This window comes from Allomuricauda sp. TY007, assembly GCF_010468565.1.
In the GTDB taxonomy this organism is placed as follows: Bacteria; Bacteroidota; Bacteroidia; order Flavobacteriales; family Flavobacteriaceae; genus Flagellimonas.
Map to the genome: position 1 here is coordinate 1 of NZ_WUEG01000017.1, position 57,671 is coordinate 57,671.

Here is a 57,671-nt window from a genome sequence, read left to right on the forward strand (position 1 = left end):
TGGCGACGGGGCCCACCCCTTTCCATTCCGAACAGGGAAGTTAAGCCCGTTTGCGCCGATGGTACTGCCACACCAGGTGGGAGAGTAGGTCGCCGCCTTCCTCAAAGCCCTTCACAAACGTGAAGGGCTTTTTTGTTTTTAGATGGTAATATGGTTTGTTAACCACATCACACAACAATAAAAAAACTCCCCTAAGCAAAAGCCTAGAGGAGTGACGTAAGTTTAGTTGAGATTTACGTGCTTTTTTATACTCTGGGTAGATCTCCCTCACCTTTTAAGGGCAAATCCGATTTTCCCATTAAATATGTATCCACGTAGTGTGCAGCTTCTCTTCCTTCAGAAATGGCCCAAACAATAAGTGATTGTCCTCTTCTTTGGTCGCCGGCCACAAAAACTCCGGGAACATTGGTTTTATAATCGGCTGCAGAAGCCTTAATGTTGGTTCTTGGGTCCATTTCAAGATTTAGTTGATCAGCAACCGTAGTTTCCGACCCTGTAAAGCCCAGAGCCAAAAGGACTAGATCACAGTCCCATTCTTTCTCTGTGCCCTCTACTTCTTTAAGCATGGGTCGTTGGCCAGGTTGCTTGATCCATTCAACTTCTACAGTTACCAAACTTGTTACGTTGCCTTCTTTATTTGTATTGAACCTTTTCGTGGAAATGCTGAACACACGTTCGGCACCTTCTTTATGAGAAGAGCTGGTGCGCAAACGCATAGGCCAAAAAGGCCATGGTTGTCCTTCTGGGCGGTCTGGTGTTCCTTTGGGCATGATTTCAAAATTTGTGACCGATATGGCCCCTTGCCTTATGGATGTACCAATACAATCTGACCCTGTATCCCCGCCACCTATTACAATTACTTTTTTGCCCTTTGCAGAAATATCTTCTCCCTTAAATGGGATACCATCCACTTTTCTGTTGTTCTGCGGTAAAAAATCCATGGCTTGAACTACTCCTTTGGCATCTGCGCCAGGAACGGGAAGACTACGCCTAACCGTTGCTCCTCCACAAAGTACAATGGAATCAAATTCTTTTTGAAGTTCTGTTGCGGTGATATCCACTCCAACATGAACCCCATTTTTAAATTCAATGCCCTCTTGTTCCATTACCTCAAGTCTTCTGTCGATAACGTTTTTCTCCATCTTAAAATCTGGGATGCCATATCGTAATAGCCCACCGGGCTTTTCGTCCCTTTCGAAAACAGTAACGGTATGGCCTGCACGATTCAATTGTTGAGCGGCAGCTAAACCTGCTGGTCCAGAGCCTATCACGGCCACTTTTTTTCCAGTTCGGGTCAATGGAGCTTCAGGTTTTACCCATCCGTTCTTAAAGGCTGTTTCTACGATGTTTTTTTCAATGTTTTCTATGGAAACGGCTGGCTCGTTGATTCCCAATACGCATGCTTCTTCGCATGGTGCGGGACATAATCTTCCTGTAAATTCTGGAAAATTATTGGTTGAATGAAGTATCTCGGCAGCTTTTTCCCACTTTCCTTTGTAAACTGCATCGTTAAAATCGGGAATTAAATTGCCCAAAGGACATCCGCTATGGCAAAATGGAATTCCACAATCCATACAACGGGCTCCTTGATTTTTTAATTCACTTTCTTTTAAAGGTTTTGTAAACTCCTTATAGTTTTTGATACGTTCTTTGACAGGGGCGTATGCTTCGTCCTTTCTGTCATATTCCAAAAATCCTGTAATCTTTCCCATGTCTCAAATTATAAGGTTTGCATTTTTTCTTCTTCTAATCTAATAAGTGCTTGACGGTATTCCTCTGGGAATACTTTAATGAACTTAGGAAGATATTTTTCCCAATTTTCAAGAATATTTTGTGCCAAAGGACTTAAGGTGGCATTGTAATGGTTTTCTATCAAATCTTTCAATTCTTTGATGTCTTTATCCTCATCAACAGGAAGAAGATTTAAGTGGTCCCCGTTACAGTTTTGTCTGAATGTATTGTCCTTGTCGTAAACAAAGGCGATACCACCGCTCATACCTGCACCGAAATTTCTTCCAACTGAGCCAAGGATAACGGCAACGCCACCTGTCATATATTCACATCCGTGGTCGCCAATTCCTTCAACAACTGCTTTGGCCCCAGAGTTTCTTACGCAGAACCGCTCTCCTGCTTTACCGTTGATGTAGGCTTCACCCGAAGTGGCACCATATAAGGTGACATTTCCTGTGATAATGTTATCCTCTGGTTTTATGGTTGACTTAAAGGGCACTTTGATGACCAATTTAGCTCCTGACAAACCTTTTCCAAGATAATCGTTGGTGTTTCCGTTGACCACCATGGTAAGTCCTTTAGTAGCGAAAGCACCAAAACTTTGCCCAGCGGAACCTGTAAAGTTCAATCTCAAGGTGTTTTCAGGTAAGCCGTCCGCTCCATAAATTTTTGAAATCTCATTACTAATAATGGCCCCAACAGCTCTATCCGTATTGTAGATAGGGAAATCCAAAGTGGTTTTTTCCTTTCTAAATAGGGCAGGGTGGGCTTTGCCTATGATCTCAAATTCTATGGACTTGTCTATTTCGTGATATTGTTTTTCCGTATTGTGGAACTTGGTTCCTTCAGGTACATCAACCTGATAAAGAATCGGTGTCAAGTCGATGCCTGCTGCTTTGTAATGTTCAATGGCCTTTTTTCTGTCCAATTTCTGAACCTGGCCCACCATTTCGTTCAATGTTCTAAAACCAAGTTTGGCCATAATTTCACGAAGCTCTTGGGCCACAAAATACATGTAATTGACTACGTGCTCAGGTTTTCCTTCAAACTTTTTGCGAAGTTCAGGGTTCTGTGTGGCAATGCCCACGGGGCATGTGTTCAAATGGCATACACGCATCATTACACAGCCAGAAGCTACAAGCGGAGCCGTGGCAAATCCGAATTCCTCTGCTCCCAAAAGGCATGCGATTGCAACATCGCGACCAGTTTTTAACTGTCCGTCACATTCCAAGGTTACCCTGTTGCGTAGGTCGTTCAACACCAAAGTTTGTTGGGCTTCGGCAATTCCAAGTTCCCAAGGAAGTCCTGCATGTTTCAAAGAGGTTAAAGGTGATGCCCCAGTTCCTCCATCGAATCCTGAGATTAAAATAACATCTGCCTTGGCTTTTGCGACACCTGCCGCCACGGTTCCCACACCAACTTCGGAAACTAATTTTACATTGATCCTTGCCTCTCTGTTAGCAGATTTTAAGTCGTAGATCAACTGTGATAAATCCTCAATGGAGTAAATATCGTGATGGGGAGGTGGAGAAATCAACCCAACATAAGGGGTCGAGTTCCTTGTTTTGGCAATGGCGGGGTTTACTTTTGGACCTGGCAACTGACCACCTTCACCTGGTTTTGCCCCTTGTGCCATTTTAATCTGGATTTCTTGGGCACTGGTTAGGTAGTTGGACGTTACCCCAAATCTACCTGAGGCCACCTGCTTGATGGCACTGTTTTTCCAGTCTCCGGTTTGACTTTTATAGAAACGAGCCGAATCCTCTCCTCCTTCACCCGAATTACTCTTGCCTCCAATTCGGTTCATGGCAATCGCAAGATTTTCGTGGGCTTCCTTGCTGATACTTCCGTAGGACATGGCCCCAGTTTTAAACCTTTTTACTATTTCTGTCCAAGGCTCAACTTCCTCAATGGGAATAGGGTCGTAGTTCGAGAATTCGAACAGTCCGCGGATAGTCATTAGGTGTTTGGATTGCTCATTGACCAGTTTGGAATACTCTTTATAAGTATCCGGCTCGTTATTGCGTACCGATTTTTGAAGCATGGCGACACTTAATGGATTGAACATGTGCTTCTCGCCATTTCTTCTCCATCGATACTCTCCGCCAACCTCAATATCGAGATTGGCTGCTATTTGCTGTGATAGGAATGCCTTTTTGTGGCGTTTGGTTACTTCTTTTTCTATTTCGTACAACCCAATTCCCTGAATACGGGTAGGGGTGTTTGGAAAATATTTGTCAACAACCGTGGTATTTATTCCGATACACTCGAAAAGTTGTGAACCTCGGTAGGAGTTAAGGGTAGATATCCCTATTTTGTTCATTACCTTGAGTATCCCCTTACCGATGGCCTTGTTGTAATTTTTGACCGCTTCTTCGAAAGTATAATCGGTAATGTCGTTCTCTTCGATTTGTTCCCCAATGATTTCGTTTACCAAATAAGGGTTGATGGCACTTGCTCCAAAACCGAACAACAAGGCAAAATGATGCACTTCACGTGGTTCGGCAGATTCGATGATGATGCTTAATTTGGAGCGTTTGCCCAATTTTCTTAAGCCGCTGTTTACATAGGAACATGCCAAGAGCGCGGGTATTGGAGCCATTTCGGCACTCACCATTCTATCCGATAAGATGATGATGTTTGCATCATCATCAATGGCATCGGATGCTTGTTGTAAGATGGAGTCCAAAGCTTCTTCCAGTCCGTTGTGACCTTTGTTGATTTCATATAACATTGAAATGGATACAACTTTATAATCCGGACTGGCATCGTAATTTTTGATTTTATCCAAATCCTCTTTGGAAATAACAGGGTTTTGGATTTTTAGCTTACGGCAGTGTAATTCCGAAAAATCAAAAATGTTATGGTCGCTTCCAAGTGTGAGACTGATATCTGTAATCAATTCTTCCCGAATACCATCCAATGGTGGGTTGGTTACCTGGGCAAATAGTTGCTTAAAGTAATTGTAGATCAATTGCGGACGCTCGGAAAGTACGGCAATTGGGGTGTCGGAACCCATGGAACCAATGGGTTCTTTACCATTTTCTGCCATGGGCATTATAATGGTGTTGATGTCTTCTTGGGTATATCCAAAGGCCGTTCTTCGGGTTTGCAAAGGGAATTCGCCAAAGAAAACAGGGCAATCGTTATAAGGTATTTCCTTTAGGTGTACCAAGTTGTCCTTTAACCATTTTTTGTATGGATGCTTTTTGGCAATATGTTCTTTTATTTCCTCATCGTTCACAATTCTGCCTTCTTCCATGTTCACCAAGAACATTTTTCCGGGCTCCAATCTGCCATGGAATTCAATATCTTCAGGCTGTAGATCAACGACCCCCGTCTCAGAGGACATAATTACATATCCTTGTTTGGTAACTGAATATCTTGATGGACGAAGTCCGTTCCTGTCGAGTACGGCACCTATATAATTTCCATCGGTAAATGGAATGGATGCTGGTCCGTCCCATGGTTCCATGAGGCAGGAGTTGTATTCGTAAAATGCTCTTTTGGCCTCGGACATATCGGGGTTTTTTTCCCAGGCTTCGGGAACCAACATCATCATTACTTCGGGCAAGGAGCGACCTGTCATCAGGAGTAGTTCGACCACCATATCCATGCTTGCGGAGTCGGACTTAGCTGGCAATACAATGGGAAGTATCTTTTTAATGTCCTCACCAAACCAGTCACTTTCCATTAATTCTTCGCGCGAGCGCATACGGGAAACATTGCCTCGTAAAGTATTGATTTCTCCATTGTGGCACATGTATCTAAAGGGTTGAGCCAAATCCCACATTGGGAAAGTGTTGGTTGAGAATCTTTGGTGTACCAATGCCAAGCGGGTAACAACACGAGGATCTAAAAGATCTTCGTAATACCTGCTTATATCCTTTGGAACCAAAAGCCCTTTGAATATGATAATTTTTGTGGATAGGCTGGGCAGGTAGAAAAAATCCCTTTCCGATAGTTTGCTTTTTATTACGGTGTGCTCTGTAATTTTACGGGCGATAAAAAGTTTAAGATTGAACTGGAAATCATCCAAGTCTTTCCCTTTTGCTACAAAAACCTGCATTACATAAGGTTCGGTTTCGGCAGCTATCCGCCCTGGAACGGAACGGTTAACGGGTACATCTCTCCAACCTAATAATTGAAGCCCTTGCTTAGCCATGTTTTCTTCAAGAACCTTTATGCAAAAACTACGCTGGTTTTGCTTTTGAGGTAGAAATACATTTCCTACGGCATATTCTCCTGCTTCTGGTAGATCAAAAGTGCAGGTGTCCACGAAAAAATCATGGGGTATATCAATCAAAATTCCTGCTCCGTCCCCAGTTTTCCCATCGGCACTCACGGCACCTCTGTGTTCCAATTTATCCAGAATTTCGAGGGCTTTGTGTATTATGTCGTTGGACTTAATTCCTTTTAGGCTGCAGATGAAACCTGCACCACAGTTATCATGCTCAAATTCTGGTAAGTATAAACCTTGTTTCTCCAATCTCATCATTAACGTATTTCCTCAAAAATATCAAAATTGATATATAAATTATAAGGTTTTTATTGATTATCAGATAAATAATCAACGTAATGTTTCAAAGGTTGAAAAAAACTCAATTTAGGAAAATTTGGAATCTTAAATTATCATTATATCAAATTGAGCAGCAAAAATGCTCTCTTCCCTTATTGAAAAAGAGTATTGGTAACACTAAGGCGTGTTTAGAGGCTTTTTGCTCCTTAAAAATATGGAGTGCGGTAAGTAAAAAGCGTTTTAGTGATAAACACCCCCCTATTTTTGGAGGGGTGTTTGTTGTTTAATCTTTAAGTATGCTTCTTGAGATTACAATTTTTTGGATTTCGGAGGTGCCTTCGTAAATCTGGGTGATTTTGGCATCCCGCATCAGGCGTTCTACATGGTATTCTTTTACATATCCGTTTCCACCATGTATTTGTACGGCCTCAACAGCGGTTTCCATTGCAACTTCGGAAGCATATAGTTTGGCCATGGCTCCGGAAAGGGTATAATCGTTTCCTGCATCTTTATCGCATGCGGCTTGATAGACCAAATGGCGTGCTGCTTGAATTTTGGTGTGCATGTCCGCTAATTTAAAGGCAATGGCTTGGTGGTTCGAAATTTCTGTGCCAAAGGCTTTTCGCTGTTTGGAATACTGCAGTGCCAGTTCGTATGCCCCAGCTGCAATGCCCAGGGCCTGTGCTGCAATGCCTATTCTTCCGCCTGCCAAGGTCTTCATGGCAAACTTAAACCCAAAGCCATCTTCGCCTATACGGTTTTCTTTGGGCACTTTTACATCGTTGAACATTAAGGAGTGTGTATCGCTCCCCCGAATACCCAGTTTATTTTCTTTAGGGCCTATATCAAAACCTTCCATGCCTTTCTCTACAATCAAGGCATTTATGCCGCGATGGCCTTTATCTCTGTCTGTTTGTGCAATTACCAAGTAAACCTCGGCCTGATTCCCATTGGTGATCCAGTTTTTTGTTCCATTTAAGAGGTAATGGTCGCCTTTGTCCATGGCTGTTGTTTTTTGGGAAGTGGCGTCACTTCCTGCTTCAGGCTCCGAAAGGCAAAAGGCACCGATAATTTCTCCCGAGGCCAATGGGGTCAGGTATTTTTCTTTTTGTTCCTCTGTTCCGTAGGTTTCCAGTCCCCAACAAACCAAAGAATTGTTTACTGACACCATTACCGAAGCGGATGCATCAATTTTCGATAATTCTTCCATGGCCAATACGTAAGATAGAGTGTCAAGGCCGCTTCCACCATATTTTTCGCTGACCATCATTCCTAAAAAACCCAGTTCTCCCATTTTTTTAACAAGGTCACTAGGAAATTTTTGGCTTTCGTCGCGTTCAATCACTCCGGGTAAAAGCTCATTTTGGGCAAAATCTTTTGCCGCTTGTTGTATCATTAACTGTTCTTCGGAAAGTGTGAAATCCATAAAACTGAATAATATTTAAAAACTACCTGCAAATATAGCTTTACAATATTAATATTGTATAAATAAGTGTAAATAAATGAGAATGATTGAAATTTTAAATGTTTTTTTAAAAATAGGTATTTCTCTTTCACATTTTTTTATACCAATAAGATTATGCGGAAATATTCATTTTGAATATCTTTAGCCGCACAGATAACTACTCATAAATATTATTCCTTAATTAAACCAAACTTAACATGGAGACCCTTTTAGTTGTCATTTTTGTAATTGGATATTTGGCAATTACCCTAGAACATAATTTAAAAATAGATAAACTTATTCCAGCCTTGGCCATGATGGCCATTTTGTGGGCCTTGATGGCTTTTGGGATAGATGGCTTTACCACATGGTTCGATTCTGGCAATCATGCATTGTTGGAAAACTTCGGGTCTTTTGGCCATGAGGAAAAAATGGAGCTGATGGAGGAGACTCTTTTGCATCATTTGGGTAAAACAGCAGAGATTTTGGTCTTCCTACTTGGTGCGATGACCATTGTGGAGATTATCGACTATTTTGATGGGTTTGCCACCATAAAATCTTTTGTAAAAACAAGGAGCAAAAAGAAGATTCTTTGGATTTTCTCTTTCTTGGCATTTATTCTTTCTGCCATTATAGATAACCTTACAGCAACTATTGTATTGATTTCTATCCTTCAGAAAATTGTGAAGGACCGAGAAGTAAGGCTTTGGTATGCTGGTTTAATCATTATCGCTGCAAACGCAGGTGGCGCTTGGTCACCGATTGGAGATGTTACCACCACAATGTTGTGGATCGGCGATAAGGTGTCCACAGCTATGCTTATTGAGCATTTGTTGATACCATCTTTGGTTTGTATGCTTGTGCCTTCTTTTATTGCATCCTATCTCCCGGCTTTCAAAGGAGAAATTGATGTAGATGAAGAAGAAGATGGAACGAACTCAAAATATGGCCCCAGAATGCTTTATTTGGGCTTGGCAGCCATTGTTTTTGTGCCGATTTTTAAAACAGTGACCCATTTGCCGCCTTATGTGGGGATGATGTTGTCCTTGGCAGTAGTGGCTACTTTTGCTGAAATTTATAGTAACAAGAAAATCGCCATATCTTCCATAGACCAAGAAAGTGATGACCATTCGCACCACAGTCCGGTGCATAGTGCCTTAACCAAGATAGAATTGCCCAGTATTTTGTTCTTCTTGGGTATTTTAATGGCTGTGGCCGCTTTGGAATCTCTCGGTCTCTTGTTCAACTTTGCCGAAGGATTGAAGCAAGGAATGCCATTGATCGGAACAGAAATGGCGGGAACCCAAGTTTCCGACCTGGTTGTTGTACTATTGGGTATTGGTTCTGCAATTATAGATAATGTGCCTTTGGTAGCTGCCAGTTTGGGGATGTTCTCCGAGCCAATGGATGATCAATTGTGGCATTTTATCGCCTATTCGGCAGGAACGGGTGGAAGTATGCTCATAATTGGTTCGGCAGCAGGTGTTGTTGCCATGGGTATGGAGAAAATCGACTTCTTCTGGTATCTTAAAAAGATATCGTGGTTGGCCTTTTTAGGGTTCATTGCCGGAGCAATTTGCTTTATGGTGATGCGATATTTGTTCTAAAAAATACTTTAGTTCAAAAATCTCCGTTATAATTGCAACTTAAAATTGGGGATTTTATATGAATATTTTTCAAGAAGTAACGGAAGGTGCTGAGGCAACAGCCTCAATTTCCGAAGAAAAGACCTTATCCGTAATAGATCTTATTGTAAATGGAGGAGCAGGGAGTGTTATAATCATTGTGGTGCTTTTTGTGCTTCTTTTTGTAGCCATGTATATTTATTTTGAACGCATTTTTGCCATCAAGGCGGCGTCCAAGATAGATAAGAATTTCATGAACCAGATTCGTGATCATATCAGCAATGGCAAACTGGAAGCTGCAAAATTGTTATGTGCCCAAACGGATTCTCCGGTAGCGCGACTTATCGAAAAAGGGGTGGCCAGAATAGGCAAGCCTTTGGACGACATTAACACTTCCATTGAAAACGCAGGTACACTTGAGGTGTACAAGCTCGAGAAGAATGTAAGTGTTTTGGCCACTGTTGCCGGCGCTGCACCAATGATTGGTTTCTTAGGGACCGTAATTGGTATGATTTTGGCATTCCACGAAATGGCAAGTAGTGGCGGGCAGGCAGAAATGGGCTCATTGGCATCCGGTATCTATACGGCAATGACCACTACGGTTGCCGGTTTGGTGGTTGGTATTATCGCGTACATTGGTTACAACCACTTGGTGAACAGGACCGATAAGGTAGTGCATCAAATGGAAGCCAATGCGGTAGAGTTCTTGGATCTTTTAAACGAACCTATATAAACCTTTGGCTATGAAACTGAAGGGAAGAAACAAAATAAGCCCGGAATTCAGCATGTCATCAATGACGGACATTGTGTTCTTGTTGTTGGTGTTTTTCATGTTGACGTCCAATGCACCGAATGCGCTGGATTTGCTTTTGCCAAAGGCAAAGGGTAAATCGACGAACACACAGAATGTTTCGGTTACCATTGATAAGGATTTGAAATATTTTGTGAACAACGAGCAGATCAACAAAGAATACATTGAAATTGAATTAAAAAAGGCACTTGAAGGTCAAGAAAAGCCGACAATCATCCTCAGAGCAGAAGAAAACGTGGCCATAAAAGAAGCGGTCAACGTAATGGACATTGCCAACAGGAACAGTTACAAGGTTATCTTGGCAGTGCGGCCAAAATAATGTCCTTTTTAGATACGAGACACAAGAAAAAATCCTTCACGCTTACAACACTTTTGTTAAGCGCGCTGCTCCTATTGCTTTTTTATATTGGATTGACCTACCTAGACCCGCCCATTGAAAATGGAATCGCCGTCAATTTCGGAACCATGGATTATGGAAGTGGTGAAGTTCAGCCTACGGAGCCAGTGCGTTCGGAGCCTAGGGAAGTTCAAAGCCAACCCGAAACTCAAGAAGTGGCAGAATCTGCCGAGCCTGAGGAAGCGGTTGTAGAAGAAGCCCCTGTTGAAGAGGTATTGACAAGTAATGACGAGGAAACCATTAAACTGCGACAACAGGAAGAAGCCAAACGTAAAGCGGAGGAGGAAGCAGAAAAAGCCAAAGCCGAAGTAGAACGTATTGCCCGTGAAAAACGGGAGGCCGAAGAGCGTAAGCGACAAGAGCAAGAGGCCAAGAAAAAAAGTGTGGATGCCCTTATCGGTGGAATCGGAAAATCGGACGGTACCGCAACAGGTAGTGAAGGTGATGATAATCGTGCAGGGGACAAGGGACAACCCGATGGCGACCCATATGCCCCCACTTATTATGGTGCGCCTGGAGTTGGAAATGGAGGTGCTGGTTATGGGTTGAAGGGAAGGTCTTTGGCAGATAGCGGAAAAGTTCGACAGGAATGCGATGAAGCGGGTGTGGTCTGGGTAAGGATTACCGTTGACAGGTCCGGGAAAGTCATCAAGGCCGAGCCCGGTGTAAAAGGTACCACAAACAACGCTCCATGTCTGTTGGAACCTGCCCGTAAAACGGCACTGCTCCATAAATGGAATTCGGATTCGAATGCCCCGGCACAACAGATAGGTTTTGTGGTTGTCAACTTTAAATTGGGGCAGTAGTGACGTACCAAGAAACATTGGACTGGATGTTCGGACAACTTCCGATGTACCAGCAGAAAGGTGCGGCGGCATTGAATGCTAAGTTGGACAACATCATCCATTTGTGCAATGTGCTGGAGAATCCTGAGAAAAAATTTAAAAGTATTCACGTTGCGGGAACCAATGGCAAAGGGTCCAGTAGCCATATGTTGGCCTCCATTCTTCAAGAGGCAGGTTATAAGGTCGGACTTTATACTTCACCACACCTAAAAGATTTTAGGGAGCGTATCAAAATAGACGGTAAAGTTGTCAGCAAGAGATTTGTAAGAGATTTTATTGAGGAAAAAAAAACCTTTTTTGAGTACCATAAGCTTTCTTTTTTTGAGATGACCGTAGGGATGGCTTTTAGCTATTTTGCGGAAGAAAAAGTAGATGTTGCCATAATCGAAGTAGGATTGGGAGGGCGGCTCGATTCGACCAACATCATAACGCCCGAAGTGTCGCTAATCACTAATATTGGAATGGATCATACCCAGTTTTTGGGAGATACTTTGGAAAAAATTGCGCTGGAAAAAGCAGGGATTATCAAAACAAGTGTTCCAGTGGTCATAAGCGAAACCCAACCCGAAACAAAGATGATTTTTAACCTGATTGCCCACCAGCGTAGATCCAGCATTGTTTTTGCGGATCAACAACCCGCCACAGGGTATAAAACCGATTTACTGGGTGAATATCAGCAGAAAAATATTAACGGAGTAGTGGCATGTATTCGTCAGTTGAAGAATTTTGAAGTTCCTGAAAGAGCTATTTCTGACGGACTCACAAAAGTTGTGGAAAATACCGGTCTTTTGGGAAGATGGCAGGTGCTACAACATAGACCTTTGGTGGTTTGCGATACAGCACATAACAAAGAAGGGCTTAAAATGGTTTTGGAACAAGTGAAAAAACAATCGTACGATCAACTCCATATTGTGCTTGGTTTTGTTAAAGATAAAGATGTAAAGTCCGTTTTGCCTTTATTTCCCAAAGATGCCAAGTATTATTTTGTAAGACCAAGTATTCCGAGGGGCATGGATGCTGTTCAGCTAGAGGAACTTGCTCAAGAAGAGGGGCTTAAGGGAAAGGTGTGCAAGTCTGTAAAAAAAGGATTGAACAAAGCGTTGAAAAATGCAACAAGCGACGATATGATCTATGTAGGTGGCAGTACTTTTGTTGTTGCTGAAGTTGTGTAATTTTTTTCATTTTTTTGTTTTATAAATCAAAAACAGTCTTATATTTGCACTCCCATTACGGAAAATAATGGGCGCTTAGCTCAGTTGGTTCAGAGCACCTCGTTTACACCGAGGGGGTCGGGGGTTCGAATCCCTCAGCGCCCACTTTTAGAGTTTAAACAAAAACAAAACCTTGCATATCTTATTGATTTGCAAGGTTTTGACGTTTTAGGCCTTTATTTGAATTGGTTTGATTTGATATGTTTTGGTTTGCAATTCGGTTAGTAAATTTTTTTGTGAAAAGTGTTAACCGAATAAGCCTGTAAATTACTATATTACAGCAACTTAGTATTTGACTTTCGTAGGTGATTTTCGTTCAATTTAACACAAAACCTATGAGAACTCGGTCTACATTTTCAATCAGTTTTTGGATAAGCACTGCCCGGCGGAATGACGGAACCGCTAAGATTTATGCCCGTATCACCGTTGATTCACAACGAGTTAACATGAGCCTCAAATACACCATTCCTGCAGAAAGTTGGGACCGAAAGGGATCGAGGGTTCTGGGGCGCACAACGGAAGCGCAGGAAATCAACGCCTATTTAATGGAGGTTGAAACCGAACTTTTCCAATGCTACCGTGAATTACGATCCAAAACAACCCACATTACACCGCAAATGGTCAAGGCGAAGTATTTCGGGGAGGATGAGAACCAAATGACGTTAACAGCCCTATTTGAGCACCATAACCTCCATGGCGCACATAATCTGGGTAAAGCGACCCTGAGCCATTATAAAACCACCCAGAAGTATTTATTGGGCTATCTGAAGAAGCACTATAAATGTGATGATTACAGATTGTCACAGCTCAACCATCAGTTTGTTGTGGGTTTCGAGACCTACTTGCGAAAACTACACCCTATTCACCATCATGGTAGACTTTCGAACAACGGAGCAATGAAACATATCCAACGTTTGAGAAAGATGGTCAGAATGGCTGTAAACAATGAATGGATAGAAAAATATCCTTTTCAAAAATTTAAGATTAGGATGGAGAAAAAGGAAAGGGATTTTTTGACCTTGGAAGAATTACGTAAAATTCTGGATTTCCAAACCAAGATTGAACGGTTACGAATTGTAAAAGACTTATTTGTTTTTAGTTGCTACACGGGCATTGCCTATTGTGATATAATGAACCTTAATGAGGACAATCTAGTATTGGGTATCGATGGAAAGCATTGGATAAGTACAAAAAGACAAAAGACCAAGAACAGCTTCAAGTTGCCTTTAATGGGACCGGCATTGTCGATTGTTAAGAGATATCACTATCATCCGAAAAGGCGTACAAATAAATTATTTCCCAGAATTTCCAATCAAAAATTAAATAGCTATCTGAAGGAGATTGCGGATTCATGCCATATCAATAAACACATAACTTTCCATATGGCGAGACACACCTTTGCCACCACCATTACATTAAGCAATGGAGTACCTATCGAGACGGTTTCCAAAATATTAGGACATTCAGAATTGGCCACGACCCAAATTTATGCGCGGGTCTTGGATAAAAAAATCAGTGAGGATATGAGTGGTTTGGAATCAATTCTGGAATCTAATTTCTCAGATTCAATTGATGATAACGAGAAGTTTGGTAACTCTGTCTTTTAACCTTGAGAATTCATTGCAATGATTAGGGTGCCGAAACTATCGAAGATTTTTAGTCCCAATCTTACCCAGACTTTTGCGCTTGGTTCCTATCGGGTTTTTGTAGTGTTCGGGAAGATAAGCGTTGAGCAAAAAACTGATAGGGCGCAATCTACAACCTGCTTTGGCAAAAGTTTTCTATTTAGCGTCGCCTTGGCGACACTAAGTTGAAAAGCAAGAGGATAGCGCGCTAAAGCGGCGCTATTGATTCATTTTCCTTCGGAAAAGCCCTGTTTGTAAGGGTTTTTGGAAATGTTTGAATTCAGAGATTACGGTTTTTATTGTTGCAAAAACGTTGAAAGTACATGTAATTACTGAACAAAATTGTAACAATTGAGCCCTTTAAAACATGTATTATGGACGATTTTAGAGCAGTACGAATAAAGAAAAGGACACTATTAAGATTCAAGGTCTTTTCAAGAAAAGTGGGCAAGAGTTATTCCCATACCTTGGATATGGTAATGGACTTTTTTGAGTGGCACGGTTTTATGCCATCTGAAAGATTTGAAAAGAGCATAGGTCAAGAGATCATTAAAAACAGGAAACGGACAGATGCGGTCATTGCCATAATCAGGGACATTGAAAAGAACCAAACCTTGCCCACCATTGGTATGATGCAGGCCCTGTTCAATCAGGAATTGGACAATGATGAAGATGGGGATGATTTTCTTGAGGACATGATCGAAAAGAATCCACCAAAGCCAGACCCAGTGTTCGAGGGTGAAGTAACTGTTCCGAAAATCAAGTATGATCGGTTGGAGGAAAAGGCGGCCTCGCTCCAATCGGATTTAAATAGTATACTTGATAATGTCAAGGTGGTCAAGAGCAGTTTTGGGAAAAGCTATCTGAAGCTTGAAATAACGGAAGGGCGGTTGGAACGATATAGACGTGAAGCAAACAGACCATTGGATTACCTCAAATGATGAGGAGACTATATCGTTAATAGATAAAATTGCCTCGCTCAGTAAGGTTAGTTTGGCAAGATTTGGGGCTTGCAGCACTCCACTTCGTTGCGTTCGCCCTTATATCGATTTCTATTTCATACCAAGGTTTTGAGAGCATTTTGTTTAAAACGAACATAGATTCCACTGAAAAACGTCTTCACGGATTCTATATAGTTTCCTATCTTTGAATCAGATGCGAAAATACCGAAACATAAAGGCACTTTTCTTTCTGGGGATACTCAGTATGCTTTTGATGCACAAAGTAGTACCACACTGGCATCATCAACATGTAGAGGAGCATCATCATGATGTGGCACATAACCATCACGACCATCATTCCGATGAAACGGAAAAAGAAAATCCAACAAAAGGATTCCTGGATTGGTTTTTTGAAATGCATGCCCATACCAATACCACGACCGATATATTGGTATTGAAGCAAAGAACAGTCGAAAAAGTTTCCGTAGAAAAATTAATAGCAAAAACGCGATTTCCTAAGCTGGTCATTTATACTTTTTATAAATCAGATACCATAGTTAAGAAATGGTATCGTCCACCAGACAAGCTTCGAAAAGCGTATTTATTCAATTATTCACTCCGGGGACCCCCTTCATTAGGTTAATCAAGAAGGCAAACTGATTCCACTAGTAATTGGATCAGTTTGTTTGTTTCTCAATTTTTGATAAACCTAAACAAAATCATTATGAAATTTAAATTCGTATGCGCTCTTTGCGTATACCTGTTTTTTGGTAAAGTGTTTTCACAATCCACTGAGATGGAGAAAGTACTAAGCCAAATAGAACAGAACAATAAAGAGTTGAAGGCCTACCAGTCATATATCAATGGGCAGCAACTGTTAAATGAAAGTGGCAACAATTTACCGAATCCAGAAGTTCTTGGGTATTATTTACCGTTTGGTGAACACCAATCGGACGATTATTCAGAATTTGAAGTATCACAATCCTTTGAGTTTCCCACAGTGTATTTGGCACGCAATAAATGGAACAAGCTTCAAGAGGATCAATTGGAAGCGATGTATACCAAAAAGCGTCAAGAAATATTGTTGAATGCGAAGAAGGGTTTGATCAATCTGAACATGCTTCGAAAAAGGCTGGAGATTGAAGAGGTCCGGAAAACCCAAAGTTTGGAGGTCTTCCAACAAATCCAGGAAATGTACAATAAGGAACAGGTTGGAATTTTGGATCTCAACAAGGCTAAAGTAGCTTGGATACAGGAACAGTTTGTTGTGGAACAGATACAAGCAGATATACAAAACCAACTGACCGAATTGCAAACGCTAAATGGTGGCCAATCCATTGAAATGAATGATTTGCAGTTGGACAGTCCTGTCCAATTACAAAGCATTGAGACAATTTGGAGTGAAAAACTGGCCAATGACCCAAGATTGACTGAACTTCAAGCTAATGAAGCTTCTGCTTTCCAGAACGTCAAACTGGAAAAGAACAAAGTCCTTCCTAATATCTCATTGGGATATAACTACCAAGGTGTGAATGGCAATGATTATTCTGGGGTATTTGGCGGTTTGTCCATTCCCTTATGGAACAGTAAAAACAAAGTCAAGGCGGCGAAGGCCGACTTTGAGTATCAGCAAACCAATTCAGAAGTAACAAGGGCATTGATGTATTCACAATTTCAACAAGAATACAACCAGTACCTTTTGTTGTTCAACAAATACACCGAATATCAAGAAACCCTATCCAACCTAGATAGCGAAGCACTTTTATTTAAAGCCTATAGTCTGGGGGAATATTCCTTTTTGGAATATTATATGGAAGTTCAGTTTTATCGGGATGCAACCGATAGGATGTTGGAAATGGAAAAACAATTACAGCAATTACAAGCACAATTATTAATACATCAATTGTAACACCTTAAAAAACAAAAAGATGAAAACAGTATCAAAAATTTTAATGGCATCAATGGTAATCATTGCAATAGGAATTACAGGATGTCGCGACACCAAAAAAGAAGAACCCAAAGACGACCATGGACATACCCATGGGGAAGGTGCAGACCATAAGCACGAACAGGAAGAAGTTAAACAAGAGGAATTTACCATGGATAAGGACTCCGTAAAAACTGAAGAGGGCACCCATACCCACGAGGACGGAGAAACACACCACGATCACTAAAAAACAATTCAATGAAAAAGTATTTAATAATTGTGCTTGCCTTAATGGCAACAGCTTGTAAACAAAATAACGAAGAAGATCATGCCCATAACCCAGATGGCAGCCATGTAGGGGATGAAACGCCTCGTTTGGATTATACCATTTGGACAGATGACACCGAACTGTTTGTAGAGTTCCCAGCATTGATTGTTGGACAACCGAGCAAGTTCGCCGCACATTTTACTGTATTGGACAAACATCAGCCAGTACGGGAAGGTTCGGTTACGGTAAGTCTGGTCAAAGGAGAAAAAGGAATACGGTCAACTGCGGACGCTCCCTCGTCACCAGGTATATTTTCTCCACTGCTTCAGCCCACAGGATCTGGGGAACATCAATTGATTTTTGATCTTACCACCCCGCAATACACTGATAAAATCGTAATCGAGGATATTATGGTCTATGCCAGTTTGGACGAAGCCAAAGAAGCTTTGGGTGAAGCGGGAGAGGATGGATCCATTTCATTTTTGAAAGAACAGGCTTGGAAAACAGCTTTCCAAACTGAACCTGTAACAAAAGGTGAAATATATGATGTTATCAAAACCTCTGGGGTTTGGCAGCCAGCCCAAGGGGCATTAAAAACAATGGTGGCAACGGCCAACGGAACCGTCAACTTCTCAACTTTAAACCTTACAGAGGGTATGGAGGTAACAAGAGGACAATTGCTATTAAACGTGAGCAGCCAAGGACTGGCATCCAATAATTTAAGTGCCGAGGTGGCCAAAGCAAAGGCTAATTATGATCAGGCAGCATCGGAATACAACAGAAAAAAGGAACTCTACGAGAGCAAGATCATTCCAAAGGCTGCATTTGAAAAAGTGGAAAGTAATTATGCCATAGCAAAAGCAGAATATCAATCCATTGCTTCGGGAGTGTCGGGAGACAGTAAACAGATTCGAGCACCTTTTAATGGTTTCATAAGATCTGTAAATGTGGCCAATGGTGATTATGTAGAGCAGGGAGCTGTATTGATCAGTGTGGCAACAGAGGATTCAAAAGTGTTGAAATCGCAGATTGCACCCACCTATGGTTTGACCATGGAAAATATCAAAGGTTTATGGTATCAAACGGAAACTGGTGATTGGAAAAATATTTCAGATTCAGATGGTGAAATCCTATCCATTTCAAAAGATGTGGAAATGGAGAGTCCATTGATTTCAGTATTTGCCAGAGTGAACGACATTATTGCAGTTCCAGACGGTAGTTTAACCCAAGTACAGATTGCAATGGGTGATGGTAAACAAACCACAATTGTTCCCGAATCGGCCTTACTGGAAGATTACGGTAACTATTCGGTTATGGTGCAACTTTCGGGAGAAAGCTTTGAACGGAGATCAATTACCATAGGTAAACGCAATGGTGAAAATGTAGAGGTCTTAAAAGGTTTGGAAGCTGGTGATGTTGTGGTAACCACAGGTGCGTATCAGGTAAAAATGGCTTCCATGTCAGGAACAACCCCTGCACATGGCCATGAACATTAAAAAGCAAAAATTATGTTGACTAAAATATTAAATAGTTCCCTACATAATCGTTTGCTGATTTTGTTGGGAGCCGTAGTGTTGAGTGTATTGGGAGTGTACTATGCAAAAACAATGAATGTTGATGTATTCCCAGACCTCACAGCACCTACGGTAACCATTCTTACCGAAGCCCATGGCATGGAATCGGAAGAAGTGGAAAAACTGGTGACCTATCAATTGGAAACCGCCCTGAACGGTTCGCCCAATGTAAGACGTATTCGCTCCTCATCGGCAGCGGGTATTTCCATTGTCTGGGTGGAATTTGAATGGGGTACGGATATATATCGCGCGCGCCAAATTGTAAGCGAACGCATCCCGATGGTTCGTGAAAATCTGCCTGAAGGTATCGGCGCACCAACTATGGCACCTATTTCATCCATCATGGGAGAAATCATGTTATTGGGTGTCACCTCCGATAGTTTGTCACCTATGGAATTACGTACCCTATCCGACTGGACGATTCGCCCACGCATCAAGGCAATAGGAGGAATCGCCAATGTGGTGGTTATTGGTGGTGAGTACAAGCAATACCAAGTATTTGCCAATCCCGAAAAGCTGAAGCACTACAACGTGAGCTTGTCAGAACTGGTAGAGCACGTTAAGGAAGCCAATGTAAATGCTCCTGGTGGTATAGTGAATCAGTACGGCAATCAATACATCATTAAAGGAAGTGGCAGGGCCTATGCTTTGGAAGATTTACAGGAAGCTGTTTTAAAGCAAATCAACGGTCAGACCATTAAAATCAAAGATGTAGCTACCGTACAGATCGGGGCATCGGACAAGATTGGAGATGGCTCATTGAATGGGAAGGAATCAGTGATTTTGACCATTTCTAAACAACCCGATGTCAATACTTTAAAATTGACCGAACAATTGGATGAGGCTATTGCAGATTTGCAGAAAACCCTGCCAAAAGGGGTAGAAATCAAAAGCCAGATTTTCAGACAGGCTGATTTTATTGAAGCTTCCATAAGCAATCTAAATTCGACATTGTTGGAAGGTGCATTTTTCGTGGTTATTGTATTGTTCATTTTTTTGATGAACTGGCGTACCACGGTAATTTCTTTGTTGGCAATTCCCATTTCATTATTAGTATCAATCATCATCTTAAAACTAATGGGATATACCATAAACACCATGAGTTTAGGCGGTATGGCCATTGCCATTGGTGCTTTGGTGGATGATGCGATTATTGATGTGGAAAACGTTTATAAACGTTTGCGAGAAAACAGTCGTTTACCAAAAGAAGCACAACAATCGGTAATTACCGTAGTACGTGATGCTTCCGTGGAAATTCGAAGTTCCATCATCATAGCGACCTTGATCATAATTGTTTCGTTCGTGCCTCTGTTCTTTTTGAGTGGAATGGAAGGTAGATTATTACAACCGCTCGGGATTGCTTTTGTAACATCTGTATTAACTTCCTTGATTGTTGCAGTTACAGTAACCCCTGTGCTATGTTCGTATTTGCTGAACAACGAAAAGCTGTTGAACAAGCAAGCCGAGGGCACAAAAGTGGAACAATGGCTTCAAAAACGTTATGCAAACACACTCGACAAGGTGATCAAGTTCCCAAAGACGGTGATAGGTGTAACTGTGATTGCTTTTGTTTTGAGTTTGGCATTGGCAACCCAATTGGGAAGGAGTTTTTTGCCTGAGTTCAATGAAGGTTCATTGGTGATCAGTGCGGTTGGTCCTCCTGGTATGTCTCTGGAAGAAAGTAACAAGGCTGGGAAACAAATAGAAAACTTGTTGTTGGAAATGCCCGAAGTTGAAGTGGTGACCCGCAGAACTGGCCGAGCGGAACTGGACGAACACGCACAAGGGGTCAATGCTGCCGAAATTGATGTGCCATTTATATTGGATGGTAAAACCAAAGAAACGTTTTTCGAGGAAGTCCGTACCAAATTGAGTGTGGTGCCCGGGGTTAACATTACCCTTGGGCAGCCTATTGCACACCGTATAGACCATATGCTATCGGGAACGCGTGCCAATATTGCGATCAAAATTTTTGGCTCTGACTTACAACGTTTGTTTGAATTGGGAAAACAGGTGGAGCAAAACATCAAATCCATTGATGGATTGGCAGACGTGGCGGTTGACCAGCAAATAGAAGTTCCCCAAATTCGGATCAAACCCAAACGCCAAATATTGGCAGCATACGGAATGACAGTTGGCAATTTGATGGAACAAGTGGACATTGCGTTTGCTGGTGAGGAAGTAGGCGAAATCTATGAGGGCCAACAATATTTCGATTTGGTGGTACGCTACGAAAAACCCTTTCGTGATAATATTGAGAACTTCAAAAATACCTTGGTAAGCCTTCCTAATGGCGGACAGACCGTGTTGGGTGAATTGGCGACCATAGGATCTGTAAGCAGCCCAAATACTATCAGTCGAGAAGATGTCCAGCGTAAGATTGTTATTGCCGCCAATGTACAGGGCAGAGATCTTCGAAGTGCTGTAAACGAGATTGAAGACGTGGTCAACAGTACCATTAACTTTCCTGAAGGGTATCGTGTACAATACGGCGGACAGTTTGAAAGTGAATCCAAAGCATCTCAATTGTTATTGGTCACTGCATTTTTGGCCATTGGTATCATTTTCCTGTTGCTGTATTATGAGTTCAAAAATGTAAAATTGGCCTTTGTGGTGCTCATCAATTTGCCTCTGGCATTGATTGGTGGTATTTTAATCGTGTATTTCACATCTGGAATCGTAAGTATTGCAGCAACCATTGGATTTATAAGCTTGTTCGGTATTGCAACCCGAAATGGTATTCTTTTGGTATCTCGATACGAAGATTTGCGACAAGAAGGGAAAACAGGAATAGATCTGATTAAAACCGGGGCATTGGATAGGTTAAACCCTATTCTGATGACGGCCTTTACCACAGGGTTGGCATTGATTCCTTTGGCCTTGAAAGGAGGCCAACCAGGCAGTGAAATACAAAGCCCGATGGCCGTGGTCATTTTGGGAGGGTTGCTATCTGCGACCCTTTTGAACCTAATTGTAATTCCTTGTGTTTATGAATTGGTGATTAGCAAAAATAAATAAAAAGGAAATTGGGCTACTTCATATTGGAGCAGCCCACTTAATTTTTAAAAGGAAAATGACACGCTAAAAGCCGGTTTAATATTTTATGGTTAATTTTATAGTCTACGAAGGTAGAGTATTATAAATTATCTGTAATTCGGTTAGTAACCAAAGCATAAGCAAGGATAAACTCAATAAAAACAAGGGGTTGCAGGGATGGTTCGAATCCCTCAGCGCCCACTTTTACAGTTCAAACGAAAACAAAACCTTGCATATCTCATTGATTTGCAAGGTTTTGACGTTTTAAGGCATTCATTTGAATTGGTTTGATTTGATATGTTTTGGTTTGCAAACTACATCCAATCCACCACCATGGAAGGCTTTCGAACAACGGGACCATGAAGCACATCCAGCGTTTGAGAAAGATGGTCAGGATGGCGGTAAACAATGAATGGTTGGAAAAGTATCCTTTAGATTTTCAACGATGGCAGAACCGACTTGTCCTGTTGCTTCTAAAATTATGTTCATGTCCATATCATTTTTGTTTTTCAGTTATGGGGTAACATTCTCGATAAGCGTCGTCTGGGATTTTTTACTTTATCATTATCATTGCTAATAGTTCATAGGTTAAAATTTTGCGTTTTCTCACGCAATACACCCACATATTGTTGGGGGGGTTATTCTTTCCGTTTGTATTTCAGTTGTACCAATCCCGTTTCAAATGTTTTTGCGGTAACGAATTCAAGGAGCTGTTCAGGTCTTCCATCTTGAAATAATCTGGTTCCATTACCTAACAATACAGGAACGACTGAAATAATAAGTTCATCGATCAAATCATTTTTTAATAGTTCGTTTATCACTTCTGCACCACCGTCACAATAAATATGCTTTCCGCTTTTCGCTTTTAAGCGTTCAACTAAATCGACTAAACTTCCTGTATAAAAAGTTGTTCTTCCTATTTTGGGTTTTGGCGTTCGTGTAATGACATAAACATCCCGTTGCCCATTGTCGTAATGGGAAGCTCCAATTTCGCTGAGCACATAGTCGTAGGTTTTTCTGCCAATGATCAAGGTGTCGATTTCTTTGGTGAATTCAGTATATCCATAATCCTCCCCCTCTTTTTCTACCAATTTTAAGAAACTGAGGTCATTATTTGGCTTTGCAATATAACCGTCTAAACTTGTTGCAATGAAAAGTGATATTTTACGCATGGATTCTTAATTTTTTTTGCTTCTTCAAAACTAGTTGTAGCTGATGAAGGATACTTTGTAAAAATGCGACATTTCAAAGTTGTGATGGGACCAGCCCTGTGTTTCGCTTGATTTCGTTGGTTAGATGTGAATGGTCATAGTACCCGCATTCAAAGGCTATATCCAATAAACTCTGGTTTTGAGCTGGATTTTTGATTAACCTCAATGCGTTCTGAAAACGGATAATATTTGCATATTCTTTTGGGGACAGTCCAATGAGTTTTTTGAAATTCCGCTCCAACTGCCTTACTGTTATGCAATTTCGTTTTGCCAACTCGTGGATACTGATCTGTCCGTTTGTTGAGTGAATAGTGTTGATAACGGATTGCAAGGGATTGTTCTTGCTTTTTATTCGATCTGAAAAGAACCGGTCAAAATAATGGAATGGATTATTACGTACATTATCAATATTGAATGAATTGGACTTTTCAAATGCTACCGTGTCGTTCGTTAGTTCATTTTGTGCGCTAAAGCTATAGAAATTTGAAAATGTTGCAGGTTTTAGACACGCACCCATTAAATGGGTGTCGGAATCAATAAAACTGTCTTTGAATGTAGTCATGGCTCCAACTACGTAGGTTTTGCCAAACTCCAATAAAACAGCGCCGTTGTCAGTTAAGCAAGGCGCTCCCAAATTCATTAGTACACCGGCACAACCATCTGGAAACACCCGTTCCCACTGTTTTTTCTGCCCCATTCCTTTCAGTTCCCAATAGAAATGAATAAAGGGGGCCAATGTCTTGTAAGGTTTTAATTTCTTGTATTTCATTGGTTGCTGCGTGTTTTTTGGTCAAATGAACGCAACGGGCTTCTGCAATGCGTATTGGTGTGTTTTGTCGATTAACTTTGCAAGTGCACACCAAGCCCGGTGGAAATATCAAATATAAATAAGAACAGGGAATTGCTTGTGGCAACGGTTATGTGTCATTTAATGTAATGACTTTATCTTTTTGATGTTCGGATAACCTTTCCGACATCGTCCTGCACAGTTGTTTATTTACCATAGTCAATGCGTCTCTTTCTGCAATGCCATAAACTAGATTGGGGAATTTTTTTTGAATGGACCATATCTGTTCGTGTTTGTCGGGTGACAGTTTTTACCTGGAATGACCGACCGCAATACGGCGTTTTCCAATACAATGCAATTTTCTCCTATCGAAATCGAATTGTTTTCAGCAATGATTTGAGCTCCAAACATGATTCTGCTATTTGCTCCGATGGTTACATCCCCACAAATGGTAGCATTGGGGGCAATATAGGCTGTGGGATGGATTGAAGGTTTCTTTCCCTTGTGTTCAAGTATCATAAGACTTTGGTTGGTCTCTTGGTTCTCATTGTTATACATTGCAGTTCAATACACTGCTTTTTTACATTTGAGCTATTCGGCCAAGGGGCGTACCTGGGTGACCAGTTCCAATAGGAATTTCCCCGGTTCTTCCATGGGCAGTAGGTGTGAAGAGTCGTGGAACCAAACGGCCTTTTTATAAGGAGCCTTGACCTGTTCGAGCCAATCTGCTGTCGGTTGGGTCGGTGTCGTGTAATCATGTTTGCCCATGAATTGGAACACGGGTATGGGAAAGGTGGTTACCTGGGTGAAATCCACGGAAAGAAATTCATCAAGGATTTTTCCCAAGGTGAAGACATTCCCTTGATTGATGGCCCTGACATCATCACGATCGTATTCGGGGGAAAGTAGGGGAGCTTTGAAGAAAAAATCAAATTCATGGCGATAAGCGGCCAGTCCACCATAGTACTGCGCCCATTTTCTGGCGATAACGATCCGATGTCTGGTCAAGGGTTCCGTACCCGGGTATGGGGCAATCGACATCAGTTCCTCGACCGCTTTTTGGTTATTTCGTTTTTTGGCTTCCCTTAATCCATATGCAAAGCTCAATCGCTCATTTTCCACAGGTTTGATGACCTGCCCCACACCGATATAGGCATGAAATAGGTCGGGGCGGCGAAGTGCTGCTTTTAAGCCAACAATGGTACCCCAACTATGGCCCAACAGGAACACCTTTTTCTTTTGGTACCTGTTGCTTATCTTTTCTGCTATCGCGATGGCATCGTCAACATATTGCTCGATATGAATGGTCTTACCCAGTGAAATGGTATCATTGTCACGGTAGGTTTTTCCCGATCCCCTTTGGTCGTAGTTGACCACGGTAAAGTATTCCTCAATCGGGCGTTGAAAGGTCCATGCCAAGGGGGCCAGGGGTGATGCCGGGCCACCATGCACCATAAGGATGACAGGGTTGTCCTTATCATTTCCACGGGCATATACCCATTGTTCGACCCCTCCAATGTCCAACTGGAAGTTTTCTTGGATGCCTTTAGGGGTTACAATGGAATCCAAATCGGCAATGATAGCCCTACTGGGATTATATAAGGTGTCCGATGCGGTTTGCCCATTTGTGGTTTGAAAGGCAAGGACCGCGATGATATAAATGAGATACTTTTTCATAACCGATGATATTTGATTTACATACCGGTATATTGGTATAGAGCTGAGCGAGTCTTTACTTTTTTGTCAGGCTATATCGCAAATGGGTGGTCAGTTCAGCGGGGATAACCTCTTCTATATTAATGTCATATTGGTCCTTATCCATGCCATCAAAAAGTCGGACTCCGCTTCCTAAAAATACCGGTGCGATATGGATCATGAACTCATCCACAAGTCCAGCCTTGAGAAATTGTTGGATGGTATCGGCCCCACCTTGGATTCTAATATCTTTACCTTGAGCTGAATATTTGGCTTTTTCCAAGGCGCTCTCAATGCCATCGTTGATGAAGTAAAAGGTTGTTGATCCCTTTTGTACCCAAGGTTCCCGTTTTTCATGGGTCAGTACATAGACATCCGCTTCGTACAGGTCTTCCGCCCAATGAACCTCGCCTTCCTCGAACATTCTCTTGCCCATGATATAGGAACCTGTCCGTGCAAACACATCATCGATCAACTTGCTATCGGGACCGTACTCTTCACCGCCTTCCATTTTAATGTGTTTCCAAAATGCTTTTTGCTTGAACATCCATTGATGAAGTTCTCCTGCGACCCCTCCCATGGGATTGTCAGGGCTTCTATTTTCGCCTGCAAAATAGCCGTCCAATGAAATGGCACAGTCAAAGATAATTTTACTCATAGGTTTGTTTATTTTGTTAAAGTGGTTTGCTGCCTAGTGTTTCTATATGGAGTAAGGGTTTTACTAATTCCTTAATTATCAACTTAATCATATTGATGGAATAATCAAAATGAATGGTTTTGACATCATTCAACTACTTTGGATACCACGCAAAAATCAAGTTTTTGGAGTTGGGACACCATGAACTTGGGTTAAGAATTGCTTCTGTCGGTCCTGTTAAAGGCAGGGGACTTTCCTTGTGTAGGGCGCAATGTATCATAGTCGGTAAGATATTATTTTCAGTAAAGCGCTTACCATAGAAAACATGGAATAACTCATGTTATGTTGACAAAGTTGATTGCCAGCCCAAGAGGATAATCCTACTCTTTCGAAATATTCCGTAAAAAGGGGGCAATGTAGTTCAATAAGACTCCTGTTTTTTGCATAAGGGTAATGTGGGTCGTACCTGGAATTACCGCTAAACGTGAATTGGAAAGTGGTTCCATAATTCCAAAACCTCCACCACCAACAGCTCTGAAAAGTTCTTGGCTGTGGTTTAAATCTACGCCGTCATAATCTCCGTTAATGATCAAGAGCTCAAGATTACGTTTTTTAATTTCATCAATGTTTAAATCAAAAGGTCGATTTTCAAACGCTATCATTCCTTCAACAAAACTGATCCATTGGCTGGGATCCGGAGCTACTTCGTCGTAAGCGGATTTTAATGGCGTATTTGTTAGGTATTCCGGCTTCATGTTTGCAAATGTTTGTTGTATCTCTGGAAGCCACCCATCCATACTGTAAACGGAAGAAATAAACACAATTTTGTTTGTTCTGTCAGGATAACGTAAGGCTGTTTTAAGTGCAATGGTAGCTCCCAAGCTATAACCTATAAGATGCGCACGGTCAATGTTCAGATGATCCATTAGACCAATAATGTCATCGGCAAAATTTTCGTAGGAAAAAGGTCTTTCAATATTCTTTGTGTGCCCGTGACCTTGAAGCTCCACAGCTATTACCTTATTGGATTTGGCCAGTTCTGGGATGAATTGTCCATAGGTAGTGGCAATGGTCATAAAACTACCGTGTACCAAGATCAATGGTTCGCCTTCCCCATATATTTCATAATACATTTCAAGGCCATTTATAGGTGCGTAGGTGGCCACATTGGGTTGTAATTGTGCCTGTATGATTGACAACTTAAAGCACAATCCCAATACCATTATTACATATTTCATATTGTATTTTATTAGTGGTTCTTGTGAGGTACGGCTATTTATCGCTTCGATAGGTTTGAATTTCTAAATACGCGTCCAAGTTGTGAAGTCCAGAGGTAAAACCTTCTTTAAAGCCCATATCAAGTAAAGTCTCGATGTCCTCAAGCCTATCGTGTTTCAAGGTAATGTCCACTAGGGTAATCTCATTGTTTTCCGAGAAATGATTTGTCCATAGCGAACGTGGCTTTACCGTATTTTCAGTGCCATATTCGTCACAGAACGCATCCAACCAAGACAATAGCTTGTTTGTTTCAATCGCCTTATAATCAGCTTTGCACCAGGTTTTTTCATTTTTGGGGCTTACCATTGCATAGAGCCACATTCCTCCAACTTCTAAATCCAGGGATTTCGTTTCTATATGATAGGGTTTTGGTGCCCACCACTGGTCTAGTATTTCAGGACTTGTCCACGCCTTCCAAACGAATTCAAGATTTGCATTAAATTCCCGTTTAATGTTGATGGTTTTATTTTCCTTGTCAACAGAAAAATTGAATAATAAGCTACGATTCATTTTTTATTCTTTTTAAATGTTTCTATTAATTCTTGAAGTTGGTTTAGCCCCGCAGTGAAACCTTCCTTAAAGCCCATTTCAATCATTTTTTGTAAATGGTCGGCATTTTCATATTGAATCCGGATGTTTACTACGGTCAGGTCTGATTCCTGCTTAAAACGATGTCCCCATAGTGACCTAGGGACTTCGGCGGCCACATGACCGTTTTCGTCACAAAAGGTTTTGGAGGCCGAAAAACTTTTTAAGGACACGATGCTCTGATAGTCTTCCCTGCCCCAATGTTTATGGTTTTCCGGACTTACCATGGCATATAATCTGTAGCCCCCTTCTTTAAACTGCATCATTTTTGTCTGGGAACGATAGGGTTCGGGCGCCCACCATTGGTCCAATAGTTCTTGTTCTGTCCAAGCTTTCCAAACCAGTTCAAGGTCGGCATTAAACTCCCGTTGAATATGAATGGTGTTGTTTTCCCTGTTCACGGAGAAATTGAATAGGAGATTATTTTTCATTTTTGTTCTTTTTTAGTGTTTCCAGTACATTGTCGAGTTGGTTAAATCGATGTTCCCAAATGGCCCTGAACTGTTCTAACCATTTATCGATTTCCTTCATTTTTTCAACCTTTAGCTCATAGTATATCTCTCTGCCTTTTTGGTTGGCTTCAACCAAATCACATTCATTTAGGATTTGAATGTGTTTTGAGATGGTGGGTCTCGCAGCATCAAATTTTTCTGCTATGGCACCAGCTGTCATTGTCTGTGAGGTAAGTAATACCAATATGGCGCGCCGTGTTGGGTCTGATATGGCCTGAAAAATATCTCGTCTTAATTTCATTATGATGTTATTTGGCTACGAATATAAGTGAAGTCATTTAACTACGCAATTTTTGTTGCAAAAAAACCAACTGTTTATGGATCAATTGCGCTGCGTCAATTAACAATTTGAGGGTTGGGGTAGTTTGGGGGAATTCTATACTTCTGATTATAAGAAAGCAAATAGACCCCCAAGAATGAATTATGAGGTTACACCATTTTTTGCCATTTATATTGTTTCCCGCTAATTTGGTATGCTTGTAAAAACTTTTGATCCTTAGGTATATGGGGTATTCTGGCTATCCTATTAAAATAAGAACAGGCCAGAATTTCATTTATTAAACGTTGAAGTTATTTCAATTTACTTGCAGCCCTCTCCATACCGTTCCTTATACCGTACCTAATCATATTCCCATACCCATCATCTGATAAAAATTTGGTAAATGATAATGCTAGATCATAATTGATTTTAGCCTTTCTGAAATCATTTAGATTTTCATAACCCTTGGCAATATGGTTCTGTTACATAAAATCAGGTAGGTTATAAAAGAAAACGGGTTGTCAGTAATAGTTGGCGAATGGATGAAACCTATATCAAGGTGGCAGGTTTGGATAGGTATCTATATCGAGCAGTTGATAAATATGGTAATACCGTTGATTTTCTGTTGACCAAAAGAAGAATGAAGGGGTCGGCCCAGAAGTTTCTCAATAAGGCGATATTGAACAATGGCAAGCCCAGGGTTATAAATAAAGTGGAGCCAATACCTCAGGCATAAAAACATGGAACAAACGGAGTTGTTCAGTGGCAAGGATTAAGATTAGACAATGTAAGTATCTGAACAATATAGTGGAACAGGACCACCGCAGTATCAAACCACGTATCATCATTAGTTGTGGATTTAAAGAGTTTTGAATCCGCACAGCGGACGTTGGCGGGCATAGAAGTTGTGAACATAATCAGGAAGGGTCAAATCATAGATTATAAATCGACGGTGTTTAAAACATTTTGTTCATTGGCAGCTTAATGTGAAAATCCTATTGGATTAATAGAATTAATGCAACAGAACCTGTATAAATCATCTTTTAAATAGATTGTTGGAGGACACAGAGTACCGTAAAATAAGTTATCCTATATTGTAAATTCAAGCGGATTTAACAACCTTAACATATTTTATTCAGCCTTTAAAAAACGTTTGGGAATCTTGCCCTCTTATTTTATAGATAAACTCAATAAGGAAGAGCTTTGATTTTAGTTTCATATGAGGTATATGGTGGACTGTCGTGATTCCAATCCTTGGTATTCGATGCCCGTTCAGTATATAATTGGTGCGCTATCGGCGGCCCTATGCGGTGACTCCCTGTTGGGACTCGGCTATTGTTTTCAAACATATCGGATAAAAGACCATTGAGGGTTATGGTCATGGCCGGTACCTTTGTTTTGAAAATCTGGGGCAGAGCCCAGAGGGAAGGATAACTGGGTATGGCACACTAAAAAAGGGTACAATCCTTGCCATTTTGGGCTTGTCCCTTTTTATCATCCAATTTTATTTGGGTGTTGGTCTTTTCACGCGGATGCTATTCCAAATTCAGGGATTTTGGTAATTCCACAGCATCACTTTCCATATGGTAACGAGAGGCTGTTAAGGTCTTTTCGAGAAACCTCTTGATATCCATCTTTGTAAATGAGCTGATATAATCTGGGTTCAACCCTGATTCAAAGGCATAGCACAGATTGCCTTCCGAAGACTCCCCATCTATGAAGAGCAGTCCTAAGTGGCGGGCCAAACGCTGTATGAAAGCCATCTTCATGTCCAACTGTAATAGTGCTTCTTTGGTATAAACAGGCTGGGATGGATTATAGACAAAAATTTCACCAAGAATCGCTCGCATGCGGATGGGTCTTTGTTTTCTCTTTTAAATATACATCATTATGAACTACCACCAATATGGCTCCCTAAGGATTTTTATGGCTTTAGCTCGTTTCTATTGGTACTGCCATTTCCGCGACCGCTTTCATTTTTGGAAATCAATAGGAAGCCCAAATAAGTCAGATTGTATTCATGGACGATTGTCGCGGTACCTCCGCCAAGATTGGGCTCTTCGGCCAACGTGACTTCAAATTCCGGTTCAACTTTTGCACAGCTTGCCAAAAGAAGAAGCCCCTAATGTCTATAGGGCCATTTTCAAGGGTAAATGACAACTGTTCATCCTTAGTTTTTAGGTCACAATACGTACAAACAAAAGATTCCCGGTTAGGTTACAGCAGTTCTCCAAGTTTTATTCGGGATTTTGACAAAACTGCCCGGTTGATATGGCTCAACCATTCGCCTGGCATTCCTATCGGTAAGGGTAACTCGGTCAGAAGCACCAAGCTATTTTCAGGAATTTTGTATTCAACCTAGACACACATCAATCGGTTACCATAACTATTAGATTTCATGTTTGACCATTGGAAATTAAGCCTACCATACCTGCTGTGGGATGACTCAGATCATCAGCGGTAATCTGGAATAGACCTACTTTTATCAATGGGATGTACAAGAATCATTTTAGGAAACAAGGTGATGCCCTATCTGTTAAGATTAATCGGAACTGTATGGATCTTCATGGGAATATTAAAGGATTAAATGCGGAACAAGTACACGAATCCCGATTAAAATATGGCTACAACCGCATCGAAACCAAAAAGCTCCCCCCTTGGATTAGGGCCTTGAAGGATTTATTGACGGAGCCGATGGTCATTCTCTTACTCATAGCGTCCTTCGTATATTTTTTAGGGGGAAACTTGGAAGATGGGATATTTCTGGCCGTAGCCGTAATCTTGGTCGCCATTATTTCACTGTATCAAGAGGCCAGGAGCCGGAAGGCGATCGAAAGTCTCAAAGAGTTGACAGGGGCCAAATCCAAGGTGATGCGTAATGGGGTCATTGAGCAGGTGAAGGTGGAGGAACTTGTGGTCGGGGATGTCATCATCGTGGAGGAGGGGACTTCGGTTCCTGCAGACGCCTTGATCCTTCAATCCAATGACCTATCGGTTAATGAGGCCATATTGACCGGGGAATCGCTTCCCGTTTTTAAGGGGGAAGAACATGCCGAATCCTTCATATATCAAGGAACACTGGTGATGAGTGGCCTGGCGATATCAAAAATACTGGCGGTAGGTGCAAAAACCGAGCTGGGCAAAATAGGGAAAAGCCTTCAGGATATTGCAAAGGAACGCTCACCCTTAGAACTACAAATAAAACATTTTGCACTTAAGATGGCCGTTCTTGGTGCCTTCATATTGGGTATAATTTGGGTGGTCAATTTTATGAATTCCCATAATTTTTTGGATAGCCTCCTCCAAGCTCTTACCCTTGCGATGAGTGTACTTCCAGAGGAAATTCCCGTTGCCTTTACCACTTTCATGGCACTTGGCGCTTGGCGATTGATGAAGATGGGGGTCATTGTCAAGGATATGAAAACAGTGGAGACCTTGGGCAGTGCTACCGTTATCTGTGTCGATAAGACCGGTACCATTACAGAGAACACCATGGAACTTGCATGGCTTTTTACTCCGGCGACACAGTTGTGGACCCGGGTAAGGGATTCATTAAACCATGATGAATTGGAACTGGTTACAATGGCAATGTGGTCCAGTGAACCCATTGCTTTCGACCCGATGGAGGTGTCCTTGCACAAGGCGTATGTCGACTTGGTTCAACCAGATGTCCGCGCAAGGTACCATATGGTCCATGAATACCCCTTGTCAGGTAGTCCGCCCATGATGACCCATATATTTGAAGATGATAAGGGGCACCGCATCATCGCTGCAAAGGGAGGTCTTGAGGCTATTTTAGCGGTTTGTTCCCTTGATAATCAGGTTATTATGAAATATGAAGGCGCGGTCCGAGAACTCGCAAGTCAGGGATACCGGGTTTTGGGTGTCGCTGCATCCCAATTCTCAGACAACGATTTTCCTGCTGTCCAACAGGAGCTTCCCTTTCAATTCATAGGGCTGGTCGCTTTCCATGATCCTCCAAAGCCAAATATCCATGACGTTTTGGAACAGTTTTATGCCGCTGGTATTCAAGTCAAAGTCATTACTGGTGATATTCCAGAAACGACCAAATCCATTGCTGAACAAATAGGGCTTCGAGGTCTTGAAAACCAAGTTCAAGGGTCGGTATTAAATACACTCAAGGGGCCGCAACTGGAAGATATGGTATCCAGGAACACCTTATTTACGCGTGTTTTTCCCGATGTTAAATTAAAAATTATCAATGCCTTGAAGGCTTCTGGTGAAATTGTGGCCATGACGGGGGATGGTGTCAATGATGGCCCTGCCTTGAAAGCGGCCCATATAGGTATTGCCATGGGCAAAAGAGGAACGGAAATCGCCAAGGAGGCCTCATCCCTTATCTTGGTCGATGATGATCTGTCCAAGATGGTTCAGGCAGTGGCCATGGGCAGACGGATTTATGACAATTTAAAAAAAGCGGTGCAGTACATCATATCAATTCATATTCCCATTATATTGGTGGTCTTCTTGCCATTGGTGTTGGGTTGGTCTTACCCCCATATTTTTTTTCCAAAACATGTCATCATCCTGGAATTGGTCATGGGACCTACTTGCTCCATCATTTTTGAGAATGAGCCCATGGAACCAGGTACAATGTCACGGAGACCAAGGCCCTTTGCACAAACCTTCTTTAAGGCCAGTGAATTGGCTATCAGTATCGCTCAAGGACTGCTGATCACCTTGGGTACCTTGAGCTTATATTACTTTGCCATGAACAAAGGTGCCAGTGAGTCAGAGGTAAGGACCATGGTGTTTGCCACCTTGATGACCTCCAATGTTTTCTTGACCTTGGTGAACCGTTCGTTTTCTTTTTCGATGTTTAGGACCTTAGGCTATAGGAATGCTCTGATTCCATTGATCATAGGCATAACGGTGACCCTAACCGGACTGTTGATTTATATGGATGCCTTTTCTGCCCTTTTCGGATTTGTTCCTCTTGACGGAAAACAGTTATGGGGCAGCATAGGGATCGGGTTTGTCTCCGTCATCTGGTTCGAGCTTTGGAAAATCCTCAAAAGATAATGGAAGATGGCCTTTTTGACCCATGGTGCAAGCGCTGTTGTGCCCCTATTTCGGCATAGTTCTTGGGTAGGTGCCAGCGTAAGGGTGGTTGATTCAAGTCATTTCCCGGTGGAACTGCATGGACTAGCTTCAGTTTATCAAAAAATAGGTTGACATGGATTCTTTTCCCCTTGTGCATTGGTGTAGTACTCATTGGTGGCCATGGGAAAACGGGTTACTTTACGGCTTCCATCGAGGAGGGTGATTTTGTGGTCTTCCCCCACATTTCCGGTTAACTGTACATGATTTCTGAAATTGCTCATGATTGAAAGGATTTATGCCGGCTACAGGAAGGGATGTTATTGTTTTGCCTACCAAGTGGGACGGCGGGCTCAGCAAGGAACATCAATAACGAAACAGGGGAAGTTCATGGTCCCATGGAGGCAGCACGGAACAAAGGATTGGAAAGAGAGGATGTCAGTTGCTTGATAGACCATAGGCGGATATCGATAGGATGTATCACGGAATAAAATGAACTTTATCATTAGTTTGCGATAGCTACAAACCATCAATTATTATAAAAGGCTCGTGGCCATTGAGACCCTTTTCCTTAAAACAGTATTATTGTTTCGATAACCTGGTAAAATCCCCATATATACTCAATTTGATTTCCGAGACCATAAGGCAAATTCGGATGGAGTATTTGTGGTTGTTTCTAAGTGGTCCATTTAGAAAACATAAGAGGTGTTAAGCTGTACTACCGACGCCTTGGTAATTTGAGGGGTAGCTGCATGTTTTTGACCTTTTTAGAAAGCCTAAGATTCGATGGATATTTTCGTTGTTGGGTCATGTTATTGCAGATGACTGCTACAACAAATAAGATGAGGACCCCCGACAGCACGGGAAACAATGCATAGAGATAGCCTAGCGACCGTACATGTTCCGTTCCGATTACGGCAATAAGCGCAGTAGCACCCCCTGGAGGATGTAAGGTTTTGGTATACTGCATTGTGATAATGGACAGGGAAACGGCCAATGGAGCACTGACCCAGATAGGTTCTGGCACTAATTTGTATACACTCACCCCTATCAATGCTGAAATGAGGTGCCCCCCGACTAGATTTCTAGGTTGGGCCAATGGACTCTGAACCGCTCCATATATCAAGACACAGGTAGCTCCAAACGAACCGATCAGGAATACATTTTCAAGAGGCAATAAGTACAGACTTTGTATATAGCCTATCAAGGCCATTCCAAGAAACGAACTAGTGAAGGACCAAAAGGTTTCCCGGTAGTCTACGGTAGTCTCCTTTTGAATAAGATATTTGGTAATTCTGTAGTTACGTTTGATTCGTTTAAGTAGCATGCCCCATCTTTGATTTTCAAAGGTAGGAATCCAAACAGGATAAACTAAATGCAAGCATAGCTCTATGATTATGTATAGCAATTGAAAAGTTGATTAAAGCACTGAAAGACAATTGTATAAAAATATCGAGATTGATTTGTGGATTTACGGTCTTTATTGCTGACACAATTTTATGTACTAATGTTGGTTGGTCAACATGTAACCTATTCCCAAAAAATGCTATATATTTCCGTGCACTGAATTGACGAATAATCAATAGTTAAACAAAGTGGCTGTGATAGCAAATTTATGTTGGGTACAATACCAAAGATTGATATGCAGCCAGTATAGAAAACCATTTGTTTTGACACCTTTCTATAACGCTTTAAATTAATTGTTGATAATTAAAAACAAGCAACTTTATTTTGCCATTATATGGCCCAAAGAGGTTCTGTGAGTGCTTTCAACTATTGCAAATAATTAAAGAAAGATTCACTTCAAGGGAAGGTTTTTCAATATGGCCCTTATTCCATTTGTTGAATAAAAAATAAGGGATAAATTAGTTAACTTTCTTCCAAATAGATATTAAAAAACTTTTCTCATTAGCCAAAACCAACCTTATTGTGAAACCAAAAACAATTGATACGCTGCCCATTTTTAAACCTTTACTATTGCCTGTTTGGGTTGTGGGCATTATTTTCTTGTCAAGCTGCGCCCCTCAGGAAGATAATTCCAACAAAGAAGAATGGGTCTCACTTTTTGACGGGACCAATTATGAGGATTGGACACCTAAATTTACAGGCTATCCCTTAGGGGAAAATTATAATGACTCCTTTGTCTTCAAGGACAGTCTCTTAAGTGTCAGGTATCAGGAGAAAGATACCTTTAACGGTACTTTTGGCCATTTATTCTACAAAGATAAATTTTCATATTACAAGCTAAAAGCAACCTACCGTTTTGTAGGGGATCAAATGACAGGGGGACCGGCATGGGCCATCCGAAATAATGGTTTAATGCTTCATTGTCAAGATCCAAAGACTATGGGGCTAGAACAGGATTTCCCAATTTCATTGGAATTGCAACTGCTGGGAGGTGACGGTACGCATGATGGAACCAATGGGAATCTATGTACGCCAGGAACCAATGTGACAATGAAAGATTCGTTGATCACAGACCATTGTATTGCCTCTAATTCAAGGACCTATCATGGCAATGGGTGGGTAACCATCGAGGCACTTGTTTTGGGCGATTCGATAATCCGGCATATCCTGGACAACAAAGTTGTGATGGAATATACCAAGCCCACTATTGGAGGAGGTATGGTCGAAGGGTATCTTGATAGTGCCTATGAGGAAGGGGAACCCGTAGAAGAAGGTTTTATTTCAATTCAAGCTGAGACTGCGCCTATAGATTTCAAGTCCATCGAATTGTTGGATTTATGTGGTTGTACAGATAAAAAAGCCAGGAATTATAAATCGTATTATATAAAATCCAACAACTCAGAATGTGTCTACTGAGTTGTTCACATTACACTTTTTCAAACTAGGTTTGATTGCCCTTTTATTACAAACCATTCAATGTTGATGTACCGTTGACAATTTGAACCTGGAAAGCCCAAAAATCATAAGGGCGTACTTTAGAATGCTGGTACTTTTGTCCCATATCCGGGGACTAGTGTCAATAGCGGGATTCAGCGTTTAGGTAGAAGGTTCATACTTGCGGTGCATAGTCAATTTTTTATAGAAATATTTCAGCTATTTTTCCTACTCCACATCTTCCTGTTAATAACCCCAAAATGATGTCCTTAAAAATTTACATCTTTATAGGAACAATTGTACCATCTGGAATGGTCTAAACTTACAGGAACAAAACAAAAACCTTACATGTTAAAATCCCTCGGCTATATTATGTTGTTTTTGATCTTGGGCGAAGCCCTAAGACATCTTTTCCATCTTCCTGTTGCAGCAAATATCTTAGGAATGATATTTATTTTCCTTGCTTTGAGAACAAGGGTCATTAGTTTGGGTTCGGTAAAACCGGTCGCAGATAAACTCTTGGACTATATATTGTTCCGTGAAGAGTATGATGAAATCAAAAGCAATTTGATACCCTTTTTTGCCGTAGTGACCATTGGGGGTGTCTCCAGTATATTTATAGTTTTGTTGAGCTTGATCTGGTTGGAATCCCCCGGTTTTATCGTTAGGTCATTGGCCGCCAAATCAGTGACCACGCCCATAGCCATTGAAACTACCAAATTGGTTTCGGGAATACCGGCGATTACGGCCGCTGTGGTCATAGCCGTGGGTATTTTTGGAAATGTCTTCGGGGTTCCTATTCTAAGGGCATTTGGCATTAAGAGTGAAATGGCCATAGGAACGGCCCTGGGCACGGCATCCCATGGCATTGGTACAGCTCGGGCCCTGGATATTGGCAGGAGTGCCGCCGCTTACAGAGGTATCGCCATTTGCGTAAATGGCGTGGTCACAGCAATTTTGGTCCCCTTGATATTGGATGGGTTCAATTTTTTATGATAGGCTTGAACACACTTAAAAAACAAACACTTTGAAAACAAAAGACAAAAACAACATGACAATAAAAAATATCATACTGTACATACTTCTTCCAATGGTAATGTTGGGCTGTAAAACAGTTGCCCCGCCCGAAGCTGTGGGACCGACCCCCTCAAAAAGGCAAATGGCTTGGCACAAAATGGAATATTATGCCTTCGTACATTTTAACATGAACACCTTTACCAATAGGGAATGGGGAACAGGGGCCGAATCGCCAAATCAGTTCAATCCCTCCAATTTGGATGTCCGACAATGGGCAAGGGTGGCCCGAGATGCCGGTATGAAAGGTATTATTCTTACAGCCAAGCATCACGATGGTTTTTGCTTGTGGCCATCCAATACTACCGAGCATTCGGTCAAAAATTCACCGTGGAAAAACGGTGAGGGAGACGTGGTCAGGGAATTGAGCGAAGCCTGCAAAGAGTATGGACTGAAACTAGGACTATACCTTTCCCCCTGGGATCGGAACAATACATATTATGGCCGGCCCGAGTACGTGAAAATCTTCCATGAACAGCTCCGGGAACTTTTGACCAATTATGGAGAATTGTTCGAGATTTGGTTTGACGGGGCCAATGGAGGTTCTGGCTACTATGGAGGTGCCAACGAGTCCAGAAAGATCGATAGTAAGACCTACTACGATTGGGAAAAGACCACCGCCATGATCCGAAAGTTGCAGCCCAATGCCGTAATCTTTGCGGATAACGGACCTGATGTACGCTGGGTGGGCAATGAGGAAGGCTGGGCCAATGAGACGAATTGGAGTATCATGCGAAGGGACGAGATCTATCCCGGTTGGCCCCGTTACGTTGAGCTGCGTTCCGGCCATGAGGACGGTACCCATTGGCTACCGGCCGAAGCAGATGTTTCCATCCGGCCGGGTTGGTATTATCATGCCGCTGAGGACCATCAGGTGAAAACGCTGCCCCATCTGCTGGATATTTACTATAACGCTATTGGTAGAAATGCCGCCTTGCTATTGAACCTTCCGGTGGATACCCGTGGATTGGTACATGAAAAGGATGTGAAAAGCTTGATGGCCCTAAAAGAACAAATCGACAAAGATTTTGCCCATGAACTTACAAATAATTCAAAAATAGAGGTTTCGAACACACGAGGAGGTCATTCCGACTATTCGGCCAAAAATATGTTGGATGGCAACAATGATACCTACTGGGCAACCGATGACGGCATTACAAGGGCCACTATCACAGTTTCGTTTGATGAACCCACCGAGCTAAACCGGATAGTTTTGCAAGAATTCATTTCCTTGGGACAACGAATCAAAAAATTTACCGTGAGCGCAAGGGTCGATGGAAAATGGAAAATACTCGACGAGCAGACAACGGTAGGCTATAAGCGCATTCTTCGCTGGGAAACCGTTTTGGCGGATAAGGTGAAAATAGACATTTTAGATTCCAAAGGACCCATTCTGCTGTCCAACCTTGCACTGTACCGTGCACCTAAGCTAGTGGTGGACCCCATCATTACAAGAAACCGTAAAGGGCTTGTTTCCCTTTCGGTGCCAGAGAAATCGGTCGATGTTTTCTATACCTTGGATGGTACCGAGCCTTCCATGGGCTCCCAAAAATATCGTGCACCATTTTTGGTAGAAAAACCCACTACCGTCAAGGCCATTGCGATAAATCCCGAAAACGGACAGGGAAGTGGCGTGGCGGTCAACTATTTTGACCTGGCCAAAAATGATTGGAAGGTCGTTTTTCCGATCGGGGAAGAAAAAGAGATAATAAAATTGATGGACGATAATCCCAAAACCTTTTGGGCAACCAATGAAAAAGAGATTGTGATCGATTTGGGACGCACCCATGAGCTAAATGGTTTTACCTACTGGCCCAACCAAGAACGCTATCCGTTCGGAATCATTACCCATTATGAATTTCTGGTGAGTCAAGATAATAGGAACTGGCAGTCTTTGGCATCGGGGGAGTTCGGTAACATTATCAATAGTAGAATCGAACAAAAGGTTATGTTCCAACCAACGAAGGGGAGGTACATCAAATTACGTGCCTTGGAGGTTGATGGTGCAGATCCACGGGCATCTTTTGCCGAAATAGGGGTTTTGACCCAAGACCCATACCAAGATAATCAATAGATGATGAAACATAAAAGAACAAAGCACAGCATACCCGTATAGCCGAAAAATTAAAACAAACCGATACACAATGCTGCAACTACGACAAAATCTAAAAAAAGCCAAAGTAGCCTTCACTTTATGTATGCTACCGATAGGATTATTGGCCCAATTGAGCCTTTTCCCTACTTGGGATGAGGCCATCAAGTCAGGGATAAGGTTAATGCCTGAAGAGATGGCATGGGATTCACAACCACCTTCTTTGCCCAATGCCGAGGGCAAATATCCGATACCAATCCCGGGGAAGACCAAGGTTCTTTAGGACTCGGATACCATATATTGTTAACATGGGGCAAGCGGAAAGTTTGTCCATGGATTTCCTTTGAAGGAGCAATAGGTATATAAGTGAACAGCTTTACTTGTAATGGGGTTGACTGCAATCGTATAAGAGGAGATTCGACATTGGTCATTGTTTCCCGATGTCCAATGTCGAACTTAAAAACCCGACAATGTCCTTATTGATGTGAATGTTGGCATCGGCATTCGTGAGGGTATGCCATAACCATGAAGAGGCGTGACATCAAAAAAATTGGAGGAGAAATGCCACATCCAGCAGGAATGATATCCGTGGATTATAAGAAGTTAGGTAAAAAGCTAGAGGCTACGATTACCTTACAGGATGGTGTGATAGGTGAGCTTGTTTGGCAAGGAAAAAATACTATGATCAAGTCTGGAACCAATACATTCAACCTATAATAAAGCATATTTGTCCTCAGAACAGATAAGAACAGTTATTTGGGAATTATACCTTATAATTGGATAGAAAACTAAACAAACTAGGATGGATAATTATAACCAAAGGCAATCGAGCGTTTTGAGAAAAAGTACATTCGCTTTTTTTCTGCTGCTTTTTAATGTTTCTTTTTTGGCTATAGGCCAGCTTTCCATAGAAAACTTAAAGGTGGACTATATGGAAAAACCATTGGGAATTGATATTTCCAATCCTAATTTCAGTTGGCAGATGAAGGCCAACGATAACGAAAGAGGATATGGGCAGCAAGCATATCAAATTGTTGTGACCGATGAGGATGGAGCCTTGGTTTGGGATTCCAAACGACAAAACAATGCCGAATCTTTAGGGGTAGCCTATAGCGGTGAAACGCTACAGGCAAGAACCCGATACAATTGGAAAGTCACGGTTTGGGACAAAAATGGAGACACTTTTGAAGGCGAGTCTTGGTTTGAGACCGGACTTATGGAAAGCGATGCCAATGCCGAAGCTTGGAATGGTGCCGAATGGATAGGCGGTTCCGATGAAGATATGGTGTTCTATCCACATTACCTATCCGTATACAAGTTGGAATACGCCATACAGTTGGATGAAAAATCAAAATCCACCAAAGGCGCTTTGGTCTTTGGTGCCAATGATAAGCGGTTGATGGATAGGGATTTGAATGTACAAGGTGTTGAAAATGGCCTTGATGAAAGCTTCATCGCGTTCGAATTGGACATCTCTCAATTGGACGATACTGAAAAAGGTCTCGCACAAGTGCACGTTTACCGAGTAGGTTACGATTCAGAAGATTCCAAAGAGGCACCGCTGTACAGTTTTTCCATACCAAAATCGTTGGTCAATGAAGCGAACAAATACCAACAACACACCTTCTATGTTGATTGTAATTTTGGGTTGTTTGATATTTACTTGGATGGAAGGGAAAAGCAGAACAGGATTTCCAAATCCGATTTGGAAAACCCTTCCCCTTATGAAAGCCAGGGATTTAACCTGAACCCAGTGGGCAGGGGCAACAATTACATCAGTTTCCCTATGGTGGGAGACATTGGTTTTTGGGCAAAAAAGGGCCAAAAAATGGTGATATCCGAACTTAAAGTGAAGAACTTCCGCCAACCTTCCAATGATTTGTTACATGAAGATTTACAAAACACAGATTCCTATTTGGGTGTTTTTAGTATCGCTTCCAAGTCTGACCAGCTTACCATTTCAGCAAAGGGCTACCGTGTTGATGGAGATGATGACGGAGCGCTCATTTTGGTGAATCCTAGTCAAAATGCAGCTCCCATGTTACGTTCTGCGTTTACTTTGGACAGCAAACAGGTACAAAAAGCAAGGCTTTATGTTACTTCACGAGGTATCTACGAAATATACTTTAATGGAGAGCGTGTAGGGGATAGCTATTTTTCTCCCGGACTCACACAATACAACAAGAACCATATGTACCAAACTTATGATCTTACAGACCTATTGAAATCAGGAGAAAGGGAAAACATAATTGGTGCATGGTTGGGTGAAGGCTGGTGGAGTGGCAATATTACCTATAGTGGCGAAAATTGGAACTATTTTGGGGACAGACAGTCTTTATTTGGTCAATTGATTGTCACCTATACTGATGGAACAGAGCAAGTTTTGACCACCAATACAATGGATTGGAAGTTGTTTACCGATGGACCTGTACGTTACGGAAGCTTTTTTCAGGGCGAGGTATATGACGCCAACAAAGAAGACGCCATTCAAGATTGGTCCACCTCAACCTATGATGATTCTTCTTGGAAATCTGCCAGCGAGGTTCCACTGGAGGGAACGGCATACCTAAGTGATGAACTTAGTTATAACAATATGCAATTGGTTGGTCAAATAGGGGAGAACCCATCCATAGTAAAAACTTTGACGCCAAAAGAGGTAAAAGAAGTGAGACCAGGGGTATTTGTTTACGATATGGGCCAAAATATGGTAGGGTTCCCGGAAATTGATTTGCCCAATGGACGATCAGGGGACACCATTACTTTGAGATATGCCGAGGTGACCTATCCAGATTTGGAGGAATCTGGCGATAATGTCGGTATGGTAATGCTCGAAAACATTAGGGCGGCATTGGCTCAAGATATCTACATAAGAAAAGGAGGGGAAGAAACCATAACACCGAGATTTACCTTCCATGGATATAGATATTTGGAGGTAACCGGGCTGGACCAGCCTCTACCATTGAACAGCGTAAAAGGAAAAGTGGTGAGCTCCATCAAAGAATTGGCCTCCAAGTATGAAACCTCCAACGAGTTGGTCAACCGGTTTTGGAAAAACATAACGTGGTCCTTAAGGGGCAATTTCCTATCCATACCGACAGATACCCCGGCCAGGAACGAACGAATGGGGTGGAGTGGTGACATCAATGTATTTTCCGAAGCATCTACCTATTTGGCCAATGTCGAGCCCTTTTTGAGACGCCACCTTTTGGGTATGCGCGATATTCAAAGAGAAGATGGCAGGTTTACCGATGTGGCACCCGTTGGTGGTGGATTCGGGGGAACGCTCTGGGGAAGCGCAGGTGTCGTCATACCTTGGGAGATGTACCAACAATATGGCGATGTAAAGGTCTTGGAGGAACATTACGGGGCCATGCAACGCTATGTGAGATTTTTGGATTCCAAAATTGATAAAGGATCTGGAATTTTGAATGAAGGCCCATTAGGGGATTGGTTGAGTCCAGAAGGGTTTAAAAATGATAATACTTTGTTCTGGACGGCCTATCATTTGTACAATTTGGACATTTTGAAGAAAACTGCTTCCATTCTCGGGAAGACCAACGATGCTTCAAACTACGAAACGCAATATCAGCAAAAAAAGGAATTCTTTAACGAAACATATATCAACAAAAATACAGGGGAAACAGTGCATTCCGGGTTTGTAAGCCAAGGGTTTGGACCACCGCCATCGGAGGAAGACCGACCCAAAAAAGGTAATTTGGTGGATACCCAAGCATCTTATGCCATACCACTGCATCTAAAGGTATTTAATGATGAAAACAAGGAAAAGGCCATAGACCAGTTGGTGGAAAGCATTGTCCGTAGCAATGCGGACGAACTTGGGGTTGAAAGACCCGAGTATTCCTTGATGACGGGCTTTATTGGAACGGCTTCGTTGAACCACGCACTTTCCGAAAATGGAAAGCACGAAACTGCTTATAGGTTATTGCAGCAAACTACCTATCCATCTTGGCTTTATCCCGTGATCAACGGGGCAACCACAATTTGGGAAAGACTTAACTCCTATACAATTGAAGATGGATTCGGAGGCAATAACAGCATGAACTCCTTTAACCATTATTCTTTTGGGGCAGTTGCAGCTTGGATGTACAATTACTCTTTAGGTATCCAAAGAGATCCCGACCATCCTGGGTTTAAACACTTTATTTTGGAGCCGATACCCGACCCTACGGGACAGATGACCTATGCCAAGGGATATTACGATTCCATGTACGGAAGAATACAAAGCGAGTGGAAATTAATTGATGGTGGCTGGGAATACAAGGTAACCGTTCCGGCCAATACCACAGCTACCTTACAATTGAATACCGATTTGGTAAAAAATGTAAAAGAGTCGGGGAAAAGGTTAAAATCTGTAGAAGGAGTAGTGAAAATAGACCAAGTCAACGGAAAGCTCAGCATGGAATTGAAATCCGGAAGTTATCTATTTACTATCCAATACTAATTAGGATAATGGGAACAACTTAAAACGGTAAAATATAACAAATCCAACATTTTACTGCAGCAGACCGTGGTCAGTATAACAGTGAAGGACATTGTCATTGCCCTGATAGAGATCATCGGAAATCACATTACCAAGACCAACAGGCTTTTCCATATGCCAAGCCCAGATTAAGGTATATGGATTCACAAAACCCTTGTAACTTGTAATGGGACATTTTAACCGTATCGCGCCAAGAAATGGGCTTTTATGGCCCTAAGTTACTATCTGTCCCCGACCCAATGCGGATAAATCGGTGCTTGCTCTGATATCCCATTAAGAAGCTTTAGGTGTTCTTCGGACAAATTCCAACCGACGGAATCAATGTTTGAGAGCAATTGCTTTTCGTTCCTTGCGCCAATGACAATGTTCGAAACTCTTTTGTTCTGAAGCAACCAGTTGATAGCTATCTGTGGAATGGATTTTCCGATTTCACTACTTATTTTTTCCATAGCATCAACCACGTTAAATAGGAACTCATCCTCAACAGGTGGTGCCCCCACATCTCCGCCCGATTTTATCCTACCTTCCTTCATTTCCATTCCCCTTTTTATTTTTCCCGTCAATCGTCCCCAACCCAAAGGGCTCCAAACCATCAATCCCATATTTTGGTCTTCCAAAAGGGGAAAGAGTTCCTGTTCGCAATCCCGGCCGATCAGTGAGTAATAGCCTTGGTAGATGATATACTTTTCCAAATTTGCCCTTTCTGACACGGAAAGTGATTTCATCAGCTGCCAAGCGGCAAAATTTGAACAACCGATGTACCGCACCTTGCCACTCTTTACCATAGTGTCAAGGGTCCTCAATGTTTCCTCAATTGGTGTGTTCCGGTCAAAACCATGCATTAAATACAGGTCGATATAATCCGTGCCCAATCGTTTTAAACTGTCTTCAAGGGCGTTCATCAAATGGTATCGTGACGACCCCTTTTCGTTGGGTTGTTCGCCCATTTGGAACGTTGCTTTGGTAGAGACAATGCTTTTGTGTCTTTTCCCTTTTAGCGCTTTGCCCAATACGAGTTCCGAATCACCAAGGGAATAGACATTGGCCGTGTCAAAAAAGTTGATGCCCCTATCAAGGCAAATATCGATGAGTCGTGTGGCTTCCTCTGCATCGGTTTGTCCCCAACGCTGAAAAAATTCGTTGGTTCCCCCAAAAGTACCTGTTCCAAAGCTCAATACGGGTACTTTCAATCCTGAATTCCCTAAATTTCTGTATTCCATTACTATTTGTTTTTATGTTGATATTGATTTTCTCTTTGTATACTTATGATTGCCATTAGGATTGCGATGAGCGCAAACACCGCGCTCATCAAAGTAATCGACAATAGACCCGATGATCTGGAAATGAGCATTCCACCAGTGGATGACCCCAATGCTATTCCTACATTAAAAGCGGAAATATTCAAGACCGAAGCAACATCTTCGGTTCCGGTCAGGTATTTTTCTGAAAGTTGAATCACGTACAATTGCATGCCGGGCACGGTCCCGAATCCTATGAAACCCATCGTTGCGACCAAAATAAGGGCAGTGGTCCTGTAGGGTAAAAGTGGGTACATCAACCCAAAGGCGATGGATAGTACGGTGAACAAATAAATCAGTGTCCTGGCGGGCTTCTCATTGGAAAGCTTTCCGCCCATTAGGTTTCCGAGGGCAACGGCTACACCATAGAGCAATAGGATCAGTGTAATCTGGTTTTCGGTGAACCCTGAAATTTTGTCCAACAGAGGGGGTAAAAATGTGAACGTTCCGAAGAGTGCGGCAAATGAAAATAACGTCAGCGAGAAACCTAAGAGCATTGACCTGTTTTTCAAGACCTTGAACTGGTCCCTGAGTCCAATTGGCGCTCCTTTTTCTATGTTTTTGGGCAGCCAGAGTTGGTTGGCCAACAGGCAAAGAAACCCTATGCCTGCAATGCCACCAAAGGTAAAACGCCACCCGAATTGTTGACCAATATAAGTGCCGAGCGGAACACCGGTCACCATGGCAACGGTCAGCCCGGTGAACATAATTGCAATTGCCGTCGCTCTTTTTTCTTTGGGAACCATACTACTGGCAATATTTGCACCAATACCGACAAAAACGCCGTGGGCGACCCCAGATAAAACCCGTGCAATAAGCAATAGGCTGAAGTTGGATGAAACCGAAGCCAGACCATTGCTGACCACAAAAAGTAATATAATGGTGAGCAGCAATCTTTTACGATCGACCGTATTGGTAAAAGCCGCTACAATTGGCCCGCCAATGGCTACACCCATAGCGTAGGAAGTCACTAACCATCCGGTGGAGGCGATACTAATGGAAAACTCCTTGGCGATGGTCGGCAAGAGACCGATCATCACAACTTCGGTGGTTCCAATGGCAAATACGCTTACGGCCAAAGCCCAAATGGCAATGGGCATTCTAATTTGGCGGACGGTTAATACGCTGTTGTTTTTCATTGGGACAAAGTTCTGTGAAGCATTTTTTGTTCCACAGGACATTTGTCAAAGATTTGATGTGAGGAATGTCACATCATTGGAGCTCGATTTTGGTCAATCGGCTCAATGTTTCCCGTGTGACCCCCAAGTAAGATGCGATCATGGACTTGGGCACACGTTGCATCAAACCAGGGTATAGGGTAATGAGATTGTGGTATCTGTCGTTGGCATTACTGCTTAAAAAACAGAGGATTCGTTTTTGTAAAGCGATATAGCCATTGGTTGTTTTTTTGAGGAAAAAAGTCTGCATTTTGGGCAATTCCCTGATCAACTTTTCTTTATTGTCCAAGGTCAGGGCAAGTGTTTCGGTATTTTCAAGACAGTCTACGATCAAAGTTGCTTTGGTTTTATGGTGAAACGCTTCTGAATCCGTGATCCACCAATTTTCCATGCCAAACTGCAAAATATGTTCTTTGCCGTCATCATCCAGTTTGGTAACGCGCATCAATCCTTTCAGTACAAAGAAATCAAATGGGGCATAGTCGCCCTCATGTAGAACAATTTGATGTTTTTTGAACGTTTTTTTTGGAAAGTGTTCCAGTACAAATTCAAATTCATCATCGGTCAACTGTACTATTTCCTCTATTTGTTTTCTTAATGGATGTTTGTTCATTTATATCATTTGCGTTTTCTTGCATTGCAAAGGTACCAGACCCATACGTAGCCTGTTCACCTTAGGGTTGATTTTAAATGTATTTAAATATACGAAGTACAGGGAGATTGAGGATGGGTTACTTTTTGGTGTTGATGGTTGATTGCCTTTCCGTCTATACTGTGGCATGGTTAATTTTTTGGACCATTGCGCTGTAATTAGAGGGATTTGACTTTTTCCAGTATTGACCTACGATTCTAATTGAACGGGATTTTACACTTTTATCTACCGTTATTGTTCTTTTAAAAAATTCACAATTTCATCTATCAAATCTCTTCTTCCCCGTTCATCTCTGTCCAAAAAAACATAGTGGGTTCCTTTGATGGTTTTAATCCTTTTTCTCTTGCTGTTTGTTAAATCTTTTTCAATGGCGACAAGATCCTGGGGTCTTGACCAAAAATCCAAATCAGTTCTCAGGATCAACGTAGGACAGGTTATTGATGATGCATCCCAATATTTTCTGCCATTGGACATATAAAAGGATTCTTCCCGATACCCGCCCGGAACCTTCATTGTGGTCTTATCCTCACCAAAACTAACAGCCGTGGCTCGATATGCTTCCATGACCAAGGAATCCCTCCAATCTTGTTTGTTCTCAATTGGGATAGTGGAAGTCCACTTCCTGACAAGTCCTTCCTTGTCGGATGCCCTAAAAAATCCGGTTTTATTGAATTTGGTGGAGTCTGACCCTTGCCAAAAGAAATGCTTCAATTCCCAAGGAGCATTGGTCCCGTACAATGAATTAAGGGAAATGAATCCCGCTAGTTTATCGGAGTTTTCAGCTGCATAATTTCCTCCCCAATGCCCCCCGGTTGCCCAACCGAACAAGGATACTTTGTCCACCTTGTCCTTTTCTCTGATGAATTCTACGACACTTTCTATATCTTGGGTTGCTTCTTTATAATTTCCGACTACGACGGTACTGTCACTTAAATTGTAAGTGGGCAAGGTGGATTTTTCCCATCCCCGAATGTTCATCAGGTATACCTTAATACCCTTTTTTGCCAAGTCTTTTGCAAATGAACCGTTGGGAACATCCAAATCAAAGGAAGCGATGGCCCCCGGACCACCTCCATGGATCAGGATCAAGGGATATTCGCTTATTTGTTCTTGTGCTCCGGTTTGAAACTCCCTAACAAAAATCTGCACGCCATCTGTGCTTTTCACAAAAAAATCATCGAATCCAATTTCTTGATGGTCCTGTTGTTTGGTATCCGTTTTGCAGCCTGTGATCAGGTATAGTAAAATTGTTGTAAGCAAGATCTTCTTCATTGTATTTCCTTTTTTTACGGTTTTGCTTTTACAGTTCAAACTCCAAACTGTCTCAAATGGTGGTCGGTGTGTTTGTAGACCAGTATACCGATCTGCTCTTTGGTCATTTTCCCAAAAAAACCATGCACAAAATCAGGGTTGCTGTAGTTACCATATTGGTGGATCAATGAGATCCATTTTGCCTTTTCAGCTTCCAGGTCCCCACTTAGTTCCTTGACCTTGAACTGCTCTGGGGTAGGGATGTTCCTGTCAAAGGGTTTTTCATCCTTGATCGTTCTTTTCAAGGCTATTTTACCGAATATCTTCCCTAGAAATGCCTGTTTGTACGTGTGGTCTTCCGTGCCAAGGATCCAGCCGTTCCAATAGGTGTTATGCTTGAGCATTTGAAAAACGGTCATTTTGCCCCATTGGGCTTTCTTGTCCCCATCGATCTTTTCAATGCGCTCGATCAGTTGCTCTCTAACCACGGGATCATGAATGTTCTTCATCATTGAAATTATTTATGGGTTGTAGGGAAAAGAAGTTGCCTGAATCGTCTTTGAACAATGCTTCCGTACCATAAAATTCCTTGGTCGGTGGTTTGATGAATTCCACTCCCTTGCCCTTTAGTTCTTCATATGTGGCGAAAATATCTTTGCAAGTGAAAACCCCGCAGCCAAATATGCCCTTTTTGATCAGATCGATCAAATTTTCCGCTACCTCTTTGGGAAACATTTTGCTTACGGTAACTGGAAACAGTACAATTTGCAAATCGGGTTGTTCGGGCGGCGAAACCGTTAACCACCTAGTACCCGGCCCCATTGGAATATCATCTACTACCCTGAACCCTAATTTGTTTACATAGAAATCATAAGCACTATCTTGGTCGATAACGTTGACATTGGTAACCGTCATTTTTGTAATCATCACTTTTCTTTGGTGTTAATGTGTTTGCAATTTCAGCAATGGTTTATTTGCTTGCTTCTTCAAAATTGCTATTTTCCAACCAGCCGTGTTGATATGCGTAACAACTTGGAACAAACGCCAAGGGTTTTTTGTCAATGTTCTTTTTGACCATCTCTTGTTGCTTTGAATAGTTGGATGGTGATTCCCCGGCAATTCTTTTGAAACAACCACTAAAAGAGGACAAACTATCAAACCCCACTGAAAAACAGGCTTCGGTAACTGATTTGCCTTCTTTTAAAAACTGTCGGGCTTTTTCAATTCTAACGGATTTCAAATATTGATGTGGAGTCTTTCCATACATGGATTTGAAAAGTCTGATAAAATGGAACTTTGAAAAAAAAGCTTCATCTGAAATATCATCAACATCTATTTTATGCATAAAGTTCGAGTCAATAAATAGTTTTGCCTGGACTATTCTTCTGTATAAATAGACTTTTGGATACTCTTCTTTTATCATAATCAATGGATGTTATGTTCCTAAAACTATAAATTTTTTGTCCCATAACTTGTTAATTTAATAATACTTAACAACTTGAAACAGCTAAAGGAACTGTTAAATCAGTAATGATATGGACCTATTGGGTTTCTTGTACATCATTCCAATTCGGCCAATTGTGCCATCAGTTTTTCCGACCAATCGTTCAATTTTGTTTTTCGCTCGTCGGGTGTGAGCCGGTCCACGGAATAGATAATGTGCGGGTCAAGAACGGTGAACGCTAAAAATTCGAGTATCCCACGATGTATCGGGAACAGGATTGAATTCATGTCACCGTATTTTTCCGGTATGTAGTATTTTTTTGGTCCACCCGTTGTTACCGATAGCATGGCCTTTTTACCGACAGAGAATCCGTTGTCATAGATTTTACCATTGTCGTAGAATTTGCCCATAGCGAAAACTTTATCGACCCAACCCTTCAAAATTGCGGGTACGGAGAACCAGTACAATGGGAATTGCCATATCATGATATCGCACCATTCCACCTTTTCCTGCTCTGATAAAACATCAATGGAAAAGGTGTTTTGCTCAACGGCATGTAGTTCTTCATATTGCTGCTTGAAGAATGTTCCATTTTTCAAGCGTGTAAAATTTCTTTCATCACTTACGGGTTGGAAATTATCCCTGTAGAGATCGGATGTTTTTACCTCATGTCCGTTCTTTTTTAAAGTATCGATTGCAGTGTCGTACAATGCCGAATTAAAACTTTTTGTTTCAGGATGTGCTAGGATAATCAGGATTTTCATAGGTACTATAATTATTTTAGTTTCAAAACTAACTTTAGTTGGTTATGTTTGCAATAACTATCGAAATGGATAGGTTTAAAAAAATGGAAAAATGAACACAGAATGTATCGGTGATTGTGTGAAATTGAACGGGAAGGTATACCCCTGTACCATTAGCCTTACGTTGGATCTGGTGGGCGGAAAATGGAAAGCCGTCATACTTTACCATTTAAGGGACAAACCGAAAAGATATAATGAACTCCACAAGGAAATGCCCACTGTTACAGAAATGACCTTGAGTCTACAGCTAAAAAAACTGGAGAAGGATGGCTTGGTAAAAAGGAAGGTTTATGGAAAAAAGCCACCCATAAAGGTTGTTTATAGTTTAACCGATCTGGGGAAAAGCTTTGTTCCGGTTTTGGAAGCGATCACAGAATGGGGAAACCAGGTAGTCAGCGAAAACGGGGAATTTTTGTACAATTCCCTAGGCCCATCCCAATAAAAGTGACGCCATATAGCTACTTTTCAAACAGTTTGGTTTTAGGGGTAGCTTAACTAAGTATGTAATTTTTATTCGAGTTTTTTATGTTTTCTTCCCCACTTTTCAAGTTCCCGTATAATTGACCTTAGTTCATATCCAATTGTAGTTAGTTCGTATTCCACACGGGGCGGGACTTCTGCATAGACTGTTCTCTTTACAATTTTATTTTGCTCTAATTTCCTAAGTTGTAAGGTAAGCATTCGTTCAGTTATGTTTGGTAACCGTTTTTTTAATTCTCCGAACCTATGTTTTCCGTTTATCAAATAACAACATATCGATAAAGCCCATTGACCTCCTATGATATTTGAAGCATATACCTCCAAACATTCCTGTTCCAGTATTTTTTTGTTTTCGAAATGTGTTGATGTTTCTTTTATTTTGGTCATTACTTACATTTTTTATAGTACCCTACAATTGGTTGTAAACGTGTAAAATTACTGTTTGCAAACTATTTTTGGTTTTCAAATTTAGTTTGATAAAACATGAAGACATTGATAATTGTTGCGCATCCAAATATAAAAGATTCAAAAGTCAACAAGAGATGGATTGAAGAGTTGCAGAAATATCCTGAGACTTTTTATGTCCATCAATTGCACGAGGTCTATCCCAACGAAGAAATCGATGTTCCGGCAGAGCAAGAACTGATAGAAAAGTATGATAAAATTGTATTTCAGTTTCCTTACTACTGGTTCAATTGTCCTCCGTTCCTTAAAAAATGGTTCGATGAAGTGCTCACCTATGGTTGGGCTTATGGCAGCAAGAGTGGTTATAAGGTTGGGGGGAAGAAAATCGCCTTGGCGGTTTCGGCTGGAATTGATGAAAATGAATATCACCCAACGGGAAAATACAAATACACTTTGGAAGAATTGCTTCGTCCTTTTGAGTTGACCTTTGAATATATAAAAGCCGATTACCGTCCATTTTTCGCGTATTATGGAATCGAGCTAAATTCATCAAAGGAATGGATCGAGAAAAGTGTTCCAAAATATCTTGACTTTTTAAATTCTTTTTAAAATTTTATGTCGATTGGTTTGGTCAGTATGACGCATAACAGTCTCTTTTATTTTGAATTCATAGCACGGTCCAGATACCCGACCTGTATCTTTTGAACACTGTACTTTTTTGAAGTAACATCTGCTAAGTCATCTTATGCCTGCCAAAAATTGTCTATGTAGGAACACGAAATTTTAGGAGCCATTTCTTGTCCATTCAGAATTTATAGCATCCCGAAAATTAAGAGTTACATGAACACTTTTCGTCCTATTGTGGCAAAAGGGTGGCATAATGGGTATTGGAGGTTTGGGAAAATTTGTCCCATTGCGCTTGCAAACTTTTAACGGGTCGTTTTTCATTTATTTTTTACGATTCTAAAGCCTAAATCATCTATTTTGAACAAAAGGGGGATGGCTTCTTCTCCGTGTTGTGGGCATGACACTCCGTTCTTGGTCGAACCAACCGCGGCCACGCAAAACACGGTATATCCCATAGTCGGTTTCGTCATAGAGGTCTGAACACCATTCCCATACATTGCCCAACATATCATAAAGCCCCATGGGTTGGGTTCCTTTTGTACGACTTCCTGGGGCTGACCATTGGAATTTAATCAACAAAGAGAAAACTAGGGCTTGGCCTGTCAATTGCTCTTAATATGGTCAAGAACGAAATCCGCTCTTTCCTCCACAGATGCCTTGGGAACCTCAATGAGATTATATTGGTACCCGCGATAGGTCTGTATCATTTTGTTATAGGTGAACACAGCTTCGTTCCAATCCTGCTTTCGCTGTGCATCCGTTTGGTAGATGTCCTTCCATGGGGGCAGGATGAAAACCTTGCCGTTGTATCTGTTGGTTTCTGCGAATGTTTTCATTTCCTGATCAATGGGAATGCCTTCCAGTGCTGCATAGCACAAAGCATCTAAAAAGCCCCGGTCGAAGAATATTGGAATATTGCCCTTGAAACCTTCGACAATCCCTTCAAAGCTTTCAATGGAACGCTGAAACATCAGTTCCATGTAAAGCTTTTTGTTCTTCCAAGGAAGGGCCTCACCATCTAGGTTCTGCTGTTCTTTAATCAATTCGCGGGCTATTTCGGGCACAACGATCACGCCCCTATTTTTTAGTTCCTGTAAAAGGGTTGTTTTGCCCACTCCCGGGCCGCCTGTAATGACGTAAAATGGAAAATTATTCAATTCGGTTTAATGGGTTGGTATGGTGGTACTCGCTTTTACCTTCAAAAACAGTCTGTAAAACTACAAACTTATTGGGAATTGTGCATGCCGAAGGAAGATCTGTAATATTGCTGGGACGGACTTTATTTATCCAGTGTGTTTTGACTATTTTTTCGTCTTGTATGGTGAACTTAAAATCGATTTACTCTATGGATTCTCAGTTTATTGCACTTAATCTGCAAAAACCAACTGTTATTTTATGTCTTTCGAATTGGAATCAATTTAGCATGAACACTTTGGAAACGGATTAGTTCTCAAAGCTTTAAATTTCTGTATGTTAAGCGTTATGTAAAAACACCCTCCTTATCCATAAAAAAATTGCTTGCAAAGAATTCATGGCTATGATTGGAATTGAACTGAATTTGGGTCATAATTAATCGATGGAGTTTTTTGGGTTTTATATTTATAGTAGAAAAAAACCATAAATCATCAAGGTCAATTTTTATTTTTAGCTAAATAAAAAACCAGAAAATATTTATTTTCTGGTTTTCAATCCATATTTGGAATCCAAGTCAATCCGTTGAAGGGGGGCTAATAGCCAAAGATTTCCTCAAGGGTCAACTTTTCCACTTCACCAATTTTTTTTAGGTCATCTTCACTGATTCTCTCCTGAGACCCAATAATACAATATGTATAGGGTTTATCGGCCAATTTCTCCTTATGAAATTGCCGGACTTCGTTCAAGGTGATATCATCAATGGCTTCATACACCTTTTTTCGCATATCATAATCCAACCCTTTCTCCTTGGCCTCAAAATAGTGATAAATAGGTTCAATTTCCACTACACGTTGGGTTGCTATTGATTGTTTGATAGCCGCCTTGTTGGCAATAAATTCCTTTTTGTTCAAGGGGAGTTCATCCAACAGATCATCCATGGCATCAACGGCCTGTAGCATCTTGTCGGATTGGCTTCCAACATAGGCCATCATTCTAAACATACGTTCATTTTTGGAAGGAATGGCATAATGGGCATAGGTAGCATAGGCCAAGGCCTTTGATTCTCGAATTGTCTGGAAAACCACAGAACCCATACCTCCTCCAAAATAAGCATTGAACAGCTTGATTACTGGCTCTTTTTCAGCATCGTAGTTTTCAACATTACGTATCCATTGGATTTCACTTTGGACCATATCATAATCGGCAAACAACACACGATTTTTATCTTGTGTGGTATAGGTATATGTGGTCTTTTCCGGATAGGGTTCAAAAGAACCGGGGAAGGAATGGAGGGAGGTTAATGATGATTTCAATTCCCTTTTGGGCATGGGGCCATAGTAGATGACATTATGTTCAAAATCCAATAGCCCTTGGAGAATTCCGATCAATTGTTGGGAAGTCATGGTCAATATCTCCTCATTTGACAGCACATCATTGAATGGGTTATTTGGTCCGTATGTGGCATAATTGGTCAACCCTTGCAAAATATTGCGTTTTTCCAACTTACTGTCCGAGCGCCCCTTCAAAATCCGTTCCTTCAATTTGGTCAATGCCTCCTCATCAGGTTTGCAGTTTTGGATTACATGTTCAAAGAGACTGACGACTTCGGCGAAGTTTTCTTGAAGCCCGGTAAAAGTGACACGGGTAAGTTCCGATGAGGCGCTTGCCCTATAGTTGCTGGCCAACGCATATAACTTTGTATTGATTTCTTCCGAGGTATAGGTATCGGTGGACAAATAATTGAGATAACTTAATGCCAAGGGCAAATATTTATTGTGGTACGACCCCATTTCGAATCGGTATTCCATGGTAAAAAGATCATTTTCCGTATTCTGTATATAGAACAAGTCCGCGGGACCGACTTTATCGATATCCAAGTCCTTTTCGAAATTGATCCATTTAGGCCGTATGGGTGCCACCTCCATCTGTTTGATGGCTTGGACATACTGGGACTCCTTTCCCGCATTGGTCTCAATGGGCGTAATCGGTGGTTTGACTACTTTCACCACATTTTCGTCCTCTCCCTGCCTTTTGTAAAGGGTGAGGTAATTCTCTGACAAATATGCATTGGCTACCTTAACAATATCTTCTTTGGTGAGCTCAGACATAGTGTCAAGGGATGCCACATCATTTGCCCATGCCGAGTTGTTACTTTTAATAAAAACGTTTAGAAGAGCGTTCAACCTGCTATTGTTCGACTTCAGGGCTTCTTGTTCCTGTAGTTTATAATTAGCGACTATCGCATTTAAAAGGTCTTGGTCAAAATCACCCTTTTTTAGTTTTTCCAACTCAGCCATTAAAATGGTTTTCACCTCCTCAAGGGTCTGTCCCTGTTTAGGTCCTCCACCGACCATAAAAACACCATGGTCCTTGTATTGCAGCAACCAACTATATGCACCCTGTACTCTTTGTTTTTGGTTGATATTGATATCGAAAAGCCCTGCTTTTCCATTGTTCAGTATGGCTGTGATCAAATTAAGTGCCTCAGCATCTTTCGTATAGGCTGCTGGAGAACGCCATGCCAATCTGACCTGCTCAGGACTAGGTCCGTAGACTTCTTTTTCCAAGGGCGACTCCATCGGTTTCTCTGGAGCGGGATCATACGCTTCAAAGGGTTTGGGACGCATATAGGAAAAATGTTCATCAACCTTTTTTATCATTTCGTCCGCATCAAAATCCCCTACCATGATAACGGCCATATTGTTTGGGACATAATATGTTTCATAATACTTCTTTATAGCAGTTATGGATGGACTTTTAAGATGTTCAATGGTTCCTATAGTGGTCTGTTGCCCGTAGTTATGGGTCGGGAAAAGTGCATCGTTCATCACCTCGTTCATTTTTCGTCCATCATTGTCCAAGGACCTGTTCTTCTCTTCATATACCGCCTCCAATTCCGTATGGAACAACCGCACCACCGGGTTTCTAAAACGCTCCGCCTGTACGGCCAAGAACTTATCGATGGCATTGGAGGGGATATTCTCCTTATAAACGGTCTCTTCCATCCAGGTATGGGCATTGGTACCCTCAGAACCAATATCGGTCATCAATTTATCGTATTCCCCAGCAATGGCATACTGTGAAGCTATTTGGGACATACTGTCTATTTGTTGGTATATTTTTTTGCGCATCGCGGTATCCTGTGTCGCATTGTGCTTTTCGTACAAGGCCTCGATTTTATTCAATAAGGGCCTTTCCTTCTCCCAGTCCAGTGAACCGAATTTATCCGTTCCCTTGAATAAAATATGCTCCAGATAGTGGGCCAGGCCCGTATGCTCCTTTGGATCGGAATTACTCCCCGTCCTAACGGCAATATTCACGGCGATTCTAGGGGTGCGGTGGTTTTCGCTGAGCACGACCTTTAGACCATTGTCCAACGTATAAAACCGGGTTTTCATCGGATCATGGGTCACATATTCATAGGAATACCCGTTGGAAGTAGCTTTCTCCCATTCGTATTCGACCTTTTGGGAAAGTGCCCAACCCGAAACTAAAAAAACTATGCATGCCGTTAGCATGCCTTTCAATCTAAATGAGTTTGATTTCATATATCTGTTTTTCATTGATTTTACTGATTTGCCATTTTCTTTTTGAGGAGCCACCCAAAAAGTGGGCAGCCCCTAACTAACTCAAAAAGAAAAATGAAAGGCTCTATGGAAGTAGGATTTTGATGCACAATAGCCTGTACAATCTTGTTCCCATAAGGCTCTGACTACTTTTTATTCACTTGTTGTTTTATTATTCATTACTATGGTATTTCAAAATTTCGTGTAGCATAGGGTTACAATTCAAAAAAAGAAAGGTGTCCGATACTTGCATAGGTCCCGTGGACATATTCAAATTCGTTGTTTTTGGGATTGTATTGATAATCTTTTTCCCATTCGTCCTTGTTCCGCACAATTTCCCGAA

General features: G+C 41.6%; 52 protein-coding genes, 1 tRNA gene and 1 rRNA gene (1 of these 54 running past the window's edge). 25 read left to right on the forward strand and 29 right to left on the reverse strand.

Annotated elements, in window-relative coordinates; genetic code table 11:
- Positions 1 to 101: ribosomal RNA gene (gene rrf / locus GO009_RS15535) — 5S ribosomal RNA — on the forward strand; the annotation flags it as partial.
- A gap of 144 nt (positions 102 to 245) precedes the next feature.
- Here the strand turns inward: rrf and GO009_RS15540 are convergent.
- From GO009_RS15540 to GO009_RS15550, 3 genes are all read right to left on the reverse strand, one after another.
- The gene (locus tag GO009_RS15540) at positions 246 to 1,712 is read right to left on the reverse strand and encodes a glutamate synthase subunit beta (RefSeq protein ID WP_163627529.1); all 1,467 of its coding nucleotides are present in this window, start codon (positions 1,710 to 1,712) and stop codon (positions 246 to 248) included.
- Between the two features lie 8 nt (positions 1,713 to 1,720).
- Entirely contained in the window at positions 1,721 to 6,226 is a 4,506-nt protein-coding gene (gltB, locus tag GO009_RS15545; RefSeq protein WP_163627531.1) for a glutamate synthase large subunit, read from the reverse strand.
- A 307-nt stretch (positions 6,227 to 6,533) separates the two neighbouring features.
- Positions 6,534 to 7,676 carry an acyl-CoA dehydrogenase gene (locus GO009_RS15550; RefSeq protein ID WP_163627532.1) on the reverse strand — a complete coding sequence of 381 codons (1,143 nt, stop codon included), beginning with the start codon at positions 7,674 to 7,676 and terminating at the stop codon, positions 6,534 to 6,536.
- 236 nt (positions 7,677 to 7,912) lie between these two features.
- On the opposite strand from GO009_RS15550, the gene nhaD reads away from it, so the two are divergent.
- The 13 genes from nhaD to GO009_RS15615 all read left to right on the forward strand — a co-directional run bounded on the left by nhaD (position 7,913) and on the right by GO009_RS15615 (position 21,936).
- Positions 7,913 to 9,301 carry a sodium:proton antiporter NhaD gene (gene nhaD, locus GO009_RS15555; RefSeq protein ID WP_163627534.1) on the forward strand — a complete coding sequence of 463 codons (1,389 nt, stop codon included), beginning with the start codon at positions 7,913 to 7,915 and terminating at the stop codon, positions 9,299 to 9,301.
- Positions 9,302 to 9,359: 58 nt separating this feature from the next.
- On the forward strand, positions 9,360 to 10,052 hold the full coding sequence (locus tag GO009_RS15560; protein WP_014032088.1) for a MotA/TolQ/ExbB proton channel family protein: 693 nt from the start codon (positions 9,360 to 9,362) through the stop codon (positions 10,050 to 10,052).
- 10 nt (positions 10,053 to 10,062) lie between these two features.
- Complete coding sequence (locus GO009_RS15565; protein ID WP_014032087.1) at positions 10,063 to 10,449, forward strand: biopolymer transporter ExbD; 387 nt, start codon at positions 10,063 to 10,065, stop codon at positions 10,447 to 10,449.
- Positions 10,449 to 11,333, forward strand: coding sequence for an energy transducer TonB (locus tag GO009_RS15570; RefSeq protein WP_163627536.1), 885 nt, complete (start codon positions 10,449 to 10,451; stop codon positions 11,331 to 11,333). Before GO009_RS15565 ends, GO009_RS15570 begins: the two co-directional genes overlap by 1 nt.
- Positions 11,333 to 12,544, forward strand: coding sequence for a folylpolyglutamate synthase/dihydrofolate synthase family protein (locus GO009_RS15575; RefSeq protein WP_163627538.1), 1,212 nt, complete (start codon positions 11,333 to 11,335; stop codon positions 12,542 to 12,544). The genes GO009_RS15570 and GO009_RS15575 overlap by 1 nt, the downstream gene beginning before the upstream one ends.
- Positions 12,545 to 12,613: 69 nt before the next feature.
- A tRNA-Val gene (locus GO009_RS15580) sits at positions 12,614 to 12,688 on the forward strand.
- Positions 12,689 to 12,918: 230 nt separating this feature from the next.
- The gene (locus GO009_RS15585; RefSeq protein WP_163627540.1) at positions 12,919 to 14,190 is read left to right on the forward strand and encodes a site-specific integrase; all 1,272 of its coding nucleotides are present in this window, start codon (positions 12,919 to 12,921) and stop codon (positions 14,188 to 14,190) included.
- A gap of 392 nt (positions 14,191 to 14,582) precedes the next feature.
- Positions 14,583 to 15,149, forward strand: coding sequence for a BfmA/BtgA family mobilization protein (locus GO009_RS15590; protein WP_163627542.1), 567 nt, complete (start codon positions 14,583 to 14,585; stop codon positions 15,147 to 15,149).
- A 214-nt stretch (positions 15,150 to 15,363) separates the two neighbouring features.
- Positions 15,364 to 15,792 (forward strand): hypothetical protein, encoded by a 429-nt coding sequence (locus tag GO009_RS15595; protein WP_163627544.1) that lies wholly within the window; start codon positions 15,364 to 15,366, stop codon positions 15,790 to 15,792.
- An 81-nt stretch (positions 15,793 to 15,873) separates the two neighbouring features.
- Positions 15,874 to 17,058, forward strand: coding sequence for a TolC family protein (locus tag GO009_RS15600; RefSeq protein ID WP_163627546.1), 1,185 nt, complete (start codon positions 15,874 to 15,876; stop codon positions 17,056 to 17,058).
- 19 nt (positions 17,059 to 17,077) lie between these two features.
- Positions 17,078 to 17,323 (forward strand): hypothetical protein, encoded by a 246-nt coding sequence (locus GO009_RS15605; RefSeq protein ID WP_163627548.1) that lies wholly within the window; start codon positions 17,078 to 17,080, stop codon positions 17,321 to 17,323.
- 11 nt (positions 17,324 to 17,334) lie between these two features.
- The gene (locus GO009_RS15610) at positions 17,335 to 18,840 is read left to right on the forward strand and encodes an efflux RND transporter periplasmic adaptor subunit (RefSeq protein ID WP_163627550.1); all 1,506 of its coding nucleotides are present in this window, start codon (positions 17,335 to 17,337) and stop codon (positions 18,838 to 18,840) included.
- 12 nt (positions 18,841 to 18,852) lie between these two features.
- Positions 18,853 to 21,936 (forward strand): efflux RND transporter permease subunit, encoded by a 3,084-nt coding sequence (locus tag GO009_RS15615; protein ID WP_163627552.1) that lies wholly within the window; start codon positions 18,853 to 18,855, stop codon positions 21,934 to 21,936.
- A gap of 656 nt (positions 21,937 to 22,592) precedes the next feature.
- Here GO009_RS15615 and GO009_RS15625 read toward each other — a convergent pair.
- From GO009_RS15625 to GO009_RS15665, 9 genes are all read right to left on the reverse strand, one after another.
- Positions 22,593 to 23,126: a dihydrofolate reductase family protein gene (locus GO009_RS15625; RefSeq protein ID WP_163627556.1), complete on the reverse strand. Its 534-nt coding sequence runs from the start codon at positions 23,124 to 23,126 to the stop codon at positions 22,593 to 22,595.
- Between the two features lie 73 nt (positions 23,127 to 23,199).
- Positions 23,200 to 23,934 carry a helix-turn-helix transcriptional regulator gene (locus tag GO009_RS15630; protein WP_163627558.1) on the reverse strand — a complete coding sequence of 245 codons (735 nt, stop codon included), beginning with the start codon at positions 23,932 to 23,934 and terminating at the stop codon, positions 23,200 to 23,202.
- 267 nt (positions 23,935 to 24,201) lie between these two features.
- Positions 24,202 to 24,471, reverse strand: a complete 270-nt coding sequence (locus GO009_RS15635; protein WP_203532467.1) for a gamma carbonic anhydrase family protein — start codon at positions 24,469 to 24,471, stop codon at positions 24,202 to 24,204.
- 72 nt (positions 24,472 to 24,543) lie between these two features.
- Complete coding sequence (locus tag GO009_RS15640; RefSeq protein ID WP_163627560.1) at positions 24,544 to 25,629, reverse strand: alpha/beta fold hydrolase; 1,086 nt, start codon at positions 25,627 to 25,629, stop codon at positions 24,544 to 24,546.
- Positions 25,630 to 25,684: 55 nt separating this feature from the next.
- The gene (locus tag GO009_RS15645; RefSeq protein WP_163627562.1) at positions 25,685 to 26,305 is read right to left on the reverse strand and encodes a dihydrofolate reductase family protein; all 621 of its coding nucleotides are present in this window, start codon (positions 26,303 to 26,305) and stop codon (positions 25,685 to 25,687) included.
- 359 nt (positions 26,306 to 26,664) lie between these two features.
- Positions 26,665 to 27,522, reverse strand: a complete 858-nt coding sequence (locus tag GO009_RS15650; RefSeq protein ID WP_163627564.1) for an alpha/beta fold hydrolase — start codon at positions 27,520 to 27,522, stop codon at positions 26,665 to 26,667.
- Between the two features lie 34 nt (positions 27,523 to 27,556).
- Positions 27,557 to 28,072, reverse strand: a complete 516-nt coding sequence (locus GO009_RS15655; RefSeq protein ID WP_163627566.1) for an SRPBCC domain-containing protein — start codon at positions 28,070 to 28,072, stop codon at positions 27,557 to 27,559.
- Positions 28,069 to 28,581, reverse strand: a complete 513-nt coding sequence (locus GO009_RS15660) for an SRPBCC domain-containing protein (protein ID WP_163627568.1) — start codon at positions 28,579 to 28,581, stop codon at positions 28,069 to 28,071. The genes GO009_RS15655 and GO009_RS15660 overlap by 4 nt, the downstream gene beginning before the upstream one ends.
- Positions 28,571 to 28,903 carry a metalloregulator ArsR/SmtB family transcription factor gene (locus tag GO009_RS15665; protein WP_163627570.1) on the reverse strand — a complete coding sequence of 111 codons (333 nt, stop codon included), beginning with the start codon at positions 28,901 to 28,903 and terminating at the stop codon, positions 28,571 to 28,573. The genes GO009_RS15660 and GO009_RS15665 overlap by 11 nt, the downstream gene beginning before the upstream one ends.
- A gap of 556 nt (positions 28,904 to 29,459) precedes the next feature.
- Here GO009_RS15665 and GO009_RS15670 point away from each other — a divergent pair.
- Together GO009_RS15670 and GO009_RS17985 are read left to right on the forward strand one after the other, a co-directional pair.
- On the forward strand, positions 29,460 to 29,657 hold the full coding sequence (locus tag GO009_RS15670; RefSeq protein ID WP_163627572.1) for a DDE-type integrase/transposase/recombinase: 198 nt from the start codon (positions 29,460 to 29,462) through the stop codon (positions 29,655 to 29,657).
- A gap of 26 nt (positions 29,658 to 29,683) precedes the next feature.
- On the forward strand, positions 29,684 to 29,794 hold the full coding sequence (locus tag GO009_RS17985; RefSeq protein WP_369008827.1) for a hypothetical protein: 111 nt from the start codon (positions 29,684 to 29,686) through the stop codon (positions 29,792 to 29,794).
- Between the two features lie 662 nt (positions 29,795 to 30,456).
- Here the strand turns inward: GO009_RS17985 and GO009_RS15680 are convergent.
- On the reverse strand, positions 30,457 to 30,771 hold the full coding sequence (locus tag GO009_RS15680) for a hypothetical protein (RefSeq protein WP_163627574.1): 315 nt from the start codon (positions 30,769 to 30,771) through the stop codon (positions 30,457 to 30,459).
- A gap of 74 nt (positions 30,772 to 30,845) precedes the next feature.
- Positions 30,846 to 31,031: a hypothetical protein gene (locus GO009_RS15685; RefSeq protein WP_163627576.1), complete on the reverse strand. Its 186-nt coding sequence runs from the start codon at positions 31,029 to 31,031 to the stop codon at positions 30,846 to 30,848.
- Positions 31,032 to 31,477: 446 nt separating this feature from the next.
- On the opposite strand from GO009_RS15685, the gene GO009_RS15690 reads away from it, so the two are divergent.
- Entirely contained in the window at positions 31,478 to 33,964 is a 2,487-nt protein-coding gene (locus GO009_RS15690) for a cation-translocating P-type ATPase (protein WP_163627578.1), read from the forward strand.
- Positions 33,965 to 34,101: 137 nt separating this feature from the next.
- Here the strand turns inward: GO009_RS15690 and GO009_RS15695 are convergent, their stop codons facing one another.
- Positions 34,102 to 34,266 carry a single-stranded DNA-binding protein gene (locus tag GO009_RS15695; RefSeq protein WP_163627580.1) on the reverse strand — a complete coding sequence of 55 codons (165 nt, stop codon included), beginning with the start codon at positions 34,264 to 34,266 and terminating at the stop codon, positions 34,102 to 34,104.
- Positions 34,267 to 34,700: 434 nt separating this feature from the next.
- Positions 34,701 to 35,309 (reverse strand): HPP family protein, encoded by a 609-nt coding sequence (locus tag GO009_RS15700; protein WP_163627582.1) that lies wholly within the window; start codon positions 35,307 to 35,309, stop codon positions 34,701 to 34,703.
- A gap of 602 nt (positions 35,310 to 35,911) precedes the next feature.
- Between GO009_RS15700 and GO009_RS15705 the strand changes: the two genes are divergently transcribed.
- From GO009_RS15705 to GO009_RS15730, 6 genes are all read left to right on the forward strand, one after another.
- The gene (locus tag GO009_RS15705; protein WP_163627584.1) at positions 35,912 to 36,805 is read left to right on the forward strand and encodes a DUF1080 domain-containing protein; all 894 of its coding nucleotides are present in this window, start codon (positions 35,912 to 35,914) and stop codon (positions 36,803 to 36,805) included.
- Positions 36,806 to 37,171: 366 nt separating this feature from the next.
- Entirely contained in the window at positions 37,172 to 37,819 is a 648-nt protein-coding gene (locus GO009_RS15710) for an LrgB family protein (RefSeq protein WP_163627585.1), read from the forward strand.
- Positions 37,820 to 37,874: 55 nt separating this feature from the next.
- A complete protein-coding gene (locus tag GO009_RS15715) occupies positions 37,875 to 39,971 on the forward strand; it encodes an alpha-L-fucosidase (protein ID WP_239057492.1) in 2,097 nt (698 codons plus the stop codon).
- A 70-nt stretch (positions 39,972 to 40,041) separates the two neighbouring features.
- Positions 40,042 to 40,272, forward strand: a complete 231-nt coding sequence (locus tag GO009_RS15720) for a hypothetical protein (RefSeq protein ID WP_163627587.1) — start codon at positions 40,042 to 40,044, stop codon at positions 40,270 to 40,272.
- A gap of 242 nt (positions 40,273 to 40,514) precedes the next feature.
- Positions 40,515 to 40,706, forward strand: coding sequence for a hypothetical protein (locus GO009_RS15725; RefSeq protein WP_163627589.1), 192 nt, complete (start codon positions 40,515 to 40,517; stop codon positions 40,704 to 40,706).
- A gap of 85 nt (positions 40,707 to 40,791) precedes the next feature.
- Entirely contained in the window at positions 40,792 to 44,451 is a 3,660-nt protein-coding gene (locus GO009_RS15730) for an alpha-L-rhamnosidase (protein ID WP_163627591.1), read from the forward strand.
- A gap of 260 nt (positions 44,452 to 44,711) precedes the next feature.
- Here the strand turns inward: GO009_RS15730 and GO009_RS15735 are convergent, their stop codons facing one another.
- From GO009_RS15735 to GO009_RS15770, 8 genes are all read right to left on the reverse strand, one after another.
- Positions 44,712 to 45,710, reverse strand: coding sequence for an aldo/keto reductase (locus GO009_RS15735; protein WP_163627593.1), 999 nt, complete (start codon positions 45,708 to 45,710; stop codon positions 44,712 to 44,714).
- 2 nt (positions 45,711 to 45,712) lie between these two features.
- Positions 45,713 to 46,927: an MFS transporter gene (locus GO009_RS15740; protein WP_239057493.1), complete on the reverse strand. Its 1,215-nt coding sequence runs from the start codon at positions 46,925 to 46,927 to the stop codon at positions 45,713 to 45,715.
- Between the two features lie 73 nt (positions 46,928 to 47,000).
- Positions 47,001 to 47,579, reverse strand: coding sequence for a Crp/Fnr family transcriptional regulator (locus tag GO009_RS15745; RefSeq protein ID WP_163627597.1), 579 nt, complete (start codon positions 47,577 to 47,579; stop codon positions 47,001 to 47,003).
- A gap of 270 nt (positions 47,580 to 47,849) precedes the next feature.
- Positions 47,850 to 48,890 (reverse strand): alpha/beta hydrolase, encoded by a 1,041-nt coding sequence (locus GO009_RS15750; protein ID WP_163627599.1) that lies wholly within the window; start codon positions 48,888 to 48,890, stop codon positions 47,850 to 47,852.
- 35 nt (positions 48,891 to 48,925) lie between these two features.
- On the reverse strand, positions 48,926 to 49,381 hold the full coding sequence (locus GO009_RS15755) for a DUF1569 domain-containing protein (protein WP_239057494.1): 456 nt from the start codon (positions 49,379 to 49,381) through the stop codon (positions 48,926 to 48,928).
- A complete protein-coding gene (locus GO009_RS15760) occupies positions 49,362 to 49,796 on the reverse strand; it encodes a VOC family protein (RefSeq protein ID WP_163627619.1) in 435 nt (144 codons plus the stop codon). The genes GO009_RS15755 and GO009_RS15760 overlap by 20 nt, the downstream gene beginning before the upstream one ends.
- A gap of 43 nt (positions 49,797 to 49,839) precedes the next feature.
- Positions 49,840 to 50,292 carry an AraC family transcriptional regulator gene (locus tag GO009_RS15765; RefSeq protein ID WP_163627601.1) on the reverse strand — a complete coding sequence of 151 codons (453 nt, stop codon included), beginning with the start codon at positions 50,290 to 50,292 and terminating at the stop codon, positions 49,840 to 49,842.
- A 137-nt stretch (positions 50,293 to 50,429) separates the two neighbouring features.
- Positions 50,430 to 51,077, reverse strand: coding sequence for an NAD(P)H-dependent oxidoreductase (locus tag GO009_RS15770; RefSeq protein WP_163627603.1), 648 nt, complete (start codon positions 51,075 to 51,077; stop codon positions 50,430 to 50,432).
- A 91-nt stretch (positions 51,078 to 51,168) separates the two neighbouring features.
- Between GO009_RS15770 and GO009_RS15775 the strand changes: the two genes are divergently transcribed.
- Complete coding sequence (locus tag GO009_RS15775; RefSeq protein ID WP_163627605.1) at positions 51,169 to 51,558, forward strand: helix-turn-helix domain-containing protein; 390 nt, start codon at positions 51,169 to 51,171, stop codon at positions 51,556 to 51,558.
- A gap of 68 nt (positions 51,559 to 51,626) precedes the next feature.
- On the opposite strand, the gene GO009_RS15780 is transcribed toward GO009_RS15775, so the two are convergent.
- Positions 51,627 to 51,983, reverse strand: a complete 357-nt coding sequence (locus GO009_RS15780; protein WP_163627607.1) for a helix-turn-helix domain-containing protein — start codon at positions 51,981 to 51,983, stop codon at positions 51,627 to 51,629.
- Between the two features lie 96 nt (positions 51,984 to 52,079).
- On the opposite strand from GO009_RS15780, the gene GO009_RS15785 reads away from it, so the two are divergent.
- A complete protein-coding gene (locus tag GO009_RS15785) occupies positions 52,080 to 52,610 on the forward strand; it encodes an NAD(P)H-dependent oxidoreductase (RefSeq protein ID WP_163627609.1) in 531 nt (176 codons plus the stop codon).
- A 366-nt stretch (positions 52,611 to 52,976) separates the two neighbouring features.
- Here GO009_RS15785 and GO009_RS17990 read toward each other — a convergent pair whose 3' ends face one another.
- From GO009_RS17990 to GO009_RS15805, 4 genes are all read right to left on the reverse strand, one after another.
- Entirely contained in the window at positions 52,977 to 53,150 is a 174-nt protein-coding gene (locus GO009_RS17990; protein ID WP_203532468.1) for an SUMF1/EgtB/PvdO family nonheme iron enzyme, read from the reverse strand.
- A gap of 80 nt (positions 53,151 to 53,230) precedes the next feature.
- The gene (locus GO009_RS15795; protein WP_163627611.1) at positions 53,231 to 53,785 is read right to left on the reverse strand and encodes an AAA family ATPase; all 555 of its coding nucleotides are present in this window, start codon (positions 53,783 to 53,785) and stop codon (positions 53,231 to 53,233) included.
- Between the two features lie 570 nt (positions 53,786 to 54,355).
- Complete coding sequence (locus GO009_RS15800; RefSeq protein ID WP_203532469.1) at positions 54,356 to 57,310, reverse strand: M16 family metallopeptidase; 2,955 nt, start codon at positions 57,308 to 57,310, stop codon at positions 54,356 to 54,358.
- A gap of 233 nt (positions 57,311 to 57,543) precedes the next feature.
- The coding region annotated (locus GO009_RS15805) for an aminotransferase class V-fold PLP-dependent enzyme (protein ID WP_163627613.1) crosses the window boundary (this coding region is incomplete at its 5' end): on the reverse strand, positions 57,544 to 57,671 show 128 of its 845 nt. The annotated region continues 717 nt past the right edge of the window.

Excerpts from the sequence above, each read along its gene's own strand:
- GO009_RS15725 (WP_163627589.1), top strand. The coding sequence starts at position 40,515 with ATGAAGAGGCGTGACATCAAAAAAATTGGAGGAGAAATGCCACATCCA.
- GO009_RS15720 (WP_163627587.1), top strand. The coding sequence starts at position 40,042 with ATGCTGCAACTACGACAAAATCTAAAAAAAGCCAAAGTAGCCTTCACT.
- GO009_RS15710 (WP_163627585.1), top strand. The coding sequence starts at position 37,172 with ATGTTAAAATCCCTCGGCTATATTATGTTGTTTTTGATCTTGGGCGAA.
- GO009_RS15640 (WP_163627560.1), bottom strand. The coding sequence starts at position 25,629 with ATGAAAAAGTATCTCATTTATATCATCGCGGTCCTTGCCTTTCAAACC.
- GO009_RS15570 (WP_163627536.1), top strand. The coding sequence starts at position 10,449 with ATGTCCTTTTTAGATACGAGACACAAGAAAAAATCCTTCACGCTTACA.
- GO009_RS15595 (WP_163627544.1), top strand. The coding sequence starts at position 15,364 with ATGCGAAAATACCGAAACATAAAGGCACTTTTCTTTCTGGGGATACTC.
- GO009_RS15625 (WP_163627556.1), bottom strand. The coding sequence starts at position 23,126 with ATGCGTAAAATATCACTTTTCATTGCAACAAGTTTAGACGGTTATATT.
- GO009_RS15635 (WP_203532467.1), bottom strand. The coding sequence starts at position 24,471 with ATGATACTTGAACACAAGGGAAAGAAACCTTCAATCCATCCCACAGCC.
- GO009_RS15780 (WP_163627607.1), bottom strand. The coding sequence starts at position 51,983 with ATGACCAAAATAAAAGAAACATCAACACATTTCGAAAACAAAAAAATA.
- GO009_RS15755 (WP_239057494.1), bottom strand. The coding sequence starts at position 49,381 with ATGATGAAGAACATTCATGATCCCGTGGTTAGAGAGCAACTGATCGAG.
- GO009_RS15540 (WP_163627529.1), bottom strand. The coding sequence starts at position 1,712 with ATGGGAAAGATTACAGGATTTTTGGAATATGACAGAAAGGACGAAGCA.
- GO009_RS15695 (WP_163627580.1), bottom strand. The coding sequence starts at position 34,266 with ATGAGCAATTTCAGAAATCATGTACAGTTAACCGGAAATGTGGGGGAA.
- GO009_RS17990 (WP_203532468.1), bottom strand. The coding sequence starts at position 53,150 with ATGGGGCTTTATGATATGTTGGGCAATGTATGGGAATGGTGTTCAGAC.
- GO009_RS15750 (WP_163627599.1), bottom strand. The coding sequence starts at position 48,890 with ATGAAGAAGATCTTGCTTACAACAATTTTACTATACCTGATCACAGGC.
- GO009_RS15715 (WP_239057492.1), top strand. The coding sequence starts at position 37,875 with ATGACAATAAAAAATATCATACTGTACATACTTCTTCCAATGGTAATG.
- GO009_RS15735 (WP_163627593.1), bottom strand. The coding sequence starts at position 45,710 with ATGGAATACAGAAATTTAGGGAATTCAGGATTGAAAGTACCCGTATTG.
- GO009_RS15680 (WP_163627574.1), bottom strand. The coding sequence starts at position 30,771 with ATGCGAGCGATTCTTGGTGAAATTTTTGTCTATAATCCATCCCAGCCT.
- GO009_RS15785 (WP_163627609.1), top strand. The coding sequence starts at position 52,080 with ATGAAGACATTGATAATTGTTGCGCATCCAAATATAAAAGATTCAAAA.
- GO009_RS15550 (WP_163627532.1), bottom strand. The coding sequence starts at position 7,676 with ATGGATTTCACACTTTCCGAAGAACAGTTAATGATACAACAAGCGGCA.
- GO009_RS15605 (WP_163627548.1), top strand. The coding sequence starts at position 17,078 with ATGAAAACAGTATCAAAAATTTTAATGGCATCAATGGTAATCATTGCA.
- GO009_RS15585 (WP_163627540.1), top strand. The coding sequence starts at position 12,919 with ATGAGAACTCGGTCTACATTTTCAATCAGTTTTTGGATAAGCACTGCC.
- GO009_RS15615 (WP_163627552.1), top strand. The coding sequence starts at position 18,853 with ATGTTGACTAAAATATTAAATAGTTCCCTACATAATCGTTTGCTGATT.
- GO009_RS15630 (WP_163627558.1), bottom strand. The coding sequence starts at position 23,934 with ATGAAATACAAGAAATTAAAACCTTACAAGACATTGGCCCCCTTTATT.
- GO009_RS15565 (WP_014032087.1), top strand. The coding sequence starts at position 10,063 with ATGAAACTGAAGGGAAGAAACAAAATAAGCCCGGAATTCAGCATGTCA.
- gltB (WP_163627531.1), bottom strand. The coding sequence starts at position 6,226 with ATGAGATTGGAGAAACAAGGTTTATACTTACCAGAATTTGAGCATGAT.
- GO009_RS15765 (WP_163627601.1), bottom strand. The coding sequence starts at position 50,292 with ATGATAAAAGAAGAGTATCCAAAAGTCTATTTATACAGAAGAATAGTC.
- nhaD (WP_163627534.1), top strand. The coding sequence starts at position 7,913 with ATGGAGACCCTTTTAGTTGTCATTTTTGTAATTGGATATTTGGCAATT.
- GO009_RS15590 (WP_163627542.1), top strand. The coding sequence starts at position 14,583 with ATGGACGATTTTAGAGCAGTACGAATAAAGAAAAGGACACTATTAAGA.
- GO009_RS15665 (WP_163627570.1), bottom strand. The coding sequence starts at position 28,903 with ATGAAATTAAGACGAGATATTTTTCAGGCCATATCAGACCCAACACGG.
- GO009_RS15760 (WP_163627619.1), bottom strand. The coding sequence starts at position 49,796 with ATGATTACAAAAATGACGGTTACCAATGTCAACGTTATCGACCAAGAT.
- GO009_RS15745 (WP_163627597.1), bottom strand. The coding sequence starts at position 47,579 with ATGAACAAACATCCATTAAGAAAACAAATAGAGGAAATAGTACAGTTG.
- GO009_RS15800 (WP_203532469.1), bottom strand. The coding sequence starts at position 57,310 with ATGAAATCAAACTCATTTAGATTGAAAGGCATGCTAACGGCATGCATA.
- GO009_RS15655 (WP_163627566.1), bottom strand. The coding sequence starts at position 28,072 with ATGAATCGTAGCTTATTATTCAATTTTTCTGTTGACAAGGAAAATAAA.
- GO009_RS15645 (WP_163627562.1), bottom strand. The coding sequence starts at position 26,305 with ATGAGTAAAATTATCTTTGACTGTGCCATTTCATTGGACGGCTATTTT.
- GO009_RS15700 (WP_163627582.1), bottom strand. The coding sequence starts at position 35,309 with ATGCTACTTAAACGAATCAAACGTAACTACAGAATTACCAAATATCTT.
- GO009_RS15650 (WP_163627564.1), bottom strand. The coding sequence starts at position 27,522 with ATGAAATATGTAATAATGGTATTGGGATTGTGCTTTAAGTTGTCAATC.
- GO009_RS15775 (WP_163627605.1), top strand. The coding sequence starts at position 51,169 with ATGAACACAGAATGTATCGGTGATTGTGTGAAATTGAACGGGAAGGTA.
- GO009_RS15670 (WP_163627572.1), top strand. The coding sequence starts at position 29,460 with ATGGATGAAACCTATATCAAGGTGGCAGGTTTGGATAGGTATCTATAT.
- GO009_RS15730 (WP_163627591.1), top strand. The coding sequence starts at position 40,792 with ATGGATAATTATAACCAAAGGCAATCGAGCGTTTTGAGAAAAAGTACA.
- GO009_RS15740 (WP_239057493.1), bottom strand. The coding sequence starts at position 46,927 with ATGAAAAACAACAGCGTATTAACCGTCCGCCAAATTAGAATGCCCATT.
- GO009_RS15600 (WP_163627546.1), top strand. The coding sequence starts at position 15,874 with ATGAAATTTAAATTCGTATGCGCTCTTTGCGTATACCTGTTTTTTGGT.
- GO009_RS15660 (WP_163627568.1), bottom strand. The coding sequence starts at position 28,581 with ATGAAAAATAATCTCCTATTCAATTTCTCCGTGAACAGGGAAAACAAC.
- GO009_RS15770 (WP_163627603.1), bottom strand. The coding sequence starts at position 51,077 with ATGAAAATCCTGATTATCCTAGCACATCCTGAAACAAAAAGTTTTAAT.
- GO009_RS15560 (WP_014032088.1), top strand. The coding sequence starts at position 9,360 with ATGAATATTTTTCAAGAAGTAACGGAAGGTGCTGAGGCAACAGCCTCA.
- GO009_RS15610 (WP_163627550.1), top strand. The coding sequence starts at position 17,335 with ATGAAAAAGTATTTAATAATTGTGCTTGCCTTAATGGCAACAGCTTGT.
- GO009_RS15690 (WP_163627578.1), top strand. The coding sequence starts at position 31,478 with ATGGATCTTCATGGGAATATTAAAGGATTAAATGCGGAACAAGTACAC.